The sequence below is a fragment of the Citrobacter sp. wls716 genome (genome assembly GCF_005280975.1).
GTDB lineage: Bacteria > Pseudomonadota > Gammaproteobacteria > Enterobacterales > Enterobacteriaceae > Citrobacter > Citrobacter youngae.
This window is the reverse complement of record NZ_SZWX01000017.1, coordinates 115,344-170,247: the sequence shown is the minus strand read 5'-3', so window position 1 is coordinate 170,247 and position 54,904 is coordinate 115,344. Positions and strand designations below refer to the sequence as shown.

At 51.0% G+C, this 54,904-nt stretch carries 47 protein-coding genes and 1 pseudogene (1 of these 48 running past the window's edge); 25 read left to right on the top strand and 23 right to left on the bottom strand.

Going from position 1 to position 54,904, the window contains the following annotated elements:
* Positions 1-472: 472 nt before the first annotated feature.
* The 14 genes from hdcC to FDX24_RS02065 all read left to right on the top strand — a co-directional run bounded on the left by hdcC (position 473) and on the right by FDX24_RS02065 (position 20,277).
* Positions 473-1,825 (top strand): histidine-histamine antiporter, encoded by a 1,353-nt coding sequence (hdcC, locus tag FDX24_RS02130; protein WP_048213364.1) that lies wholly within the window; start codon positions 473-475, stop codon positions 1,823-1,825.
* A 40-nt stretch (positions 1,826-1,865) separates the two neighbouring features.
* On the top strand, positions 1,866-3,002 hold the full coding sequence (locus tag FDX24_RS02125) for a histidine decarboxylase (RefSeq protein ID WP_048213363.1): 1,137 nt from the start codon (positions 1,866-1,868) through the stop codon (positions 3,000-3,002).
* Positions 3,003-3,214: 212 nt separating this feature from the next.
* Entirely contained in the window at positions 3,215-4,597 is a 1,383-nt protein-coding gene (locus FDX24_RS02120; protein ID WP_233608869.1) for an amino acid permease, read from the top strand.
* Complete coding sequence (gene hisS, locus FDX24_RS02115) at positions 4,594-5,862, top strand: histidine--tRNA ligase (RefSeq protein ID WP_048213361.1); 1,269 nt, start codon at positions 4,594-4,596, stop codon at positions 5,860-5,862. Before FDX24_RS02120 ends, hisS begins: the two co-directional genes overlap by 4 nt.
* Before the next feature lie 148 nt (positions 5,863-6,010).
* Positions 6,011-7,849, top strand: a complete 1,839-nt coding sequence (locus tag FDX24_RS02110) for an ATP phosphoribosyltransferase regulatory subunit (RefSeq protein ID WP_048213360.1) — start codon at positions 6,011-6,013, stop codon at positions 7,847-7,849.
* A gap of 674 nt (positions 7,850-8,523) precedes the next feature.
* Positions 8,524-9,462, top strand: coding sequence for a transcriptional regulator TdcA (gene tdcA, locus FDX24_RS02105; protein WP_048213359.1), 939 nt, complete (start codon positions 8,524-8,526; stop codon positions 9,460-9,462).
* A gap of 98 nt (positions 9,463-9,560) precedes the next feature.
* The gene (gene tdcB, locus FDX24_RS02100; protein ID WP_048213358.1) at positions 9,561-10,550 is read left to right on the top strand and encodes a bifunctional threonine ammonia-lyase/L-serine ammonia-lyase TdcB; all 990 of its coding nucleotides are present in this window, start codon (positions 9,561-9,563) and stop codon (positions 10,548-10,550) included.
* Positions 10,551-10,572: 22 nt separating this feature from the next.
* Positions 10,573-11,904, top strand: a complete 1,332-nt coding sequence (gene tdcC, locus FDX24_RS02095) for a threonine/serine transporter TdcC (protein WP_005131699.1) — start codon at positions 10,573-10,575, stop codon at positions 11,902-11,904.
* 31 nt (positions 11,905-11,935) lie between these two features.
* Positions 11,936-13,144, top strand: coding sequence for a propionate kinase (tdcD, locus tag FDX24_RS02090; RefSeq protein WP_137363756.1), 1,209 nt, complete (start codon positions 11,936-11,938; stop codon positions 13,142-13,144).
* Positions 13,145-13,172: 28 nt separating this feature from the next.
* Complete coding sequence (pflB, locus tag FDX24_RS02085; RefSeq protein WP_048213356.1) at positions 13,173-15,467, top strand: formate C-acetyltransferase; 2,295 nt, start codon at positions 13,173-13,175, stop codon at positions 15,465-15,467.
* Between the two features lie 13 nt (positions 15,468-15,480).
* On the top strand, positions 15,481-15,876 hold the full coding sequence (locus FDX24_RS02080) for an enamine/imine deaminase (RefSeq protein ID WP_048213355.1): 396 nt from the start codon (positions 15,481-15,483) through the stop codon (positions 15,874-15,876).
* Positions 15,877-15,963: 87 nt separating this feature from the next.
* Entirely contained in the window at positions 15,964-17,328 is a 1,365-nt protein-coding gene (tdcG, locus tag FDX24_RS02075) for an L-serine ammonia-lyase (RefSeq protein WP_061068663.1), read from the top strand.
* A gap of 282 nt (positions 17,329-17,610) precedes the next feature.
* Entirely contained in the window at positions 17,611-18,942 is a 1,332-nt protein-coding gene (locus FDX24_RS02070; RefSeq protein WP_048213353.1) for an amino acid permease, read from the top strand.
* Positions 18,943-18,966: 24 nt separating this feature from the next.
* Positions 18,967-20,277, top strand: a complete 1,311-nt coding sequence (locus FDX24_RS02065) for a serine dehydratase subunit alpha family protein (RefSeq protein ID WP_137363755.1) — start codon at positions 18,967-18,969, stop codon at positions 20,275-20,277.
* A gap of 54 nt (positions 20,278-20,331) precedes the next feature.
* On the opposite strand, the gene FDX24_RS02060 is transcribed toward FDX24_RS02065, so the two are convergent.
* Complete coding sequence (locus FDX24_RS02060) at positions 20,332-20,481, bottom strand: hypothetical protein (RefSeq protein WP_086523462.1); 150 nt, start codon at positions 20,479-20,481, stop codon at positions 20,332-20,334.
* Positions 20,482-20,507: 26 nt separating this feature from the next.
* Positions 20,508-21,209, bottom strand: a complete 702-nt coding sequence (locus tag FDX24_RS02055; protein ID WP_101742427.1) for a pirin family protein — start codon at positions 21,207-21,209, stop codon at positions 20,508-20,510.
* A 104-nt stretch (positions 21,210-21,313) separates the two neighbouring features.
* On the opposite strand from FDX24_RS02055, the gene yhaJ reads away from it, so the two are divergent.
* Positions 21,314-22,210, top strand: a complete 897-nt coding sequence (gene yhaJ / locus FDX24_RS02050) for a DNA-binding transcriptional regulator YhaJ (RefSeq protein ID WP_048213350.1) — start codon at positions 21,314-21,316, stop codon at positions 22,208-22,210.
* 37 nt (positions 22,211-22,247) lie between these two features.
* Here the strand turns inward: yhaJ and FDX24_RS02045 are convergent, their stop codons facing one another.
* The 11 genes from FDX24_RS02045 to exuT all read right to left on the bottom strand — a co-directional run bounded on the left by FDX24_RS02045 (position 22,248) and on the right by exuT (position 29,528).
* On the bottom strand, positions 22,248-22,613 hold the full coding sequence (locus FDX24_RS02045) for a DUF805 domain-containing protein (RefSeq protein WP_048213349.1): 366 nt from the start codon (positions 22,611-22,613) through the stop codon (positions 22,248-22,250).
* 124 nt (positions 22,614-22,737) lie between these two features.
* Positions 22,738-23,724, bottom strand: coding sequence for a glutathionyl-hydroquinone reductase YqjG (yqjG, locus tag FDX24_RS02040; RefSeq protein WP_137363754.1), 987 nt, complete (start codon positions 23,722-23,724; stop codon positions 22,738-22,740).
* A 71-nt stretch (positions 23,725-23,795) separates the two neighbouring features.
* Positions 23,796-24,188 (bottom strand): DoxX family protein, encoded by a 393-nt coding sequence (locus FDX24_RS02035; protein ID WP_048213347.1) that lies wholly within the window; start codon positions 24,186-24,188, stop codon positions 23,796-23,798.
* A gap of 175 nt (positions 24,189-24,363) precedes the next feature.
* Positions 24,364-24,663, bottom strand: coding sequence for a YqjK-like family protein (locus FDX24_RS02030; RefSeq protein WP_137363753.1), 300 nt, complete (start codon positions 24,661-24,663; stop codon positions 24,364-24,366).
* On the bottom strand, positions 24,663-25,058 hold the full coding sequence (locus FDX24_RS02025) for a phage holin family protein (RefSeq protein WP_048213345.1): 396 nt from the start codon (positions 25,056-25,058) through the stop codon (positions 24,663-24,665). The genes FDX24_RS02030 and FDX24_RS02025 overlap by 1 nt, the downstream gene beginning before the upstream one ends.
* A 2-nt stretch (positions 25,059-25,060) precedes the next feature.
* Positions 25,061-25,366, bottom strand: a complete 306-nt coding sequence (locus FDX24_RS02020; RefSeq protein ID WP_003024832.1) for a YqjD family protein — start codon at positions 25,364-25,366, stop codon at positions 25,061-25,063.
* A gap of 33 nt (positions 25,367-25,399) precedes the next feature.
* Complete coding sequence (locus tag FDX24_RS02015) at positions 25,400-25,768, bottom strand: DUF1090 domain-containing protein (protein WP_048213344.1); 369 nt, start codon at positions 25,766-25,768, stop codon at positions 25,400-25,402.
* A 148-nt stretch (positions 25,769-25,916) separates the two neighbouring features.
* Positions 25,917-26,300 (bottom strand): EnvZ/OmpR regulon moderator MzrA, encoded by a 384-nt coding sequence (gene mzrA, locus FDX24_RS02010; RefSeq protein WP_137363752.1) that lies wholly within the window; start codon positions 26,298-26,300, stop codon positions 25,917-25,919.
* A 3-nt stretch (positions 26,301-26,303) separates the two neighbouring features.
* Positions 26,304-26,966 carry a DedA family general envelope maintenance protein YqjA gene (gene yqjA / locus FDX24_RS02005; RefSeq protein ID WP_005131462.1) on the bottom strand — a complete coding sequence of 221 codons (663 nt, stop codon included), beginning with the start codon at positions 26,964-26,966 and terminating at the stop codon, positions 26,304-26,306.
* 349 nt (positions 26,967-27,315) lie between these two features.
* On the bottom strand, positions 27,316-28,092 hold the full coding sequence (gene exuR, locus FDX24_RS02000) for a transcriptional regulator ExuR (protein ID WP_005131459.1): 777 nt from the start codon (positions 28,090-28,092) through the stop codon (positions 27,316-27,318).
* A gap of 134 nt (positions 28,093-28,226) precedes the next feature.
* Positions 28,227-29,528, bottom strand: a complete 1,302-nt coding sequence (gene exuT / locus FDX24_RS01995; protein ID WP_048213342.1) for a hexuronate transporter ExuT — start codon at positions 29,526-29,528, stop codon at positions 28,227-28,229.
* Positions 29,529-30,002: 474 nt separating this feature from the next.
* Here exuT and uxaC point away from each other — a divergent pair, with 474 nt between their 5' ends.
* From uxaC to FDX24_RS01980, 3 genes are all read left to right on the top strand, one after another.
* Positions 30,003-31,415, top strand: coding sequence for a glucuronate isomerase (gene uxaC / locus FDX24_RS01990; protein WP_048213341.1), 1,413 nt, complete (start codon positions 30,003-30,005; stop codon positions 31,413-31,415).
* A gap of 160 nt (positions 31,416-31,575) precedes the next feature.
* A complete protein-coding gene (locus FDX24_RS01985; protein ID WP_048213340.1) occupies positions 31,576-33,063 on the top strand; it encodes a UxaA family hydrolase in 1,488 nt (495 codons plus the stop codon).
* Between the two features lie 134 nt (positions 33,064-33,197).
* The gene (locus tag FDX24_RS01980) at positions 33,198-33,752 is read left to right on the top strand and encodes a YgjV family protein (protein ID WP_137363751.1); all 555 of its coding nucleotides are present in this window, start codon (positions 33,198-33,200) and stop codon (positions 33,750-33,752) included.
* Positions 33,753-33,766: 14 nt separating this feature from the next.
* On the opposite strand, the gene sstT is transcribed toward FDX24_RS01980, so the two are convergent.
* The 4 genes from sstT to FDX24_RS01960 form a co-directional block, all read right to left on the bottom strand.
* Positions 33,767-35,011: a serine/threonine transporter SstT gene (sstT, locus tag FDX24_RS01975; protein ID WP_137363750.1), complete on the bottom strand. Its 1,245-nt coding sequence runs from the start codon at positions 35,009-35,011 to the stop codon at positions 33,767-33,769.
* Positions 35,012-35,253: 242 nt separating this feature from the next.
* Positions 35,254-36,222, bottom strand: coding sequence for a TerC family protein (locus tag FDX24_RS01970; protein WP_137363749.1), 969 nt, complete (start codon positions 36,220-36,222; stop codon positions 35,254-35,256).
* 270 nt (positions 36,223-36,492) lie between these two features.
* On the bottom strand, positions 36,493-37,491 hold the full coding sequence (locus FDX24_RS01965; RefSeq protein ID WP_137363748.1) for a Gfo/Idh/MocA family protein: 999 nt from the start codon (positions 37,489-37,491) through the stop codon (positions 36,493-36,495).
* A gap of 69 nt (positions 37,492-37,560) precedes the next feature.
* Complete coding sequence (locus tag FDX24_RS01960) at positions 37,561-38,064, bottom strand: M48 family metallopeptidase (protein ID WP_048213335.1); 504 nt, start codon at positions 38,062-38,064, stop codon at positions 37,561-37,563.
* 84 nt (positions 38,065-38,148) lie between these two features.
* Here FDX24_RS01960 and rlmG point away from each other — a divergent pair, with 84 nt between their 5' ends.
* Positions 38,149-39,285 carry a 23S rRNA (guanine(1835)-N(2))-methyltransferase RlmG gene (gene rlmG / locus FDX24_RS01955; RefSeq protein ID WP_137363747.1) on the top strand — a complete coding sequence of 379 codons (1,137 nt, stop codon included), beginning with the start codon at positions 38,149-38,151 and terminating at the stop codon, positions 39,283-39,285.
* Positions 39,286-39,339: 54 nt separating this feature from the next.
* On the opposite strand, the gene FDX24_RS01950 is transcribed toward rlmG, so the two are convergent.
* From FDX24_RS01950 to ygjG, 3 genes and pseudogenes are all read right to left on the bottom strand, one after another.
* Positions 39,340-41,358: an NADPH-dependent 2,4-dienoyl-CoA reductase gene (locus FDX24_RS01950; RefSeq protein ID WP_137363746.1), complete on the bottom strand. Its 2,019-nt coding sequence runs from the start codon at positions 41,356-41,358 to the stop codon at positions 39,340-39,342.
* 145 nt (positions 41,359-41,503) lie between these two features.
* Positions 41,504-41,905: pseudogene (locus tag FDX24_RS01945) on the bottom strand (alpha-glucosidase); the annotation flags it as partial.
* A gap of 70 nt (positions 41,906-41,975) precedes the next feature.
* Positions 41,976-43,355: a putrescine aminotransferase gene (gene ygjG / locus FDX24_RS01940; protein WP_167335587.1), complete on the bottom strand. Its 1,380-nt coding sequence runs from the start codon at positions 43,353-43,355 to the stop codon at positions 41,976-41,978.
* A gap of 430 nt (positions 43,356-43,785) precedes the next feature.
* Here ygjG and FDX24_RS01935 point away from each other — a divergent pair, with 430 nt between their 5' ends.
* Positions 43,786-45,306, top strand: a complete 1,521-nt coding sequence (locus FDX24_RS01935; protein ID WP_048213331.1) for a PAS domain-containing methyl-accepting chemotaxis protein — start codon at positions 43,786-43,788, stop codon at positions 45,304-45,306.
* 317 nt (positions 45,307-45,623) lie between these two features.
* Positions 45,624-47,189, top strand: a complete 1,566-nt coding sequence (locus tag FDX24_RS01930) for a methyl-accepting chemotaxis protein (protein ID WP_137363745.1) — start codon at positions 45,624-45,626, stop codon at positions 47,187-47,189.
* Here the strand turns inward: FDX24_RS01930 and FDX24_RS01925 are convergent.
* The gene (locus tag FDX24_RS01925) at positions 47,186-47,863 is read right to left on the bottom strand and encodes a PadR family transcriptional regulator (RefSeq protein ID WP_005131432.1); all 678 of its coding nucleotides are present in this window, start codon (positions 47,861-47,863) and stop codon (positions 47,186-47,188) included. The two genes, FDX24_RS01930 and FDX24_RS01925, sit on opposite strands and share 4 nt — an antisense overlap.
* A gap of 237 nt (positions 47,864-48,100) precedes the next feature.
* Here FDX24_RS01925 and FDX24_RS01920 point away from each other — a divergent pair, with 237 nt between their 5' ends.
* Complete coding sequence (locus FDX24_RS01920; protein ID WP_137363744.1) at positions 48,101-48,883, top strand: siderophore-interacting protein; 783 nt, start codon at positions 48,101-48,103, stop codon at positions 48,881-48,883.
* Here the strand turns inward: FDX24_RS01920 and FDX24_RS01915 are convergent.
* Entirely contained in the window at positions 48,880-49,728 is an 849-nt protein-coding gene (locus FDX24_RS01915) for an AraC family transcriptional regulator (protein ID WP_040230561.1), read from the bottom strand. The two genes, FDX24_RS01920 and FDX24_RS01915, sit on opposite strands and share 4 nt — an antisense overlap.
* 67 nt (positions 49,729-49,795) lie before the next feature.
* Between FDX24_RS01915 and cfa the strand changes: the two genes are divergently transcribed.
* Positions 49,796-50,950, top strand: a complete 1,155-nt coding sequence (cfa, locus tag FDX24_RS01910) for a cyclopropane fatty acyl phospholipid synthase (protein ID WP_048213327.1) — start codon at positions 49,796-49,798, stop codon at positions 50,948-50,950.
* 90 nt (positions 50,951-51,040) lie between these two features.
* Here the strand turns inward: cfa and FDX24_RS01905 are convergent, their stop codons facing one another.
* Positions 51,041-52,699 carry a glycerone kinase gene (locus FDX24_RS01905; protein ID WP_137363743.1) on the bottom strand — a complete coding sequence of 553 codons (1,659 nt, stop codon included), beginning with the start codon at positions 52,697-52,699 and terminating at the stop codon, positions 51,041-51,043.
* 560 nt (positions 52,700-53,259) lie between these two features.
* Here FDX24_RS01905 and FDX24_RS01895 point away from each other — a divergent pair.
* Both FDX24_RS01895 and dhaR read left to right on the top strand, forming a co-directional pair.
* On the top strand, positions 53,260-54,357 hold the full coding sequence (locus FDX24_RS01895; RefSeq protein ID WP_005131422.1) for a glycerol dehydrogenase: 1,098 nt from the start codon (positions 53,260-53,262) through the stop codon (positions 54,355-54,357).
* A gap of 92 nt (positions 54,358-54,449) precedes the next feature.
* Positions 54,450-54,904: the beginning of a dihydroxyacetone kinase operon transcriptional regulator DhaR gene (dhaR, locus tag FDX24_RS01890; RefSeq protein WP_048213505.1), read on the top strand. The gene runs 1,471 nt beyond the window's last position; the window shows 455 of its 1,926 coding nt (coding positions 1-455); the start codon lies at positions 54,450-54,452; the stop codon falls past the right edge of the window.

The window sequence follows — 54,904 nt, the reverse complement described above, 5'->3', positions numbered from 1 at the left end:
AATCCCGCTCCGGCGGGGTTTTTGCTTTGTGTGGCGTAGCCCACAGGAAGTCATCATTCTGTCCGTTGTAACATAAATTATGTTCTCTCCTTTGAATTGCCATCTTCTACTTTATTCATATCAGAAATACCCGTTTTTGGCGTGATAAACAGGGTGTCTTTAAATTACTCATGATCTTTAACATTAAAGCAATACCATCAACAAAAAATTACATTATTAATAAATGATCGTCGTGATTTTTTTCTGATTATTTTAGTGTCGCCTTTTCTTTATTCAGGTCGAATAAAAGGGGACAGAGTCAATTACTAATAAAATGGTTAAAAAGTGAGCGGAAAAACCGCTCAAAAAAAATTGATTCATTATTATTTTTGATTGTTGTCACAATAATGGACATTTCTATTCATAACAATGACCCACGAATTCAGTACGAATTTCCACTTATTGCAAAATTTTAAATTAATAGGAAACCATTATGGGAACAGTAAGCTCAGGCTCTGCTCATAAAATGGGAGTCATTGCCCTAACGTTAGTGACTGCATCAAATATGATGGGGTCTGGCGTATTTATGTTGCCAACTAATCTCGCAGGCATAGGCTCCATCTCAATATGGGGATGGGTATTTACCATCATCGGTGTTATTGCACTTGCATTAGTTTTCGCTAAAACCAGTTTAATTACACCTCGTACCGGCGGTATCGTTGCTTATGCCAGTGATGCCTTCGGCCCATTCATTGGGTTTCAGACAACAATGTGCTATTGGATCAGCGCATGGGTAGGTAACGTTGCATTATTGGTCGCAGGTGTCGGCTATCTCAGTTTCTTTTTCCCGGAGCTTAAAAATCCAACTTACGGTTGTATTGCCGCAATTATTATTCTGTGGGCATTTGTTTTCCTTGCTAGTTTTGGTGCCAAAGTTGCGGGGCGGGCACAATCCTTTACCGCAACCTGCGGGTTAATCGTAATATTAGGCGTAGGATTTATTGGGTGGTTCTGGTTTAACCCGTCGCTCTATACTGAAGTTTATAATGGAACGGGACATAGTGATTCCTCGGCAATTATTTCTGCTGCGTCGATTGCGCTATGGGGCTTCCTTGGTATTGAATCTGCAGTCGTTTCTACCGGTCAGGTCGAAGATCCAGAACGCACGGTTCCTCGGGCTACCGTTATGGGGTTATTAATCGCTTCCGTATGCTATGTTGGTAGCTGCACCGTTATTATGGGGTTGGTACCACATAATGTTCTGGTAGATTCAGCCGCACCTTTTGCTGATGCCGCACGCTATATGTTCGGTAATACGGCAGGGAACATTGCTTCCGCACTGAGCATCATTGCCTGCTTTGGCTCAATTTCAGGTTGGTTGATACTTCAGTCAGAAGGCCCGCGCGCAGGTGCTCAACAAGGACTTTTCCCGAAATTCTTTGAAGAAACCAACAAGCAAGATGTCCCGATGAAAAGCCTCGTTTTTACCGGTGTATTAATGAGTATTGTCTTGCTTCTGACGGCATCTCCGAATCTGGCGAAACAATTCCAGGCTGTAATCTTAATGTCGGTATTTGCTTCACTTCTGCCATATATGTACGCCCTGATTTCGCTTCCAATTATCCTTGTTTCAAAGAAAGCCAATCGTGGAAGATCGTTTATGTTTTACTGCACGTTGGTTGTTATTGGCATGATTTACTGCATTTTTGCTTTGCTTGGTTCTGGCAGCGACTCCATATTCTGGGGCATCTTGATGATGATGGTAACCATTCCATTGTTCTCATTTGTTGCTGCCGGGCGTAGTAAGAAAGGTCAGGATATTCTTTATTTAGATAAACGTATCTAAACGTATCCAACTGTATTGGTTTTATCCACGGGAGTTTAAAATGACATTATCTATTGTCGATCAGAATAAGCTCGATGCTTTTTGGTCATATTGCGTAAAAAATCAGTATTTTAATATAGGTTATCCGGAGTCAGCCGACTTCGATTACACGATACTGGAACGGTTTATGCGTTTCTCCATAAATAATTGTGGTGACTGGGGGGAGTATTGCAATTATTTGCTGAACTCGTTTGATTTTGAAAAAGAAGTAATGGAGTATTTCGCCAGTATTTTCAAAATCCCATTTGAAGAAAGCTGGGGCTACGTTACCAATGGGGGAACTGAAGGTAATATGTTTGGCTGCTATCTGGGGCGTGAACTGTTTCCAGAAGGTACGCTTTATTACTCGAAAGATACTCATTATTCCGTTGCGAAAATTGTTAAGTTGTTGCGTATTAAATCAAGTCTGGTGGAATCACAGCCGAATGGTGAGATGGACTATGATGATTTGATTCGTAAAATCCAACGCGATAACGAAGAACATCCGATTATTTTTGCAAATATCGGCACAACCGTTCGTGGCGCTATTGATAATATTGCTGAGATCCAACAACGGATTGGTCAACTGGGTATCAAACGTGACGATTATTATCTACACGCTGATGCTGCGTTGAGCGGTATGATTTTGCCGTTTGTGAACGATCCGCAGCCTTTTAACTTCGCTGATGGTATTGATTCTATTGGCGTTTCAGGCCACAAAATGATTGGTTCGCCTATTCCCTGCGGCATCGTGGTAGCGAAAAGGAAAAACGTTGATCGGATTTCTGTCGAAATTGATTACATCTCTGCACACGATAAAACCATTTCTGGTTCTCGTAATGGCCATACACCGCTAATGATGTGGGAAGCTATTCGCAGCCATTCCTGGAGCGACTGGCAACGCCGCATTGAACATAGCCTGAATATGGCGCAGTACGCAGTCGATCGCTTACAGGCTGCTGGTATTGATGCCTGGCGCAATAAAAACTCTATTACCGTGGTTTTCCCTTGTCCGTCAGAAGCCGTCTGGAAGAAGCACTGTCTGGCCACCTCCGGTGACATCGCTCACCTGATTACCACTGCGCACCACCTTGACTCCAGCAAGATTGATGAGCTGATTGACGATGTGATTGCTGACCTGAACCAGCAGGCCGCATGAAGAAAGGGCAGTGATAATCATCACTGCCCTCAGGGGCGGCGCAACCGATGCCGAGACCAATCATTATCGGTTGCGTCTATCAGGCTCTGTTCTTACAGAGCCTTCAACGAGATTAACGCTTTACCGATGGGTTGTAACGACAAACTTTGGCCCTGGACATGCGCGGGAGGAGTCCCGTTCATCTCACTATGATCTATTAAATGAGGACTGGCATGGATAAATGTTGCGCGAAGACAAACCAAATGGGTCTGCTTGCGCTGACCATGATGACAGCATCAAATATGATGGGTAGCGGTGTGTTTATGCTGCCTGCCACGCTTGCGAGAATAGGTTCAATCTCTGTCTGGGGATGGGGACTCGCGTTTTTAGCGATTGCTGCCCTGGCACTCATTTTCTGCAAAATGAGTGAGTTATTTCCGCGCAATGGCGGCATCATAGCCAGTATTTCTGCCAGCTTTGGCCCCTTTATCGGCCTACAAATGACATTGTTCTATTGGTTGTCAACGTGGATTGGCAACTGCGCGCTGCTGTTAGCCGGCGTGGGATATCTCTCTTTCTTCTTCCCGGTATTACACAACCCACTTTATGGTACGACAGCATGCATTGTGCTGCTTTGGTGCTCTGTTCTTTGGGGATTACGTGGAGCGAAACGGGTTGGCTATATGCAAATGTTCACGGGCAGCTGCATGGTGCTGGTGATCCTCAGCATCGGCGTCATGGGCTGGGGACATTTTGACGTTGCGCGTTATCAGGCAGCCTGGAATCTTAGTGGCGTCAGTGATCATCAGGCAATCATTAACGCGGCAACTATCTCATTATGGGGTTTTCTGGGCATTGAATCTGCATCTGTCTCGTTTAGCCAAGTGAAAAACCCACGCCGCACAATACCTCTGGCCACCTTGTTAGGGCTGGGGCTCGCTGGGTTATGTTATGCCAGTTCAACCAATGTCATGATGGGGCTACTCCCCCATGATGTGCTGATGAACTCCTCCTCTCCTTTTGCCGACAGCGCAAAAGCAATGTGGGGAAGTACGGTTGGAGCGATTATTTCAGCCATGGTCGTTATCGCTTGCCTCGGGGCGATGCCTGGTTGGCAAATCCTGCAAACTGAAGTGCCCAGGGCTGCGGCGGAAGATAATTTACTCCCTGCTTTTTTTGCCCGTACTAACCGCCATGGTGTTCCCTGGTGTGGGTTGATTTTTACTGCAGCGCTGATGACTGCGCTCCTGCTATTCACATTGTCGCCAAATCTGCAGAACCAGTTCCAGAGCGTGATTACATTGGCCATCTCTGCCAGCTTACTCCCCTATGCATTTGCTGCAGTATCACTGCCGGTCATGATAGTTGTTCATCGCCGGGGAGGTGATGCCAGTTTCTGGAGTTATTGCTGCCTCAGCCTGGTTGCGTTGAGCTTTATTGCACTGGCGCTAATGACAGAGAGTGCCTCTACCGTGGTATGGGGCATTATTTTACAGATGATCACCATCCCTCTTTACCTTCTTTATGTTGCCCGGCGCCATCGTCTGAACAAGGGTGTCCCGCAGCACAATTTGACTGAACAATCTTTTTCTTTATTAAGCAAGGAGTTGTCATGAGCAAAATTCAGGCTATACGAGGTATGCGCGATGTGCTGCCTGACGAAACACCAATGTGGCAGTGGCTGGAGCGTAAATTTCATCAAATGGCGTTTCGTTATGGATACCAGGAAATGCGTCTGCCGCTCCTGGAGCCCGTTGCGCTCTTTGAACGTGCGGTGGGTGAAGCGACCGATATCGTCTCAAAAGAAATGTACGATTTTACCGATAAAAGCGGTGAGCATATTACCTTGCGTCCGGAAGGGACCAGCGGATGTATGCGTGCGGTCCTGGAAAATAACATGTGTTACAACAAGTCACAGCGTTTGTGGTATCAGGGACCGATGTTTCGTTACGAGCGACCGCAAAAAGGGCGGTTACGCCAGTTCACGCAGTTTGGCGTCGAAGCCTTCGGAATGTCCGGTGCCGATGTTGATGCTGAACTGATCTTTATGGTGCGCGATCTATTTGAAGATTTAGGCATATCACAGAACGTCCGGCTGGAAATTAACTCATTAGGGACGCCGGAAGAACGCCAGGCACATCGCAGGGAACTGGTGAGTTGGTTTACTCAACATAGAGACTTGTTGGACGAAGACAGCATCAAGCGTCTGGACGTAAACCCTCTGCGTATCCTCGATAGTAAAAACCCTGAAATGCAAGAAATGATAGAGAACGCACCTCGTTTACTGGATTTTCTGGAGGATGATTCACAGCGGCATTTCAATACGTTGCGGACTCTGCTCGACAATGCCGATATAACCTATCACATTAACCCACGCTTGGTGCGCGGGTTGGATTACTATTCACGCACTGTTTTTGAATGGATTACCGATGATTTAGGTTCTCAGGGGACAGTCTGCGGTGGTGGTCGTTATGATGGTCTGGCTGAGTTATTTAATGGTAAGAAATTGCCCGCCTGTGGGTTTGCCATAGGTATCGAACGATTGTTGCTTCTGCTGCAGACTGTTTATGACGGTCTGAATCCTCAGTGGCAATTCCATCCTGACGTTGTGATTACCAGCGAGCTGGAGGATGGGGGCATACAGGTGCAAGTGCTGGCTTGCGCGCTTCGTCGAGACTTGCCTGGTTTGCGTGTCCTCACTGATTGTAGCGGTACCAAACTTAAACGACAGCATCAAAATGCCCTTAAGAGCGGTTGTCGTTTTATTCTGACCATTAATGCTGATCAACAAATTCGTCTTTGGGATTTACAAAATAACCAGCAAAATCTACTAGCGATTCAAGATATTGCATTACGACTTGATGAGCTTAACCAGAAATAAGTGAACTGGGCTATCAAAAGGGCATCTTGTTGTCTTTTGGTAGCTCCTGTAAGATTCTCTAGAAATCCTAATATATTAACAGACGTGGCTTATGCACTAATAAAAAACACTATTTAGCCAACTTAAATATTATTTAAACATTATTCCTATGCCACGAAAAAACCGATTATTTATCGATGGAATTCCTCACCTCGTGCAATTGTGCGGGCATAATGATGAAACTATTTTTAAAGGTGAAGAAGATTACCAGTATTTTTATCAATGCGTCGACACTGCAATGAGTATCTATGCGGTAAGATTACATGCGTATTCACTTTCATCAAAGAAAATATTTTTATTTCTGTCCGCTCCTGATAAAGAATGCCTCGGGCGTTTTATGCAATATATCGCCAAAGGTTACACCCACTACTTCAACCACCGTCACCAACGCCATGGCACGCTTTGGGATAGTCGATACAATTGCTGCCCCGTCGAACCCAACGCCTATTTCTTACTGACAAAAAAATACGTTGAATGCCATTGCGTGGATGAAACTCCGCATCATAGTTTTGCTGATTCCCCCGAAGTGCGGATCACTCCCCACGAAGAGTACCTGCGCCTCGGAGAAAATGCGGCGCAGCGTTCCGGTGCCTACCAGCGCTTTTGCCTGGGGATGATTGTTCCGGCAGTCATTACGCGTATTGAGTCATCACTGGCGCAAAACTGCCTACTGGCAACGACACCTTACTCTCAGTCGCTGGAAGAAAAATATCAGCGGAATCTGCGGCCACGAAAAAGTGGTCGTCCACGTAAGCATTACCAGAACCCCGCCGCGGACTGGGAGTGGCTGGAAAAAAAAGCGGAGTATTTATTGCAGCAGTATTGCTACAAGGAGATCCGCATGCCGCTTCTTGAAAGGCTGGAAGAAAACGCTACGAGGTCTTTTTCCGGTGAAAGTGATGAGCTAATGCTTAATCATCAGGCGTTATTTCGCGGTGATGGAACGATGGGCTGTCTACGGCTTTTATCGCAATATCAGAATTTACAAATTGGCACACGATTATGGTATCTGGGGGCAATGTTCCGCCGTCAGAACCAGCAGAACATCAGCCAATTTCATCAATTGGGCGTGGAAGCGTTTGGCTATCCAGATATTGGCATTGAGATTGAACTCATTTCCTTACAGTACGATTTTTTCAAATCGCTACAACTGTTGCCGTTTGTCGAACTCAAAATCAATACATTAGGCAATGTCGAAGAGTTCACTCAATTTCGCCGTCACTTGCAGCAATACTATCAGCCGCTGGCATCACTGCTTAATGCCAGGCAGTTAGCTTGCCTGGAGCAACATCCTGAGCGCTTACTGAGTGATAAAGATAATTTGATGCTGCGCCTGGCAGAAAAGGCGCCGCAACTTGAAGCATGCCTGTCATTACAATCCCGTCAGCGTTTTACGCACCTTTGCGACTCACTGACTGCACTGAATATCCCTTTTACCCACGATAAAAATCTCTTCCCCGTAAATGACTATAACGACCAGCTTTTTGAATGGTATGCGGATTCGTTGCATCACAATAAATTACTGTGTCGGGGCGGGCGTTACGACAATAGCGCCAGTCGGCTAATTGGGCATCCTGTCTCTGCATGCGGCTTCGCTTTCATGCTGGAACCGATTATGCAGTTGCTTACCGCTACGAAAAAAAGCAGCGATTATGCTAAGCATGTCGATGTTGTCATCATACCCAGCCAGGAACGGGCACGGGATCAGGCAATACTACTTGGCCGCCGGCTCAGGCGTAATTTCCCGCATTTGAGCATTGTCAATGACTGCTCCACGCTACGCTTATCGACCCGGCAGAAGAACGCGCAACGCCAGGGAGCACGTTTTATTTTGCTTATAGACGGCAGCGACAATGAGGTCACTTTTTGTGATGAAGAAAACCATTGCTGGGTGCAAATCCCCCTTCATGAAGTGACAGCGCATTTAAGTATGGCGTTAATGATGTAACCCGGTGGCTCGCAATGAGAAGTGGCATTCCCTTTATTGAAGGGGATAACGTTCTTTATCTGGTAAAAGGTACTGGTGGATATTTCCCGTTTTGTGACAACCAACACAAAACGCTGTGCGATACGTTTTTCTCGAGAATAAATGAACGCAATCGATCGCCATCACAAAATTACTCGCTGATAAATCGTACAAAACCAGTGTTAATATAATGTTGCATATGATAATTTTATGTATGATTTGGTTTAAATATTAATAAATGCAATGTTTCTTTACAAACAAATAAGGCGAAAAAATGTGATGCATGGCGTTATTTATTCATGGTTACAATTAAAATATAATTAAATTTGATAAGTTGCTTATTAAATTTAAGCATCATTTTGCCGGATAATTGCTCTGTAATTGATTGAAATATAGCCTTTCACGATTTTTGGAAATAGCGGGAAAAACAGGTGTGTTATTGCCATAAAATTCCGTTATCCCCCCATCTTTTTTTGATTAAAGTCAGGTTAAAGTGAGATCGTGTTTTTATAATTTGTTGATTATAAAGAGTTTTATTGTTTAATAATAATCTTACAAAATGTAAGTGAAGGGGATTTGTGAGTGGTCGCACATATCCTCGATTGCTTAATTTGGTACACTTCCTGCCGTCAACAAAGTAATTAACGCAGGTCGATATGAATACTATTACTCTCCCTAAAACACAGCATTTAGTGGTCTTTCAGGAAGTCATTAGAAGTGGTTCTATCGGCTCGGCTGCAAAAGAATTAGGTTTAACTCAACCCGCTGTCAGCAAAATCATTAACGATGTTGAGGCTTATTTTGGCATTGAGTTAGTCGTACGTAAAAATACCGGTGTGACACTGACCCAGGCAGGTCAGGTGATGCTTTCATGGTCTGAATCCATTACCCGCGAAATGAAAAACATGGTTGATGAGATGAACAGCATGACCAGCAACGCGGTCGTTGATGTGTCGTTTGGCTTCCCTTCACTGATCGCCTTTACCATCATGTCCGGCATGATAAAAAAATTTAAAGAGGTGTTCCCGAAAGCGCAGGTTTCCATGTATGAGGCTCAGCTCTCCTCTTTCTTACCTGCGGTACGCGATGGGCGTCTGGATTTCGCCATTGGTACGCTGAGCGATGAGATGAAACTGCAGGACCTCCATGTTGAGCCGCTTTTTGAGTCAGAGTTTATTCTGGTGGCCAGTAAGTCCCGAACATGCACCGGCATCACCTCGCTGAGCGCGTTGAAAAACGAACAGTGGGTGTTGCCACAAACGAATATGGGTTACTACAGCGAACTTCTCACCACGTTACAAAATAATGGCATCAGCAGTGAAAACATCGTTAAAACAGACTCCGTTGTCACGATTTATAATCTTGTTCTCAATGCTGATTTCTTAACAGTAATTCCCTGTGATATGACCGCCCCATTTGGTTCAGACCAGTTTATTACTATCCCGGTAGAAGAAGCCTTACCGGTTGCACGTTATGCCGCCGTTTGGTCTAAAAATTATCGAATAAAAAAAGCAGCATCTATTTTGGTTGAATTAGCCAAAGAATATTCATCATATAATTCTTGTAGGCGAAAGCAATTAATTGAAATTGATTAAAGATTGAACTTGTTTTAATGAGAAATTAACGCCATCGGTCTATATCAGACGTTGGTCACGGCTATCTATTTACTTTAATACCCAGGTAAGAGGTTCTAATGCACATTACATACGATCTCCCAGTTGCAATTGAAGATATCCTCGAAGCGAAAAAAAGACTGGCGGGGAAAATTTATAAAACGGGAATGCCTCGCTCTAACTATTTTAGTGAACGTTGCAAAGGGGAAATTTTCCTCAAGTTTGAAAACATGCAGCGTACCGGTTCATTTAAAATCCGTGGCGCTTTTAACAAGCTCAGTTCCTTAACTGAAGCAGAAAGAATGAAGGGCGTGGTGGCGTGTTCTGCGGGTAACCATGCACAGGGCGTTTCTCTCTCCTGCGCTATGCTCGGTATCGACGGCAAAGTGGTGATGCCAAAAGGCGCGCCGAAGTCTAAAGTGGCGGCAACCTGCGATTATTCCGCAGAAGTTGTGCTGCACGGCGACAACTTCAACGACACCATCGCGAAGGTCAGCGAGATTGTGGAAACGGAAGGCCGTATCTTTATTCCGCCATACGATGACCCGAAAGTTATTGCGGGCCAGGGAACGATTGGCCTGGAAATTTTAGAAGATCTGTACGATGTCGATAACGTGATTGTACCAATTGGCGGTGGCGGACTGATTGCGGGTATTGCCGTAGCAATTAAATCTATCAACCCAACAATTAGAATTATTGGTGTGCAGTCTGAAAACGTTCACGGCATGGCGGCATCTTTCCACGCTGGAGAAATAACCACGCACCGAACGACCGGCACCCTGGCGGATGGTTGTGACGTCTCTCGCCCGGGTACTTTAACGTATGAAATTGTTCGTGAGTTGGTGGATGACATTGTCCTGGTCAGCGAAGATGAAATTCGCAACAGCATGGTGGCATTAATTCAGCGAAATAAAGTTGTGACTGAAGGTGCCGGTGCGCTGGCATGCGCAGCATTATTAAGCGGGAAATTAGATAGCTATATCCAGAACAGAAAAACAGTCAGCATTATTTCTGGCGGTAATATCGACCTTTCTCGTGTATCTCAAATTACTGGTTTAGTTGACGCTTAATATACTTCGTTGAGGATAGGATATGAGTACTACTGATAGCATTGTATCCAGCCAGACAAAACAGTCGTCCTGGCGCAAATCGGACACCACCTGGACACTGGGTTTATTTGGTACAGCCATCGGCGCAGGGGTGCTGTTCTTCCCTATCCGCGCAGGTTTTGGCGGACTGATCCCCATTCTGATCATGCTGGTGTTAGCATACCCCATCGCCTTCTATTGCCACCGTGCGCTGGCACGCCTGTGTCTTTCCGGTTCTAATCCTTCCGGTAACATCACAGAAACGGTTGAAGAGCACTTTGGTAAAACGGGCGGCGTGGTTATCACGTTCCTCTACTTCTTTGCGATTTGTCCGCTGCTGTGGATTTATGGCGTCACCATTACCAACACCTTTATGACCTTCTGGGAAAACCAGCTGCAGATGCCCGCGTTAAACCGTGGCTTCGTGGCACTGTTCCTGCTGCTGTTGATGGCATTCGTCATCTGGTTCGGTAAAGATCTGATGGTTAAAGTGATGAGCTACCTGGTATGGCCGTTTATCGCCAGCCTGGTGCTAATCTCTCTGTCACTGATTCCTTACTGGAACTCTGCGGTTATCGATCAGGTTGATCTCAGCAATATCGCACTGACTGGCCATGACGGCATCCTGGTTACCGTATGGCTGGGTATTTCCATCATGGTGTTCTCTTTCAACTTCTCGCCAATCGTTTCTTCCTTCGTGGTCTCTAAACGCGAAGAGTATGAGAAAGATTTCGGTCGCGAATTTACCGAGCAGAAATGTTCCAAAATCATCTCCCGCGCCAGTATGCTGATGGTTGCCGTGGTTATGTTCTTCGCCTTTAGCTGCCTGTTTACGCTGTCTCCGGCAAATATGGCGGATGCGAAAGCACAGAACATTCCAGTACTGTCTTACCTGGCGAACCACTTCGCGTCACTGTCCGGTACGAAGTCCACCTTCGCGACCGTTCTGGAGTACGGTGCTTCTATCATCGCCCTGGTCGCTATCTTCAAATCTTTCTTCGGCCACTATCTGGGTACGCTGGAAGGTCTGAACGGTCTGGTGCTGAAGTTTGGTTACAAAGGCGATAAAACGAAAGTTTCCGTCGGCAAACTGAACACCATCAGCATGATCTTCATCATGGGCTCCACCTGGGTTGTGGCTTACGCCAACCCGAACATCCTGGACCTGATTGAAGCAATGGGTGCGCCGATTATCGCCTCACTGCTCTGCCTGCTGCCGATGTATGCCATCCGTAAAGCGCCGTCACTGGCGAAATACCGTGGCCGTCTGGATAACGTGTTTGTTACCGCGATTGGTCTGCTGACCATCCTGAACATTGTCTACAAACTGTTTTAATCCATAAGCTCAGGATGAGCGGAGTAGTGAAATGAATGAGTTTCCGGTAGTACTGGTTATTAACTGTGGTTCATCTTCCATTAAATTCTCAGTGCTGGATGCAGCAAACTGTGAAGTTTTACTGGCGGGAATTGCAGACGGTATTAACTCTGAAAATGCGTTCATAGCAATTAATGGAGGAGAGCCAGCTAAGCTGGCTCACCACAGCTACGAAGACGCATTAAAAGCCATTGCCGTTGAACTGGAGAAACGTAATTTAATGGACAGCGTGGCCTTAATTGGCCACCGCATTGCCCACGGCGGAAATATCTTTACCGAATCAGCCATTATTACTGATGAAGTTATCGAAAATATCCGCCGGGTCTCTCCTTTAGCACCGTTACATAATTATGCGAACTTAAGCGGAATCGAATCTGCTCAGCATCTTTTCCCTGGCCGGCAGCAGGTTGCGGTATTTGATACCAGCTTCCACCAGACAATGGCGCCTGAAGCGTATATGTACGGTTTACCGTGGAAATATTTTGAGGAGCTGGGTGTTCGTCGTTACGGCTTCCACGGCACGTCGCATCGCTATGTTTCTCAACGTGCGCATGAGCTGCTTGAGCTACCGCATGATGATTCTGGCCTGGTTGTGGCTCACCTCGGGAATGGGGCGTCTATCTGTGCGGTGCGTAATGGACAGAGCGTGGATACCTCGATGGGGATGACGCCTCTGGAAGGCCTGATGATGGGGACACGCAGCGGTGATGTGGATTTCGGTGCGATGGCGTGGATCGCCAGTGAAACCAACCAGACGCTAAGCGACCTTGAACGCGTAGTGAATAAGGAATCTGGCCTGCTGGGTATTTCCGGTTTGTCGTCCGACTTACGTACGCTGGAAAAAGCCTGGCACGAGGGACATGAGCGTGCGCAACTGGCGATTAAAACGTTTGTGCATCGTATCGCGCGTCATATCGCCGGGCATGCCGCATCGCTGCATCGTCTTGATGGGATTATTTTCACCGGTGGTATAGGTGAAAACTCGGTATTAATTCGCCGCCTGGTGATTGAGCACCTTGCTGTTTTAGGCGTGAATATCGACAGTGAAATGAATAGTCTGCCAAATTCCCATGGCGAAAGAATTATCTCCAATAAAGATGCTCGTGTTGTTTGTGCGGTAATTCCCACAAACGAAGAGAAAATGATTGCGCGTGATGCCATTGCGTTAGGCAAAATTAATACACCAGTAGAATTTGCATAATTAATTTTCAGCAGAGAGATTATTTTTCATGAAGGTAAATATCGATACCAGCGATATGCTGTATGCCGAAGCCTGGAATGGCTTTAAAGGTACGGACTGGAAAGAAGAAATTAATGTCCGTGATTTTATTCAGCACAACTATACACCTTATGAAGGGGATGAATCTTTCCTCGCCGAAGCCACGCCTGCGACCACAGCATTGTGGGAAAAAGTCATGGCGGGCATCCGTATTGAAAACTCGACGCATGCGCCGGTTGATTTTGATACCAATATTGCGACGACAATTACCGCACACGATGCGGGTTATATTGAACAGGAACTGGAAAAAATCGTCGGTCTGCAAACGGATAAGCCACTCAAGCGTGCTCTGCATCCGTTTGGCGGCATCAACATGATCAAAAGCTCTTTTGATGCTTATGGCCGTGAAATGGATGCTGATTTTGAGTACCAGTTTACTGAACTGCGTAAAACCCATAACCAGGGTGTATTCGACGCCTACTCTCCGGATATGCTGCGCTGCCGTAAATCCGGCGTGCTGACCGGTCTGCCGGACGGCTATGGTCGTGGCCGTATCATCGGTGACTATCGCCGCGTCGCGCTGTACGGTATCCGCTACCTGGTGCGCGAGCGTGAACTGCAGTTTGCCGACCTCCAGTCGAACCTGGAGTGGGGGCAGAATCTTGAAGCCACGATTCGCCTGCGTGAAGAGCTGTCTGAACATCGCCGCGCCCTGCTGCAAATGCAGGAAATGGCGGCGAAGTATGGCTGCGATATCTCCCGCCCGGCGCGTAATGCGCAGGAAGCGGTGCAGTGGGTGTACTTTGCTTATCTGGCTGCGGTGAAATCGCAGAACGGCGGCGCGATGTCGCTGGGTCGCACCGCATCGTTCCTCGACATCTACATTGAGCGCGATTTCAAAGCGGGAATTTTAGACGAGCAGCAGGCGCAGGAGCTGATCGACCACTTCATTATGAAGATCCGTATGGTACGCTTCCTGCGTACGCCGGAATTCGACACCCTGTTCTCAGGCGACCCTATCTGGGCGACCGAAGTTATCGGCGGTATGGGGCTGGATGGCCGCACGCTGGTGACGAAAAACTCGTTCCGCTACCTGCATACGCTGCACACTATGGGCCCGGCACCTGAGCCGAACCTGACGGTGCTGTGGTCTGAACAGCTACCGATTGCCTTCAAAAAATATGCCGCCCAGGTGTCGATCATCACCTCGTCTTTACAGTACGAAAACGACGATTTGATGCGTGCCGACTTTGACAGCGATGACTATGCCATTGCCTGCTGCGTCAGCCCGATGGTTATCGGCAAACAAATGCAGTTCTTCGGCGCACGTGCCAACCTCGCCAAAACGTTGCTGTATGCAATCAACGGCGGCGTGGATGAGAAGCTGAAAATCCAGGTCGGGCCGAAAACAGCACCGCTGATGGATGACGTGCTGGACTACGACACGGTGATGGAGAGCCTGGACCACTTTATGGACTGGCTGGCCGTGCAGTACATCAGCGCGCTGAACATCATCCACTACATGCACGACAAGTACAGCTACGAAGCCTCGCTGATGGCGCTGCACGATCGTGATGTCTATCGCACGATGGCCTGCGGCATGGCGGGTCTGTCCGTAGCGGCGGATTCTCTGTCGGCTATTAAGTACGCCCGCGTGAAACCGATTCGCGATGAAAACGGCCTGGCAATTGATTTCGAAATCGAAGGCGACTATCCGCAATACGGCAACAACGACGAGCGCGTGGACAGTATTGCCTGCGACCTGGTCGAACGCTTTATGAAGAAAATTAAGGTGTTGCCAACTTACCGTAACGCGGTGCCGACGCAGTCCATCCTGACCATCACTTCCAACGTAGTGTACGGACAGAAAACCGGTAACACGCCGGACGGACGTCGCGCAGGTACGCCGTTTGCGCCAGGGGCGAACCCGATGCATGGCCGCGATCGTAAAGGTGCGGTGGCGTCGTTAACCTCGGTCGCCAAACTGCCGTTTACCTATGCCAAAGACGGTATCTCGTACACCTTCTCCATTGTGCCGGCAGCGCTGGGCAAAGAGGACAGCGTACGTAAAACCAACCTGGTCGGTCTGCTGGACGGTTACTTCCATCATGAAGCACATGTGGAAGGCGGGCAGCATCTGAACGTTAACGTCATGAACCGTGAAATGTTGATGGATGCCATTGAGCACCCGGAAAACTATCCGAACCTGACGATCCGCGTGTCTGGCTATGCGGTGCGCTTCAACGCGCTGACCCGCGAACAGCAGCAGGATGTTATTTCACGTACTTTCACCCAGGCGCTCTGACGCCGGAGGGACTATGAGAAAAGTTATTGCAACCGAATGTGCGCCAGGGGCGATTGGGCCTTACGTACAGGGTGTGGATCTGGGCAGCATGGTATTGACGTCAGGTCAAATCCCGGTGTGTCCACAGACCGGTGAAGTGGCGGAAAACGTAGCCGATCAGGCGCGTCAAAGCCTGGAGAACGTGAAAGCGATTGTCGAGTCTGCAGGTTTGAAAGTGAGCGATATCGTGAAGACCACCGTTTTCGTTTCCGACCTGAACGACTTCGCCACCATCAATCAGGTGTACCAGCAGTTCTTTGATGAGCATAAGGCAATCTACCCTACGCGCAGCTGCGTGCAGGTCGCCCGCTTACCAAAGGATGTGAAGCTGGAGATTGAAGCCATCGCCGTACGTGGCGACATGCTGTAATCCCTTGCGGGGCGATCTCAGGATCGCCCCGATCCTTAATGAGTGTGAAACCTGGTCTTCACTGAACGGCAATCCGAGGGTGTGGATATGATTAGCGCATTCGATATTTTCAAGATTGGCATTGGACCTTCCAGCTCCCATACCGTGGGGCCAATGAATGCAGGTAAAAGCTTTATTGATCTGTTGGTCAGCAGCGGGGAACTTCCCAGGGCCACACATATTGTGGTCGATCTTTATGGATCGCTTTCCCTGACCGGAAAAGGTCATGCGACAGATGTCGCCATCATGATGGGGCTGGCCGGTAACAGTCCGCAAAACGTTAATATAGATTCAATCGCTGGTTTTACTCAGGAAGTAGCCCGTACCGGACGTTTACCGGTGGCAGAGGGCACGCATATTGTCGATTTCTCCCCAGACGAAAATATTCTCTTTCACGCCGAAACGCTGCCGCGCCATGAAAATGGTATGCGTATCACCGCGTGGAACGGCAGCGAGACGCTGTTAAGCAAAACCTATTACTCCGTCGGCGGTGGTTTTATCGTTGAAGAGGAGCAATTTGGTCAGGCGCATGATGTTGAAGCACACGTGCCCTACAATTTTCATTCCGCCAGCGAACTGCTGAAACTGTGTGAGCGCAACGGGCTGTCTGTTTCCGGCCTGATGATGCAAAACGAACTGGCGATGCGCAGCAAAGAAGAAATCGATGCTGGCTTTGCTGCCATTTGGGACGTCATGCATGCCGGGATTGAGCGCGGCATGAATACCGAAGGTGTGCTTCCGGGCCCGCTTAATGTACCGCGTCGCGCCGTGGCACTGCGTCGGCTGCTGGTTTCCAGCGACAACCTGTCCAGCGACCCGATGAACGTCATTGACTGGATCAACATGTTCGCGCTGGCCGTGAGCGAAGAAAACGCCGCCGGGTGTCGGGTGGTGACTGCACCGACCAACGGTGCATGCGGGATTATTCCCGCCGTCCTGGCCTATTACGACAAGTTCCGCCGTCCGGTGAATGCCAACTCCATCGCCCGTTATTTGCTGGCCGCGGGGGCGATAGGTGCGCTGTATAAGATGAATGCCTCGATTTCGGGTGCCGAAGTCGGCTGCCAGGGGGAAATTGGCGTAGCCTGTTCAATGGCGGCTGCCGGGTTGACAGAGTTGCTTGGCGGTAGCCCGTCTCAGGTGTGTATTGCGGCGGAAATCGCTATGGAGCATAACCTGGGCCTTACCTGCGATCCGGTGGCCGGGCAGGTGCAGATTCCGTGTATTGAACGTAATGCGATCAACGCAGTGAAAGCCGTCAACGCCGCGCGCATGGCGCTACGTAGGACGTCAGAACCACGCGTTTCGCTCGATAAAGTGATCGAGACCATGTATGAGACGGGCAAAGACATGAACGACAAATACCGTGAAACTTCACGTGGAGGCCTGGCTATCAAAGTTATTTGCACTTAACTGAATTTGTGTTTATTTCTCCTTTGGGCGCACTTGAGTGCGCCCTTTTTTTGTTGTGATCTGCTTCAAAAATAGAAAATAATCCCATTTTGTAAATATAAAATAGAATAATTTTATTAAACATCATGAAATGAAGGGGTATTTATGTGAAGTTTTTCTCTGACCCTCGGCGTATGATTTCTCCATTCAAACGAACTCGCCTGCACGACTCGTACCGCGTATCGCATTGATGCGGAACGGAAAAATAATAAAACCTTACCCTACATTTTGAGCGAGATTTTTATGGAAACGGCAACGAATAACAGCGTAATACTCGACGCATCAGCGCCTGCGCGTCGGGCGGGAATGACCGAAAGCGAATGGCGGGAAGCTATTAAGTTCGACAGCACGGATACCGGCTGGGTCATTATGAGTATCGGTATGGCGATTGGTGCGGGGATTGTTTTTCTTCCTGTCCAGGTCGGGTTGATGGGGCTGTGGGTGTTCTTGCTGTCCTCTATCATTGGCTACCCAGCCATGTATCTGTTCCAGCGCCTGTTTATTAACACGCTGGCGGAATCTCCGGAATGCAAAGACTACCCGAGCGTAATCAGCGGCTATTTGGGTAAAAACTGGGGCATCCTGTTAGGCGCATTATATTTTGTGATGCTGGTAATCTGGATGTTCGTCTACTCCACGGCTATCACTAACGATAGCGCCTCTTATCTGCACACTTTTGGCGTTACTGAAGGTTTACTGTCCGACAGCCCGTTCTATGGCCTGGTGCTGATTTGCATCCTGGTGGCCATCTCGTCACGCGGAGAAAAACTGCTGTTTAAAATCTCCACCGGCATGGTGCTGACCAAGCTGCTGGTGGTGGCTGCGCTTGGTGTATCGATGGTGGGAATGTGGCATTTGTATAACGCGGGCTCACTGCCGCCGATGGCGCTGCTGATCAAAAACGCAATTATCACGCTGCCGTTTACCCTGACTTCAATTCTGTTTATTCAGACGCTAAGCCCGATGGTTATTTCGTACCGCTCTCGTGAGAAATCGATTGAGGTGGCACGCCATAAAGCTCTGCGTGCTATGAACATCGCATTCGGTATTCTGTTTGTCACCGTCTTTTTCTACGCCGTTTCCTTCACGCTGGCGATGGGGCATGACGAAGCGGTTAAAGCCTATGAGCAGAACATTTCCGCTCTGGCGATTGCTGCGCAGTTTATCAGTGGTGATGGTGCAGGTTGGGTGAAAATCGTCAGCGTTATCCTGAACATTTTCGCCGTGATGACCGCCTTCTTCGGTGTTTACTTAGGCTTTCGTGAAGCGACTCAGGGGATCGTAATGAACGTGCTGCGCCGCAAAATGCCAGCCGAGAAAATCAACGAAACCCTGGTTCAGCGCGGCATTATGGTTTTCGCCATCCTGCTGGCCTGGAGTGCAATTGTGCTCAATGCGCCGGTGCTGAGCTTCACCTCTATTTGTAGCCCAATCTTCGGCATGGTGGGCTGCTTGATCCCGGCCTGGCTGGTCTACAAAGTTCCTGCATTGCACAAATACAAAGGCGCCTCTCTGTACCTGATTATCGTCACCGGCCTGTTGTTGTGCGTTTCTCCGTTCCTGGCATTTTCCTGAGTTATCTGAGCAAGGGTTGTTGTTATGTTTGAGACTACATTGAATCCATTATGGGATAGTTTTATTCGCGCGGTGCAGGAAGAAGTAAAACCTGCGCTGGGTTGTACTGAACCTATCTCTCTGGCTCTGGCTGCGGCCGTCGCTTCTGCTGAGCTGGACGGCGCGGTGGAACGCATTGATGCGTGGGTCTCACCAAACCTGATGAAAAACGGCATGGGCGTTACCGTGCCGGGTACCGGGATGGTAGGTCTTCCCGTAGCGGCTGCGCTGGGGGCTTTGGGGGGAAATGCCGAGGCTGGGTTAGAAGTACTGAAAGACGCGTCGCCACAAGCGATTGCTGATGCGAAAACGATGCTTAACGCAGGGAAGGTTGCTGTGATGCTGCAGGAGCCTTGCGAGGACATCCTCTTTTCCCGCGCGAAGGTGTACAACGCTGAAGGATGGGCGTGCGTGACGATTGTCGGCGGTCATACCAACATTATGCAAATCGAGACCAATAACGGCGTGGTGTTCACAACAGAACAGAACGCTGAGGAAGAGAAGCAAGAGTCACCGCTGGCGGTACTGTCTCACACATCGCTGGAAGAGATTCTGGCGTTCGTAAACGCGGTACCGTTTGAGTCAATCCGCTTTATTCTTGATGCGGCAAAACTGAACGGTGCGCTGTCTCAGGAAGGACTGCGCGGCAACTGGGGCTTGCACATCGGAACTACGCTGGAGAAGCAGTGCGCCCGTGGTCTGCTGGCGAACGATCTCTCCACTGCCATTCTTATTCGTACCAGCGCGGCATCGGATGCGCGAATGGGCGGGGCGACGCTGCCGGCCATGAGCAACTCCGGTTCTGGTAATCAGGGGATTACCGCCACCGTCCCAGTGATGGTGGTAGCTGAGCATTTTGGCGCAGATGAGGAGAAACTGGCGCGTGCGCTGATGCTGTCTCATCTGAGCGCTATTTACATCCATCATCAGCTTCCGCGTTTGTCTGCGCTGTGCGCGGCAACCACGGCCGCAATGGGCGCCGCGGCGGGGATGGCATGGATCGTGGATGGTCGCTACAACACCATCGCGATGGCGATCAGCAGCATGATTGGCGACGTGAGTGGGATGATTTGCGATGGCGCCTCGAACAGTTGCGCAATGAAAGTCTCTACCAGTGCGTCAGCAGCCTGGAAAGCGGTACTCATGGCGCTGGACGATACCGCAGTGACGGGGAATGAAGGCATTGTGGCGCATAACGTGGAGCAATCTATCTCTAACCTGTGTGCGCTGGCGTGTCGTTCGATGCAGGAAACCGATAAGCAGATCATTGAGATCATGGCCAGTAAGGCACATTAATCTCCTGGCCGGGTAAGGCGGAGTCGTCACCCGGCCTAAGTCAAAGCCGCCTTTTCAGGCGGCTTCTTCATCTTCCAGCCGTAGCTCAGCATCGGCCACAATCGCTTCCAGCTCTGTCAGCATTTCTTCATAGCCGAAGGGAACTGTCTCCCGTTTTTCCGGCGCAGCCTGCGGCTGGCGTTTTTTTGATGACTTCTTGCTCAATAGTCGTACTCCCTTGATTCCAATGACTATACGGGCAAATCTATCAGCAAAGCGCGCAATGGGGTATCGGCAACTAACGTTATGTTAGTTTCATCACGAATAAATGCGCCATCACCGCAGGTAAGTGCCTCTTTCTCGGCACCTGAAGTGACCGCGTGGAACGTGCCATGGATCGACTGCAAATACGCGCGAGGTCCATGTAACTGAAAACTCAGTGATTCACCTTTTTGCAACTCAACATGATGTACCCAGACCTGCTGGCGAAGATGCAGGCTACCCTGTTCACCGTCAGGTGAAGCAAGCAGTTGATGTTTGCCGGCATTCAGCGTCGCTTTTTGCACGCAGGTGTTTTCGCGCTGCGGGCAGGCGTCCAGCCATAGCTGCATTCTGGTCAGGGGCTTATCTTTGCTGATATTGTGCTCGCTGTAGCTGATCCCAGGTTGCGTAGCGAGCAGTAACACCTCTCCGGCTTTGGCCTGAATATGGTTACCTTCGCTGTCGCGATACTCTGCTTCCCCTTCGAGGATCAGATTGACGATATCAACCTTTGGATAGGTACGTGGCTGGAAAGAGGCCCCCGGTGCCAGAACTTCCTGGTTCAGAACACGCAGCGAGGCATAACCCAGCAGTTTAGGATCAAAATAGTGTCCAAAGGAGAAGGTATAACGGGCCTGCAGCCAGCCGTAGTCTGCTTGCCCGCATTGTTTGGCTGTACGGGTAGTAATCATAGTTCTTGACCTCTCTTTACTTCCTTTTATGTTAAATGGCTAGACGCTGCATTGTTAGCCAGATATTCTGCCCGGTATGTTCAAATTTCCTGAATGAGAACGAGATGGCCAAAGAACGGGCTTTAACGCTTGAAGCGTTACGCGTCATGGACGCAATAGACAGGCGCGGCAGCTTTGCCGCCGCGGCAGATGAACTGGGACGCGTACCTTCCGCCCTCAGCTACACCATGCAGAAACTGGAAGAAGAGCTGGACGTGGTGCTGTTTGACCGCTCAGGTCACCGCACAAAATTTACCAACGTCGGGCGTATGCTGCTTGAACGTGGCCGCGTGTTGCTGGAGGCTGCGGATAAACTGACGACCGATGCTGAAGCACTGGCCCGTGGTTGGGAAACGCATCTGACGATTGTCACTGAAGCGTTGGTGCCAACGGCGGCATTCTTCCCGCTTATCGACCGCCTTGCCGGAAAGGCGAACACGCAGCTTTCCGTCATCACTGAAGTGCTGGCCGGGGCGTGGGAGCGTCTGGAGCAAGGGCGGGCGGATATCGTGATCGCGCCGGATATGCATTTCCGCTCATCCTCAGAAATTAACTCGCGCAAGCTGTACTCGCTGATGAACGTCTATGTGGCGGCGCCGGATCACCCGATCCACCAGGAGCCGGAACCGTTGTCAGAAGTCACTCGTGTGAAATACCGGGGCATAGCGGTGGCGGATACTGCCCGTGAGCGCCCGGTGCTGACAGTTCAGCTTCTCGATAAACAACCACGCCTGACGGTGAGTACGATAGAAGATAAACGCCAGGCGCTGTTGGCTGGACTTGGCGTGGCGACGATGCCATACCCGCTGGTGGAAGCGGATATTGCGGCTGGCCGGCTGCGTGTGGTTAGCCCGGAATCGACAAACGAAATAGATATCATCATGGCCTGGCGTCGGGACAGTATGGGCGAAGCGAAGTCCTGGTGTTTGCGGGAAATCCCCAAGCTGTTTGCCGGGAAATAAGAAATACGCCCCTTCAACGGAAGGGGCGTATTTAAATTCAGGACAACTGTTTGGGGTCAGCGCCGAAGCGGTTGCTCCCCGGTGTGCCGTTTTGACAGTTGAAAATAATGATGACCAACCAGCCGACGATCGGGATCAGCAGCACCAGTAGCCACCAGGCTGAACGGTCGGTGTCATGTAAACGCCGGAACTGTACCGCCCACCACGGTATAAAAACCAGAATTGCATAAATCGTTGTTAATACGCCTTCTCCCCCGGTGCGTTGCCAGCCAAACATCCTGTCTAACACGCTCAGCACGAACGTAAAGATGATGTTGACCAAAATAAACATCCAGTACTCTTTGCGCCGTGCACGACCACCAAAACCAAAGTAGTTCTTTAATACGTTTAAATACCAATCCATTTTCGCCTCGTTCTGCGTTCAATTACTTGTTTTTAAAGCAATCAAATTAAGAATAGCTGCGAATGGAATGCTGGTAAATGTTTGTGGTATTAATTATTTGGCCCCAAACGGAGACCTGTGTAAATTATGCAAAACGGCTGTCACGTCCATGAGGTTCGCTGAGGTCCTGCCACGGGCCGATTGAAATAATGCCGGTCGGGTTGATCGTTTTGTGGCTACGGAAGTAGTGATTGCGGATGTGATCGAAATTGACGGTCTCCGCAATGCCTGGCATTTGGTAGATATCACGCAGAAAGCCGTACAGATTCAGGTAGTCACTGATGCGGTGTTTGTCGCACTTGAAGTGGGTGACATAAACCGGATCAAAACGTACCAGCGTGGTCCACAGGCGAATATCGGCCTCGGTTAGCTGGTCGCCAGCCAGGTAGCGACGCTGACCCAGGATCTGCTCCAGTCGAGCCAGCGATTGAAAGACTTTCTCTACGGCGTCGTCGTAAGCTTCCTGGCTGGTGGCAAACCCGGCTTTATATACGCCGTTATTGACGTTGTCATAAATCCAACTGTTCAGATCGTCAATTTTACTTTGCAGAGTCGGTGGATAGTAATCCCCGGCTTTCGCGCCCAGCGCATCAAACGCAGTGTTAAACATGCGGATGATTTCTGCAGATTCGTTGCTCACGATGGTGTGATTTTTTTTATCCCACAGCACCGGAACCGTTACCCGGCCGCTGTAGTGCGGATCGGCGTGTAAATACAGTTGATAGAGAAACTCGTGCTGGTAAAGCGTATCGCCGGTGGCCGCTGGGAAGTTGTCATCAAAGGTCCAGCCGTTTTCCAGCATCAGCGGATTGACAACGGAAACGGAAATAAACGGTTCCAGCCCTTTGAGTTTACGCAAAATCAGCGTGCGATGCGCCCACGGACAGGCCAGAGAAACGTACAGGTGATAGCGGTCTTTTTCGGCGGCGAAGCCACCTTCACCCGTTGGGCCTGGGGCGCCATCCGCGGTGAGCCAGTTACGGAAAGCCGATGCAGAGCGTTGAAATTTCCCCCCGGTTGATTTGGTGTCGTACCAGGTGTCATGCCAGACGCCGTCAATGAGTTGTCCCATAATTTTCGCTCCTCAGATAGCAAAAGCGAGGAGATATCTCCTCGCTTTTTGATGTGTTCAGTATAGTTTGCTTACCACTTTTTATTCAGTACGCGGTCAATACTGAATGCGCCCGGACCGGTGATAGCCAGCAGCAGGAAGCCGCCTGAGATGGTCAGGTTTTTCATAAACATCAGAGAGTTCACACCTTCCGCAAAGTTGCTGTGGAAGAGGAATGCCGTCAGCAGCGTGAAGCCTGCGGTGAACAGCGCGGTAGTACGGGTCAGGAAACCGAACAGAATTGCCAGACCGCCGCCAAACTCAAGCAGAATCACCAGCGGCAACATAAATCCTGGGACGCCCATGGCTTCCATGTACTGTTGGGTACCCGCATATCCGGTGATTTTTCCCCAACCTGCGGTAATAAACAGGATTGGCATCAGAATGCGCGCTACCAGTACACCAACATCTTCTAATTTCTTCATCATACTCTCCAGGAAACCACTCAGGCGGCTTATTGTGTTTTTTTGTGCAACGACGCCGCAGAGGGCGTCATTGCTGTCGATGAAGAGAATAATAAACGTGGCTAATGAGAATTGTTAGCAAGGAAAACTGTCAGAAATTTTCAAAAAATTTGAGGTTAGGTGGAAGGTGAGGGGATCAGCCGCGCAACTGCTGTTGTCTGATGGTCGATTTCACCAGACGCCAGATGCTCCAGGCGCTAAAGCCGCGTTTGGCCCAGCGTACCAGCAGGTTCGGATTACGGATGGTGCGAACCGCCATAATACTGCTCCCGACTAACACCCAACCACGCAGGTTCAACAGCGTTTTCCAGCCGCGATCGTAGACTTCAGTAGCCTCCAGCCAGTCGCGGCGAGTGGCTGACAGATCCAGCCGTTGCTGCTGGAGCTGTCCAAGCAGTTGCGCCTTACGCTGTAGACGTTCGACTTTACTGCTCATTATGCATCATCCTCCAGGGCCTTCCTGTCGTTAGCGAGTTCATTGCGCGTATGGCGCAGCAGCGTTGTTTTACGCGCTTTTCGCAACGTCCATAGCCCACCGATAAGCGCTAAAAGCAACAGCACAACGGTAGTGGCAATCATGGCGTTCAGGCGATATTGAGGGTCGATGGCCCAGATGATAAGCACCATCAGGCTCATCAGACCAAACGCCGCAAACAGCATGGTCAGCCCAAGCATCAGCAGGATCTGGATGAGATTGGCTTTTTCCTCTTCCAGCTCAACGACGGCCAACCGCAGCCGCGTCTCTACGATCTCAACAAAAATCGTCAGGACCCGTTGTCCAATCCCCAGGACGCTTTTGCCTGGACCTTGTGCGTGTTGAGAGTCAGCCATTGTTAGCGGCGCGACAGCAGTACACCAAGCACCACACCGACCGCAGCGCCAATGCCGACGCCTGTCCATGGGTTTTCGCGCACATAGTTGTCGGCTTTAGCGGCCGCTTCACGGGTTTGCTTAGCAATCACATCGCTGGTCTCGCTCAGACGATGGCGGCTCTCGCGCAGCGCATGTTCGGCTTTGCTGCGAATTTTACTCATCTCTTCCTTCGACTTATCGCCAGAGGAGCTCAGTACTTCTTCGAGCGTATCCGCAAGGGATTTCAGTTCAGCGCGCAGATTTTCCGTAGCGTTATCTTTTGACATAGTTTTCTCCAGGTGAGTGGGTAGTTACCTTACTTAGTAATCGCGGGTCTCAAGTTCTTTCAGCTCTTTCTGAGCTTCTGCAAGCTTACGTTCGCGTTTTGCGATTTTATCCGCATCGCCTTTTTGCTTAGCTTCGGCTAAATCACGCTGACGTTCGGCTATCTCATTTTTCTGCTCTGCGATTTTTTTCTGGTGATTCGCGCGCAGTTTGCTGTCAGTACAGTTTGCCCGAACTTCACTAAGCGCTTTGTTTAACCCATTGATGCGGCTCTGATTATTGTGCTTTTCGGCATAACTAATTTCCCGCTGAATATCTTGTTCTTTTTCCTGACAGAGGGTGGACGCGTAGCTGCCGGCGCTGAGTGCGAAAAGGCTAATGGCCAAAGCGATGCGGTATTTCATTCTTGAACCTTCCATTGTGATGCGACCCGATGTTTTGTGGTCGATGCTCCAGAATAATAAAGCTGTAGGTCATAACTTCAGTTTATTAATCATAGGCACTAAACGGTGAAATCACCAAAGTGAGTGATCTAATTCAGATTCCTGGAGATTAACCAAAGCGGTGCGGTGTATCCCGTAAACGAGATAACCACTGCACTGCCTGATTGTCATCATCCTGTTGAGCGATAACGAAGCCGTGTGGCAACGTTCGGTCCAGCACGACCTTTGCGGCTGCGCTCTGCGCGCTGGAATCAAAGGTGATCAGCAGCGCGTCATTTTGCGGAGTAATGCTTTTAAAGCGAATGCCGTTGGCGTCCAGGTGATGCCAGATAGAGAAGCCATCAGGCATGCTGGCTCCCTGGTTTACAGCACGAATGGCAAGCGTTGACTCCTGCTGGCGGATGACCGACCAGGTCAGGAGCAGCGCGCCGATAAACAACATAAAGGTGGTGGGCCAGGCCAGTCGTCGGATCGTTATGCGTGATTTCAGCATAATTTACCCTCGGTTCCCGTATTTCTTTTTCCAGAGTACAACCAGTGAACCGGCCAGGCCAACCACCAGTAATACGACAGGAAGCAGCATCAGGCAAGACATCAACTGATCTTCATACTTAAGAAAAACAGGTGTTTTGCCCAGTAGATAGCCTAGCGTGGTCAGAATCAGTACCCACAATAGCCCGCTCATCCAGTTGAAGAACTGAAAACGTGCATTATTCAGGCCTGACAGCCCGGCAATGGTCGGCAGTAATGTTCTGACGAACGCAATGAAGCGACCGACCAACAGCGCGGATAAGCCATGCTTGTGGAAAAGATGATGCGCGCGTTGGTGATAATGAGCCGGAAGATGTGAAAGCCAGTTCTGCACAGTGCGGGTATTACCCAACCATCGGCCCTGAATATAGCTGAGCCAACAACCGAGGCTGGCTGCGGTGGTGAGTAGCAGTACCGTTTGCGGAAAACCCATTGCGCCTTTGGCAATAAGAACGCCGACCAGTACCAGCAAACTGTCACCAGGTAAAAAGGCCGCGGGTAGCAACCCATTTTCCAGAAACAAAATTGTAAACAGTACAAAATACAGCATACCAATCATGGAAGGATTGGCCAGAGTTTCAAAATCCTGAGCCCATAAAGCATTCAATAATTGAGTCAGTAGTTCCATTCAATATTCCTGGAGAATCGGTTGTTGTCATGCCGGTTTTCTGGAGTTTGTAACGCCGCAATTTTATTGGTGTTTTTTACATGGTTCGCGGTCTGACACAAATTCACGGCCTGAACTATTCCCTGTAAAGTTGTGAAGTAAGCAAGCTCTCAAACATAAAAATTCAAATAGCATCTAATTGTAACAAAGGTCAACGTTGTCCGTTATATAAATTACGGTGGTTGAACTCTGATTTTGCTGATCGCAAGGGAGTGAGGCGAGAGGATTTACACAGGCTGACACTTTATACCTAATGCTTACTGAGTGTCAGAAACAGGCGCTGTTATCGCGCCTGTGAAAGTCAGAACGTTTATTTTGTGCTGTTTGCCGCGGTATCCAGATGAACGACCGGATTTTCCGTGAAAAGGTAACGATCCGCGTTGAACTCGAAATCATCGCTGGTTTCGTTAAACAGCATCTGTTTCGTGTTCTCAAGGTGCTGCCACATCGCCAGCTTGGCTGCATGCGGATCTTTGCGAATTAATGCCCGCAGGATCTGGTCATGGTCATCACACCAGTTGTCTACCGTGCGCAGATCAATGTGATCGTGCAATTTCTTCCAGTAGGGGTTGTGAACGCGCTGAGTCCACATTTTTTCAACAATGGCGGCCAGAGCTGAGTTTTGCGTCGCTAGCGCGACCTGAACATGGAACTGCAGGTCCCATTCGGAGTCACGAAAGCTTTTTTCGTTGCGCGACTTCTCCTGGATTTCCATCAGTTTCATGATGTCCTGCTTGGTCACCTGGGTGGCGGCAAACTCGGCGATGTTGCTCTCAATAAGCTGACGCGCTTGCAGCAATTCAAAAGGACCGTAGCTGGCGAATTCCAGACCTTCGTCGGGAGCAACATAATGTTTGGGTTGGTTAGAGATGACGTGGATACCTGATCCTTTACGCACCTCAACGTAGCCTTCAACCTCGAGCATGATAATCGCTTCACGAACCACGGTACGGCTGACATTCTTTTCATCGGCAATAAAGCGCTCGGCGGGAAGTTTATCGCCCACCAGATAGACGCCTTGCTCGATGCGTTCTTTTAGATCGGCAGCAAGTTGTTGGTACAAACGTCGTGGTTCAGTGATTTCCATATGCACTCCAGGCATGATACAGCAGACTATATTTGTTATACCACTTTTGCGATGGCGGCTCTACTCGCACCGACAAAAAAGCCGCCAGTTAACTGGCGGCTCTGCATTATATACCTATGACGACTAGCGTCAGGTTAATTTTGCGTAGCGGGAGAGCCGGTTTGCGGACCTGAATCAATCTCGCTTGCCGATTTGTTCTGCAGTACCGTCCAGATGACTAACGCACCGAGCAGGTCGAATACTGCCAGTACGGCGAACAGCGGGCTAAAGCCGATGGTATCAGCCAGGGCGCCAACGACCAGGGCAAACAGAGTACTCGCCAGCCAGGCTGACATCCCCGTCAGGCCGTTAGCTGTCGCGACCTCATTGCGGCCAAATACGTCAGAAGAGAGCGTAATCAGCGCGCCAGACAGTGCCTGGTGAGCAAAACCACCGACGCACAGCAGGGCAATAGCAATATACGGGCTGGTAAACAGACCAATCATCCCTGGGCCAATCATCAGCAGTGCACCCATGGTGACGACCATTTTACGGGACACGATCAGGTTTACGCCGAACCAGCGCTGGAACAGTGGCGGTAAGTAACCCCCGATGATACAGCCCAGGTCAGCGAACAGCATTGGCATCCACGCGAACATCGCAATCTCTTTCAGGTTAAAGCCGTAGACTTTAAACATGAACAGCGGGATCCAGGCGTTGAATGTCCCCCAGGCTGGTTCTGCCAGAAAACGTGGCAGTGCGATACCCCAGAACTGGCGGTTACGCAGGATCTGGCCAAGCGACATTTTCTTCGCTGTGCTGTTTTTATGCTGTGATTCCTGACCGTTAAGGATGTAATCACGCTCTTCGTCAGACAGTTTTTTCTGGTCGCGCGGGTGTTTATAGAAGACAAGCCAGGACATCGCCCAGATGAAGCTCAGGGCACCAGAAATAATGAACGCCATCTGCCAGCTGTGCATGACGATAGCCCACACGACCAGCGGCGGAGCGATCATCGCGCCAATAGAAGAGCCGACGTTAAAGTAACCTACGGCAATCGAACGCTCTTTTGCCGGGAACCATTCTGAACTGGCTTTCAGACCCGCAGGGATCATCGCGGCTTCTGCGGCACCGACTGCGCCTCGTGCCAGTGCCAGTCCACCCCAGCTACCAGCCAGCGCCGTGGCACCACAGAAGACGGCCCACAGAACGGCGAACATCGCGTAGCCTACTTTGGTGCCGAGCACATCCAGCACGTAGCCAGCAACGGGTTGCATTACGGTGTAAGCAGCAGAATACGCTGCGATGATATAGGAATACTGTTGAGTGGAGATGTGTAACTCTTCCATCAGAGTTGGCGCAGCTGCCGCCACAGTGTTACGTGTCAGGTAACCCAGCACGGTGCCAAGCGTCACCAGTGCGATCATGTACCAACGTAACCCTTTAATTTTACGCATGTAAAACCTCATCGTTTTGTTATGTCCGCTAACGAGCGGTCATCTTCCAGTCCAGGGCGGAGGATGTTCTTTTACGAAGGGCGTGACCGAAAAAAAACCGGCACTGCCCCGAACTTTGCCATGTCAATGATTGTGCTAATTCGGTTTCCGTACCGGTCAATCCGATGGCGGACCATCGGTAATTTGCATTCCGTCGGCTTATGTATCGCGACGGCAAAAAGATAACTTGTCATACAGCTTTAAAAGGTGAGTGCCATCACAAAAGTGTGAATCTTCGTGTGGTCATTAATTCGATTCAGCAAAGCCAGTGCTGGCGCGGCTTGCCGTGAGTTTTACCTCTTTGAGAGTAATTTTTTTGTCATCATTTGTTGATCTAACTCACGAAAATATCTTCAGCGTATGGAAATTGGTGTGATAACTTTGACAACATCAAAACATAAGCAATCTGACGCACTCGCTGAGAGGAAGACGATAATGACCCCGTTTATGACTGAAGATTTCCTGCTGGATACCGAATTTGCCCGCCGTCTGTATCATGATTACGCTAAAGACCAGCCAATCTTCGACTACCACTGCCATTTGCCGCCGCAACAAATCGCGGATAACTACCGTTTTAATAACCTGTATGACATCTGGCTGAAAGGTGATCACTACAAGTGGCGCGCCATGCGCACTAACGGCGTCGCTGAACGCTTGTGTACCGGTGATGCGTCCGATCGCGAGAAGTTTGATGCATGGGCCGCGACGGTCCCACACACCATCGGTAACCCGCTCTACCACTGGACGCATCTTGAACTGCGTCGCCCATTTGGTATTACAGGTAAGCTGTTGTCTCCTGCAACTGCCGATGAAATCTGGAATCAGTGCAACGAATTGCTGGCGCAGGATCGGTTTTCCGCACGTGGAATCATGCAGCAGATGAATGTGAAAATGGTCGGCACCACCGATGACCCGATCGATTCTCTGGAGCATCACGCAGCGGTCGCGAAAGACAGCACCTTTGCTATCAAAGTGCTGCCAAGCTGGCGTCCGGATAAAGCCTTCAACATTGAACTGGCGACCTTTAACGATTACATGGCGAAGCTCGGTGAAGTGTCTGACACCGAGATCCGCCGCTTTACCGACCTGCAAACCGCGCTTACTAAACGTCTTGATCACTTTGCTGCGCACGGCTGTAAAGTCTCCGACCATGCGCTGGATGTGGTGTTGTTTGCCGAGTCTAACGAAGCTGAACTGGATAACATCCTGGCGCGTCGTCTGGCGGGTGAAACCCTGAGCGAGCATGAAGTTGCCCAGTTCAAAACTGCCGTACTGGTGTTCCTTGGCGCTGAATATGCTCGTCGCGAATGGGTGCAGCAGTACCACATTGGCGCACTGCGTAATAACAACCTGCGTCAGTTCAAACTGCTGGGCGCGGATGTCGGTTTTGACTCCATTAACGATCGTCCGATGGCTGAAGAACTGTCCAAACTGCTAAGCAAGCAGAATGAACAGAACCTGCTGCCGAAAACCATCCTGTACTGCCTGAACCCGCGCGATAACGAAGTGCTGGGCACCATGATCGGTAACTTCCAGGGCGAAGGTATGCCGGGCAAAATGCAGTTCGGTTCCGGCTGGTGGTTCAACGACCAGAAAGACGGGATGGAACGTCAGATGACCCAACTGGCACAGCTCGGTCTGCTGAGCCGTTTTGTGGGTATGCTGACTGATAGCCGCAGCTTCCTGTCTTACACGCGCCATGAATACTTCCGCCGTATTCTGTGCCAGATGATTGGCCGTTGGGTTGCCGCCGGTGAAGCACCTGCAGATATTCAACTGCTGGGTGAGATGGTGAGAAATATTTGCTTCAACAATGCGCGTGATTACTTCGCCATTGAACTGAACTAAGAGCCTATCCATTAGGCTATTTTACTTGCCAGTTTGAACCTGGGCAGTGCTCAAAATCCTCACGTACTGCGTGTACGCTCCGGTTTTTGCGCGCTGTCCGTGTCCAAACTGGCTGCGACAATATACGCCTACTGAGATAGGCTCTAAGGTCCGGGTTGATATGCAATACATCAAGATCCATGCGCTGGATAACGTCGCGGTAGCGCTCGCTGATTTGGCTGAAGGGACGGAAGTTACCGTTGATGGTCAGGTCGTCACCCTGCGCCAGGCGGTGACTCGCGGTCATAAATTCGCTTTACGCGATATTGCGAAAGGCGAAAACGTCATTAAATACGGTTTGCCAATCGGCCATACGCTGGCGGACGTTGCGGCGGGTGAGCATATTCATGCTCATAACACGCGCACCAATCTGAGCGACCTGGACACGTATCGCTACCAACCTGATTTCCAGCCGGAAGTCGCGCAACCTGCCGATCGCGATGTGCAGATTTATCGTCGCGCGAACGGTGACGTTGGGGTGCGTAATGAACTGTGGATCCTGCCAACCGTAGGCTGCGTCAACGCCATGGCGCGCCAGATGCAGAACCGTTTCCTGAAAGAAACGAATGACGCTGACGGTATCGACGGCGTGCATCTCTTCAGCCACACCTACGGCTGCTCGCAGCTTGGCGATGACCACATCAACACTCGCACCATGCTGCAAAACATGGTGCGTCACCCGAATGCGGGGGCGGTGCTGGTGGTTGGCCTCGGTTGTGAAAACAACCAGGTGGATGCTTTCCGCGAAACGTTAGGGGAGTATGATCCTGACCGCGTTCACTTTATGGTCTGCCAGCATCAGGAAGACGAAGTGGAAGCAGGGATTGAACATCTCCATCAGCTGTACAACGTGATGCGTAACGATAAGCGCGAGCCGGGTAAACTCGGCGAGCTGAAGTTTGGTCTGGAATGTGGCGGATCTGACGGCTTGTCCGGGATCACCGCTAACCCGATGCTGGGACGTTTCTCTGACTACGTGATCGCCAACGGCGGGACTACCGTGCTGACTGAAGTTCCGGAGATGTTCGGTGCCGAGCAGCTATTAATGGACCACTGCCGCGATGAAGAAACCTTCGGTAAGCTGGTGACCATGGTCAATGACTTCAAGCAATACTTCATTGCTCACGACCAGCCGATCTACGAGAACCCATCGCCGGGGAACAAAGCGGGTGGTATCACCACGCTGGAAGATAAATCACTGGGCTGTACACAGAAAGCGGGTTCCAGCAAAGTTGTCGATGTACTACGCTACGGTGAACGCCTGAAAACGCCTGGTCTGAATCTGTTAAGTGCTCCGGGTAATGACGCCGTTGCGACCAGTGCGCTGGCGGGGGCGGGCTGCCATATGGTGTTGTTCAGTACCGGGCGCGGTACACCGTACGGCGGTTTTGTACCGACGGTGAAAATCGCGACCAACAGCGAGCTGGCCGCGAAGAAAAAGCATTGGATCGATTTTGATGCCGGGCAGCTAATCCACGGTAAAGCGATGCCGCAATTGCTGAACGAGTTTGTCGATACCATCGTTGAGTTTGCTAACGGCAAGCAAACCTGCAATGAGCGCAACGATTTCCGGGAACTCGCGCTGTTTAAGTCGGGAGTGACGCTGTAATAAATCCCTGATGGTGCCTGCAGGTCTGCGCAAACCGTAGGCCTGATAAGCGTAGCGCCATCAGGCACAAACCGTTGCCGGATGCTGGCGAACGCGCCTTATCCGGCCTACAAAATGGAGTTGGGGTTGCTTGCATGACCGCGTATTGGCTGGCCCAGGGCGTAGGTGTCATCGCCTTTCTGATCGGTATTACCACTTTTTTTAATCGTGACGAGCGCCGGTTCCGGCTACAGCTCGCCGTCTATAGCGCCACCATTGGCGTGCATTTTTTCCTGATGGGGGCCTGGCCCGCGGGAATGAGCGCTGAGCTTAATACCATCCGCACGCTCGTCTCAATGCATACCCGCAAACTGTGGGTAATGACCGTTTTTATTGTCCTCACGCTGGTTCTTGGGTTGGCAAAATTGCAGCATGCTATGGAGCTACTGCCTATTATTGGCACGCTTGCCAGTACCTGGGCACTGTTTCGTTGCAAAGGGCTAACCGTGCGCTGTGTGATGTGGTGTGCAACCGCCTGCTGGGTTGTTCATAATTTCTGGTTAGGATCGATTGGCGGGACGATGATCGAAGGCAGCTTTCTGGTGATGAACGGCCTGAACATTATCCGCTTTCGGCGGATGCAAAAGCGCGGTATTGATCCCTTTAAAATTGAAAACAGTGTACAGCAAGAAAAGCCCTCCGCCCGCTGACGGAGGGGCTGTGATTAGCCGCGCAGGGCGTTATTTGCCAGACGTTCGTCTTCAGCCTGGCAGGCTGCAGCAGTAAACAACACGTCAGTTGATGAGTTCAGCGCCGTTTCACAGGAATCCTGCAATACACCGATGATAAAGCCAACGGCCACCACCTGCATGGCGATGTCATTCGGGATACCGAACATATTGCACGCCAGCGGGATCAGCAGCAGGGAGCCTCCTGCGACGCCTGACGCGCCGCAAGCACACAGCGATGCCACCACGCTCAGCAACAGCGCCGTCGGTAAATCAACCGGGATCCCCAGCGTATTCACCGCCGCCAGCGTCAGTACGGTAATGGTGATCGCCGCGCCCGCCATATTGATGGTGGCGCCCAGCGGGATAGATACCGAGTAGGTATCACGGTCCAGATTCAGCTTCTCACACAGCGCCATATTCACCGGAATGTTGGCGGCAGAGCTGCGGGTAAAGAAAGCGTACACGCCGCTTTCGCGCAGACAGGCCAATACCAGCGGATACGGGTTACGGCGAATTTTCCAGAATACCAGCAGCGGGTTGACCACCAGCGCCACCAGCAGCATACAGCCGACCAGCACGGTCAGCAGTTGAGCGTAGCCCCACAGCGTGGCAAAACCGGTGGTTGCCAGCGTGGAGGAGACCAGGCCGAAGATGCCGATCGGGGCGAAACGGATCACCAGCTTCACCATAAAGGTGACGGCATTGGACATATCATTGACCAGATTTTTGGTCGTTTCATTACCGTGGCGCAGCGCAAAGCCCAGACCGACGGCCCAGAGCAGAATACCGATATAGTTGGCGTTAACCAGGGCATCAATGGGGTTAGAAACCATGCTCATCAGCAGGCTACGCATCACTTCAACAATACCGGATGGCGGCACGATATCGCCAGCGCTGCTGGAAAGGTGCAGTGTCGACGGGAAGGCGAAGCTGAAAACGACGGCCGCTAACGCGGCTGAAAACGTTCCGAGCAGGTAGAGGAACAGAATCGGGCGGATATTGGTTTTTTGCCCGTGTTGGTGGTTGGCGATAGAGGCCATGACCAGCATCAGAACCAGAATTGGCGCGACGGCTTTTAATGCGCCGACGAACAGCGTACCCAGCAGACCAACGGCTTCTGCCGCAGGTTTTGACACCAGTGCGAGTAAAATCCCCAGTACCAGGCCAATCAAAATTTGTTTAACCAGGCTCCCTTGTGCCAAACGCGAGAGTAGCCCCGATGAACGTTGCGTAGTCATGTCGTGATCCTTTCATTGTGTTGTTGCTCATCCATCGTGCGCTCTTACGACGCATCTTTCTGGATGTAACAAAGTGTTTGCGTGGTTGAGTATAAGGAAAGATAACGCTTCGGGAAGAGAAATATCCTGGATTCCCCGTTGAGATCATATTTTATAACTTTGAATTAACATTGTTTTGACATGATGAACAAAAAGCCCGACGCACATAGTGTGCCGTCGGGCTTTTCAGCTAGCAGATAACGTTACTGTATTTGCTGCTTTTTATCGTGCTGGTGGTTGACCCACGCGTTCACAATCAGCGTTACAAACAGAATACCGAACACTACGCCTAACGAAATAGCGATCGGGATATGGTAGAAATCGACGATCAGCATCTTGATACCGATAAACACCAGGATGATCGACAAACCATATTTCAGCATCGAGAAACGCTCCGCCACACCTGCCAACAGGAAGTACATCGCACGCAGCCCCAAAATAGCAAACAGGTTCGAGGTCAGCACGATGAACGGGTCGGTGGTAACGGCAAAGATAGCCGGAATACTGTCGACGGCGAAAATCACGTCGCTCAGCTCAACCAGAATCAACACCAACATCAGCGGCGTGACAAACAGCAGACCGTTTTTACGCACGAAGAATTTTTCATCTTCGATGGTATCGGTCATGCGTAAATGGCCGCGCAGCCAGCGTACTAACGGTCTGTCGCCGATACCGGAGGCATCTTCTTTCGCCAGCGCCATCTTCACGCCGGTAAACAGCAGGAACGCGCCGAACACGTACAGCAGCCACTCAAACTGGGCGATAAGCCAACTGCCGGCGAAGATCATGATCGTACGTAATACAATCGCACCCAGTACGCCATACACCAGTACCCGACGCTGCAATGCAGGGGGGACGGAGAAGTAGCTGAACAGCATCAGCCAGACAAAGACGTTATCTACTGCCAGCGATTTTTCAATTAAATAGCCGGTAAGGAACGCCAGCGCCTGCGGGTCGGCAACGGCGCGGCCCTGAGTCTCAGCCAGGTACCACCAGAATGCCGCGTTAAACAGCAACGACAACGTTACCCAGACGATTGACCAGGCCGCAGCCTGCTTCATCGACATCGTGTGCGCGCCACGACGACCCTGCAACAGCAGGTCAATGGCCAGCATAATGACCACCACAACAGCGAAGCCACCCCATAACAACGGTGTGCCGACAGTATTCATTTTATTTCCCCATGCATAAAAAAACGGCCAACGCCGAATGACGTTAGCCGCTGCTTTTTATGCATAGACCTTGCCATTCGGCAAGGTCTCACTTACAACAACAAAGGAATACGATGGCGTATTCCTTTGTTATCGCCCGGTGACCGGATGTGGTTTTTCACACATCGTAATGACGATCAACCGACAACAAAGTTACTCCCCTTTGCGGGTTACAAAATATTACAGGCCATGCATTCAGTCAATGGCCTGCAACATTCGTTTTACACACATTTACGCAGTCAGCGAGGTTACCGCTTCGTCTGCCGGGAAAACCACGCCGGTCTGGCGGCGAATTTCCGTTTGCAGTTTAGCGGTGATACGACTGACGGCCAGTGCCGGGTGATCCACTTCGCCGGATTCAACCAAATGGGCAAACGCCTCTGCCTCATACAGCATAGTATTGATGTGCTGAGGCACCGTAAGATCCTGCGTTTTGCCCCCGCGCGGAATAAAGCACACTTTCTGACACTCGGAAATCTTCTCGATAACCAGTGACCCTGATTCGCCCTGAATTTCGCTGGCCAGTACGGAATCACTGACTTTCGAGTGCTGCAACGTGACGCTAAAATCGCCGTAATTGAGTACGACCACGCCGTGGGCATCCACGCCGCTTTCCAGCAGGCTGGCGCTGGCCTGAACGCTCAGTGGTTCGCCCCACAGCGCAACCGCCGAGGCCAGGCAGTAAAAACCGATATCCATAATCGAGCCATTGGAGAACGCCGGATTAAACGTATTGGGATTTTCACCGTCGAGATAGCGCTGGTAACGCGAGGAGTACTGGCAGTAATTGATAAACGCTTTTCTGATTCTTCCAACTTTGGGAAGAGATTCCTGTAACAGCAGGAAGTTAGGCAGGCTGGCGGTCTTAAATGCTTCAAACAGCACCACCTGGTTTTCACGCGCGCAGGCGATAGCGGCTTCGGCTTGCGCCAGGTTTGAGGCCAGCGGTTTCTCACAAATGACATGCTTTTTGTGCTGTAGAAACAGCGTTGTCTGCGGGAAGTGCAGAGAGTTCGGACTGGCAATGTAAACGGCATCAATCGCGTCGCTTTGCGCCATGGCCTCCAGCGAGGTAAACAGATGCTCGACGGGGTAATCGTTGGCGAAGGTCTGTGCCTGCTCAAGGCTACGGGAATAGACTGCGGTTAACTTATACTTGCCGGTTTCATGGGCGGCATCGACAAACTGGCGGGTGATCCAGTTTGTGCCAATTACTGAGAAACGTATCATAAAGGCCTTCAGGCTGCGAAAAGGGATCCTTGCGTCAATTTAGCATGCCCTGAAGACAAAGCCAGTGCGCTACGGCGCAGTTTGCTTTAACGATTGTTGCGTTAACCACAGGCGGGTATCGAACTCCAGTTGGTGATACTGAGGCTCCATATGGCAGCAGAGCTGGTAAAACGCTTTGTCGTGCTCTTTTTCTTTCAGATGCGCCAGTTCATGCACGACGATCATGCGTAAAAAGGGTTCGGGGGCATTGCGAAAAACGGTCGCCACGCGGATTTCCGCTTTGGCTTTGAGCTTGCCACCCTGCACGCGGGAGACGGCAGTATGCAGTCCCAGCGCATTTTTCAACACGTGTATCTTACTGTCATACATGACTTTATTCAGCGGCGGGGCGTTTCGCAGAAACTGATTTTTCAGATCCTGGGTATATTGCCAGAGCGCTTTGTCGGTCGCGAAGTCATGCGTACCCGGATAGCGCTTCTCCAGCACCGCCCCCAGACGCTGTTCAGCAATCAGCGTACGAACCTGGGAAAGTAAATTCTCCGGGTAGCCTTGCAGATAGGTCAACTGACTCATTAGTGCCCCATATAAAGTATAAAAAGTGTATACTCACGCACCCTTTTCAGGGATACGCCGAAATTTTACCATTCAGGAGGGCCGATGAGCCACATAGACAACGGTTTCCGTTCGCTGTCACTTAAACGTTTCCCGGAGACGGATGACGTTAACCCGCTGCTGGCGTGGGAAGCTGCAGATGAATATCTGCTGCAACAGCTGGACGATACCGAGATTAGCGGCCCGGTGCTTCTCCTGAATGATACTTTCGGCGCGCTGGGCTGTGCGCTGGCGGAACATACGCCGTATAGCATTGGCGACTCTTATCTCAGCGAGCTTGCCACACGCGAGAACCTGCGTCACAACGATATTGCCGAGTCGAGCGTCAAATTCCTCGACAGTACCGCTGAATATCCGCAGGCGCCGGGCGTGGTGCTGATTAAGCTGCCAAAAACCATGGCGCTGCTGGAACAGCAACTGCGCGCGCTGCGTGAAGTGGTGACGCCACAAACGCGCATCATCGCGGGCGCGAAGGCGCGCGATGTGCATACCTCGACGCTGGAGCTGTTCGAAAAAGTGTTGGGGCCAACCACCACGACGCTGGCGTGGAAAAAAGCCCGTCTGATCAACTGTACGTTCAGCAAACCTGAGCTGGCCGCCGCCTCGCAAACGTTGAGCTGGAAGCTGGAAGGCACCGAGTGGATTATCCATAACCACGCCAACGTCTTCTCCCGTACCGGGCTGGATATTGGTGCGCGCTTCTTTATGGAACATCTGCCGGAAAACCTCGAAGGCGAGATTGTCGATCTCGGTTGTGGCAACGGTGTGATTGGCCTGACTTTGCTGGAGAAGAACCCGCAAGCCAGAGTGGTCTTTGTGGATGAATCGCCGATGGCGGTGGCTTCAAGCCGTCTGAACGTCGAAAGCAACATGCCGGAAGCATTGGATCGCTGCGAGTTTATGATCAACAACGCGCTGTCTGGCGTGGAGCCTTTCCGCTTTAACGCTGTGTTGTGTAACCCGCCGTTCCACCAGAAGCATGCGCTGACCGATAACATCGCCTGGGAGATGTTCCACCACGCGCGCCGTTGCCTGAAAATCAATGGTGAACTGTACATCGTGGCCAACCGCCACCTCGACTACTTCCACAAGCTGAAGAAGATTTTCGGCAACTGCGTGACCATCGCCAGCAATAATAAATTCGTGGTGCTGAAAGCGGTCAAAACTGGTCGCCGCCGCTAATCGCGTGTGCCGGATGGCGGCTAACTCCTTATCCGGCCTACGAAAGACGTGACGTTAAATTTCCAGTGCCAGTCGGGTGCCTTGTGCAATAGCGCGTCGGGCATCCAGTTCCATTGCCACATCGCAGCCGCCGATCAGATGCACCGTTTTACCTGCCGCGTGCAGCGGATCGACCAGTTCACGGCGTGGCTCTTGTCCGGCGCAAATCACCACGTGATCCACATTCAGGATCTGTAGCTCGCCGTTGATCATCACGTGTAACCCGTCATCATCGATCTTCTGATAGCTCACCGCCGGGATCATTTTTACGCCGCGTGAAAGCAGGGTAGCACGGTGGATCCATCCCGTTGTTTTGCCTAAACCTTGTCCTGGTTTACTGGCTTTACGCTGCAACATCACTATCTGGCGTGGGCTGCGGGGTAGATGTGGGCCTTCCGGACGTAAACCGCCGGGCTGTTGCAGACTGGTGTCGATTCCCCATTCCACGCAGAACTCGGCAATGTTCTGGCTGGTGGGATCGCCAGGCTGGCTCAGATACATGGCGGTATCAAAACCGATCCCGCCACAGCCAACGATCGCCACGCGTTTACCCACTGGCGTCTTATCGCGCAGGACGTCGAGATAGCTCAGCACTTTAGGGTGATCGATCCCCTCGATCGGCGGCATGCGCGGCTCGATCCCGCTGGCGAGGATCACGTCGTCGAAGGTGTGCAGATCGCGTGCGCTGACAAAGTGATTCAGTTTCAGCGTTACGCCAGTCACGTCGATCATCCGGCGGTAGTAGCGCAGGGTTTCATAGAATTCTTCCTTGCCGGGGATCTGTTTGGCGATATTAAACTGCCCGCCAATCTCGCCATATGCGTCAAACAGCGTAACGTGATGCCCGCGCGCGGCGGCATTAATGGCGAAGGCGAGACCCGCAGGGCCCGCGCCGACCACCGCCAGATTTTTCGGATGAGTGGCCGCAACGATCGGCATTTTGGTTTCATGGCAAGCGCGCGGATTGACCAGGCAAGAGGTGACTTTGCCGACGAAGATCTGATCCAGGCAGGCCTGGTTACAGCCGATACAGGTATTGATCTCATCCGCTCGTCCGCTTTGCGCTTTTGACAGCAGTTCGGCATCGGCGAGGAACGGGCGAGCCATCGACACCATATCGGCATCGCCACGGGCCAGAATATCATCGGCGACTTTAGGATCGTTAATGCGGTTGGTGGTAACCAGTGGGATCGTCACATGCCCTTTCAGCTTTCGCGTCACCCAACTAAACGCGCCGCGCGGTACCGGGGTCGCGATAGTGGGAATGCGTGCCTCATGCCAGCCAATACCGGTGTTAATAATGGTGGCGCCTGCAGCTTCTATCGCCTGTGCAAGCTGGACGGTTTCGTCGAAGGTTCCGCCGTTTTCCACCAGGTCGAGCATCGACAGGCGGAAGATAATAATAAAGTCATTGCCGGCGCGCTGGCGTACCGCCCGCACGACTTCCACGGCAAAACGCATGCGGTTGGTATACTCGCCGCCCCATTGGTCATTGCGCTGATTGGTGCGCAGAGTCAGGAATTCGTTGATCAGATACCCTTCCGACCCCATCACTTCTACGCCATCGTAGCCCGCTTCCCGCGCCAGTTGGGCGCAATGGGCAAAATCTTCAATCAGTTGCAGCACTTCATCGTGCGTCAGCTCATGCGGCGTAAAGCGGTTAATAGGGGCCTGAATGGCTGAAGGCGCAACCAGATGCGGTTGATAGCTGTAGCGACCAGTGTGCAGGATTTGCAGGGCGATTTTCCCGCCTTCATCGTGAACCGCATCGGTAATGACGCGATGGTGTACGAGCTGGCTAGTGTCGTTCAGCATCGCCCCGCCTTCCATACCCACGCCCGATAACGCGGGCGCAATTCCTCCGGTCACAATCAGGGCTACGCCGTGACGAGCGCGTTCAGCATAGAACGCGGCTAGCCGTTCTGCACCATCAGGATACTCTTCCAGACCGGTATGCATTGAACCCATCAGCACGCGGTTTTTAAGCGTGGTGAATCCCAAATCGAGCGGGGCGAACAGCGACGGATAGCTCATAAAGGTGTCCAGTATGTAAAATTATTGTTATGTGGTCGGATGAGTTACTAATTTAGCCGTCGCCGCGTAAAAGGGAAAAGGGGAATGCCGTGATTGTGATGGGATTCAAAAAAGAGGCTCTCCTTTTCAGGAGAGCCAATCGACGTTACTGCTGTTTAAGAAAATCGTTATACAGCATGTAGAGATGCGCGGCGCTCCAGGAGAAGTTAGGTGCACCCTGCTGTGCGCCGGTCAACGGGTTGTAGTTTTCCTGAATTGGACCTTCTGCCGTCAGCCCTTTGGCATGCTGGAAGAAAGTATCGGCCAGTTTTAATGCTTCAGCGCGATAGCCATAACGCGCCATCCCTTTTAGCCCGAACCAGAACTGATCCACCCAGACGCGTCCGCGCCAGTATATGTCCGCGCCGAAGGCCGGATTGGTCAGCGCTGCGGTGCCAAGTGGGACATATGTGTTGAACTCTTTCGGATCGAGCATCACGCTAACTACCGCATCCGCATGGGATTGTGTGGCCGCACCGTTAAACAGCGGTGACCAGCCTTCCGGTCCTTAACCGGCCTACAAAGGAGGTCCTTTAGTAGACCGGATAAGATACGTTAGTATCGCCATCCGGCAGTGGTTAGACCTGCTCCACGCTCACCCGTAATGCGGCCAGGGCTTTGCGGGTTGATCGCAATACCAGTTCGCATTGCTCGATCGTTAATGTTAACGGCGGTTCGATACGGATCGTCTTCGCGTTATTCAGTGTTCCGGCGACCAGCACTCGCTGACGGAACATTTCACTGGCAAAGCTGTAGCCAATCTCATTATCGACAAACTCAATCGCCATCAGCATGCCTTTGCCGCGAACGTCGTGTACCAGATCCGGATATTCACGCGCCAGGTGACGGAAGCCATCCAGCAACATATCGCCTTTCTGCTCTGCCTGAGCGGGTAAATTTTGCTCCAGCAGGACGTTAATGGTCGCCAGCGCCGCCGCGCATGAGAGCGGGTTGCCACCGAACGTGGTGGTATGCAGGAAAGGATTGTCGAACAGGACGGAGAACACTTCTTCAGTGGCAATGGTCGCGCCAATTGGCATTACGCCACCCCCAAGCGCCTTGGCCAGACACAGAATGTCAGGCTGCACGTTTTCATGTTCGCAGGCGAACATCTTGCCGGTGCGCCCCATGCCGGTTTGCACTTCGTCGAGGATCATCAGCGCGCCAAACTCATCGCAAAGTTTACGTACCGCGGTTAAATACCCTTGCGGCGGCAGGATCACGCCTCCTTCCCCCTGGATTGGCTCCAGAATCACGGCGGCAACATCGTCGCCGGTCTTTTTGCATTCGCTCAGGACGGTGCGCATGGCATCAATATCGCCAAAAGGAACATGGCGGAAGCCCGGCAGCAGCGGCATAAACGGTTTGCGGAAGGTTGATTTAGCGGTGGCGGATAGCGACCCCAGCGATTTACCGTGGAAGGCTCCGCTGGTGGCAATAAATGTAAATTTACCGCGCGGCGATTGATACGCTTTCGCCAGTTTTAGCGCCGCTTCAACCGACTCGGTCCCGCTGTTACTGAAGAAACTGTATTTCAGCTTTCCGGGAGCCAGTGCAGCAAGCGTTTTTGCCAGCATGGCCCGTAATGGGTCAAGTAATTCCTGGCTGTGCAGAGGTTGCTTCGCGAGTTGATTCTGTACGGCGGAGACCACTACTGGATTACGGTGCCCCACGTTGAAAATTCCAAAACCTCCCAGGCAATCGACAAACTCCTGTCCCTGGGTGTCGACAAGCGTATTCAGGCTTCCCGCTTGCCACTCTACGGCTCCGTAATCCCCGCCGGCAGTTACAGATTTTCTATACTCTAAGAACCCCGGATTGACATGCTCTTTGAAGTAATCAATCACCTCTCGGTTTAGTGCTTTCATTTCCTCATGATCAAGCGTTCGCTTCTCGATGAGATTCAGTGCGTGTGCGCTGCAGGCCAGAGCCGATGCGCTGGAAGGTAACCTGTTCAAAATATGCTCCCGGAGCTCGCGTATCACATGATACTGAATTAAGTATTGCAGGGATTGCGCCATCCCGACGCGCTTAACGAAAATCGGGATAAACACCAGGGAAGATCTTGCTTGTACAACATTTAATCTCAAACATTAACATTTGCTGGCATTTTGCCCAGGTTTACGCGCGTAAAACCGACGAGAAAAACGCGTTATTGCGCTAAAAGTGGGCAAAAATTGCACTATTGCAGTGCGCTGAGTGAAGGTGCATTGAATAGTTACGCAATGAAAGTATTTTAAATCAATGAATTAGAAAACATACAAATTTTGAGGTTTAATCGCAAATTGCGATCTAAATCAAATTTAACAACTAAAGTTAAAAAGATTAGCGCCGAAATAACATAAGCCGAAAGAGTTAACAACCAGATAACCTGCACAGGACGCAACCATGTCTTCTCATCCCTACGTTAGTCAGCAAAATACACCGCTGGATGATGATATCACCCTCATGTCGACCACCGATTTACAAAGCTATATCACCCATGCGAACGATACCTTTGTTCAGGTCAGCGGCTATCAGCTGAATGAATTGCTTGCTCAGCCGCACAACCTGGTTCGTCACCCGGACATGCCGAAAGCGGCGTTTGCGGATATGTGGTACACCCTGAAACAGGGGGAACCGTGGAGCGGTATTGTGAAAAACCGGCGGAAGAATGGCGATCACTACTGGGTGAGGGCCAATGCGGTGCCGATGGTGCGGGAAGGACGTGTAACCGGGTATATGTCGATCCGTACCCGGGCGACGGAAGCGGAAATCGCGGCGGTCGAACCTTTATATAAAGCACTCAATGAAGGCCGTTGTCATCGGCGCGTCCATAAGGGGCTGGTGGTACGTAAAGGCTGGTTGGGTAAACTCCCGTCGCTTCCGGTTCGCTGGCGGGTACGCAGTGTCATGGCTTTTATGTTTGTCATCCTGGCAACTGCGCTACAGCAGATGGGCGCTGAATGGCCGCAACTGTTGGTGAGCGCGCTGGTGATGATGCTGGCGACGGTTATTTTCGAATGGCAGATTGTGCGTCCCATTGAGAATGTTGCCCAGCAGGCACTGAAAGTCGCGACCGGTGAGCGCAACAGCGTGACCCATCTTAACCGTAGCGATGAACTGGGTCTGATGCTACGGGCGGTGGGGCAGCTAGGGTTAATGTGCCGTTGGCTTATTCATGACGTGTCGAGTCAGGTCAGCTGTGTGCGTAACGACAGTGAAACGCTGGCGAAAGGCAGCGATGATTTAAACAAGCATACGCAGCAGACGGTAGAAAATGTGCAGGAAACGGTCACCACCATGAATCAGATGGCGGCATCGGTGAAGCAAAACTCTGCGACAGCAGCGGCGGCTGACAAGCTGTCTATTGCCGCCAGCAGCGCAGCGACACAGGGCGGTGAGGCGATGGATACAGTCATTAAAACAATGGACGATATTGCCAACAGCACCCAACGGATCGGCACTATCACGACCCTGATTAACGATATCGCCTTCCAGACAAATATTCTGGCGCTGAATGCGGCGGTTGAAGCGGCCAGGGCTGGCGAACAAGGAAAAGGATTTGCGGTGGTGGCCGGAGAGGTACGCCATCTTGCCAGTCGTAGTGCAAGCGCAGCAAATGACATCCGTAAACTGATTGATGCCAGCGCCGACAAGGTGCAGTCCGGCTCCGATCAGGTTCATGCCGCAGGGCGGACAATGGATGATATTGTGGCGCAGGTCCAGAATGTGACGCAGTTGATTGCTCAAATCAGCCATTCAACGCTGGAGCAGTCAGATGGTCTTTCCAGCCTGACCCGTGCCGTAAATGAGTTGAGCAATATTACGCAGAAAAATGCCGAACTGGTCGAAGAGAGCGCGCAGATTTCAGCAATGGTGAAACATCGTGCCGGTCGCCTGGAAGATGCGGTGACCGTGCTGCATTAATTCTCACCCTATCCCATTTTCCCGCCAAACGCTTATCGTCCCCGGTAGGCGTTTTTGTAATGATTTTGTTAATCATATATTAAATAATACCACTTTGGTATTACGATTCTATTTTCCTTATTCCGTTCTGACCGCGAGTGTCCTGTTTTTAAATATTGTTAAATATCGCTTATATAACGATCGGTCTTGCTTTATTCATCGTCAAAAACTATTTCGTAACATTGATGAAAATTAAAAAACGATCAATATCATAAAGTTAGGTGAGTGTTGACCGATAAGGATATCTGTCTGAAGAAAACTGTCTCCAGGGAGAAAATATGTTCTTGCATAACGTAAAGATTCGCTCGAAATTATTTATCGCGTTTGGTTTGTTTATTGTACTGATGATGGTGAGTTCGGGCCTTTCGCTGTTGAGTCTGGATCGTAGTAACAGTGGGATGCAGAACATCATTACCAATGACTATCCGATTACGGTAAAAGCCAATCTGCTCATTGATAATTTTCAGGAGTTTGTCAGTACTCAACAATTGATGTTATTGGATGAGGAAGGCAAATGGATCCAGGCGTCCCAGGAAAAGCTCGATACCATCAGCCAGCAAATTTCTGCTCTGCTGGATGCGCTGAGTGCTGCACCTCTCAATGATGCATCCAAAAAAATTGTTGCGGATATCCGCGATGTGCGTGAGCAGTATCTGGCTTCCCGATTCCGCATTCTGCAGGCGCTGCAGAATCACGATCGCTCCGGTGCGATGCACGAGATGATGACCCGCACGGTGAATGTGCAGCAGGCGTATAAAGCAAAAGTGCAGGAATTGATCGCCATTGAAGATGCCCAGATGCAGAAGGCGGGCGCTCAGGTGGAATATGATTTCCACACCAATCGCGCGCTGTTGATTACTCTGGCGCTGATAAGCATTGCCGCCGGTTGTGTGATGGGGTGGTATATTGTGCGCTCAATTACCCGACCTCTTAATGAAGCTGTGCAGTTTGCCGAGGCGATTGCGCAGGGCGACCTTACTCGCAACATCAGTATGGAACAGAAGGATGAGACCGGTGTGCTGCTGCAAGCGCTGATGGCAATGAAAACCCGACTGTTAGAGATTGTCGAGGAAGTGCAAAACGGCTCCGAAAATATCTCTGCGGCGGCGGCGCAGATTGTCGCGGGTAATCAGGATTTGGCTGCGCGTACCGAAGAACAGGCAAGCTCGGTAGAACAGACTGCGGCGTCAATGGAACAAATTACCGCGACGGTCAAAACGACGGCAGACCATACCCATGAAGCGACGAAGTTGTCTACGGGAGCGGCGGCGGTGGTGAAAAACAACGGTGAGATGATGAATCAGGTGACGCAGAAAATACGCGTGATTAATGAAACCTCTAACCGTATGTCAGAGATTATCAACCTGATAGATTCGATTGCTTTTCAAACCAATATTTTGGCGCTGAATGCGGCTGTCGAAGCGGCGCGCGCCGGTGAGCATGGACGTGGTTTCGCGGTAGTAGCCGGAGAAGTGCGTCAACTGGCGCAAAAAAGCGCATCGTCTGCCAGTGAGATCCGCAATCTGATTGAAGACTCCACCAGTCAAACCCGGGAAGGACTGGTGCTGGTTGAAAAAGCCAACGCGTTGATCAATGGAATGGTCACTAACGTTGAAGAAATGGATGTGATATTGCGGGAAATTGGTCAGGCCAGCCGCGAGCAGACGGACGGTATTTCGCAGATTAACAGTGCGATTGGCCTTATCGACACCACCACGCAACAGAACTCCTGTCTGGTAGAAGAGTCCGTTGCGGCAGCGGCGTCATTAAACGAACAGGCATTACACTTAAAAGAGATGATTAAAGTGTTCCGCGTACGTAAAGAGGACGCGCAGCCTGCTTAATCAAGCTGGGTGATGTCCAGCGATGCGCGATCGATAATACCGATGATCTTCTTGATTTGCGCTTCGCTGGTGTCACCGTGATTGACCCGCAGATCCAGCACGGCTTTAAAATTCTCCAGTGCTCTTTTCATCTGTGGATTCTTGCGTAATTCAAAGCCGACACAGCGTGCTTTAATACGTTCGTGGATATGTTCCAGATGTTCCTGGTTCTCTTCCAGCCATTGCAGGCCTTGCTCGGTGATTGTGATTTGCTTACGTCCGCCTTCCTCGTCACGGATGGCGATAAGCGACTGATCCTGCAAGAAATCCAGTGTCGGATAAATCACGCCCGGGCTTGGGGTGTAATTACCCTGAGTCAATGTTTCAATGGCTTTGATTAGCTCATAACCGTGACTGGCATCGCGGGTCAAAATATCGAGAATCACCAGCCGTAATTCGCCGTGGCCGAAGAAACGCTGACGTCGACCGCCACCGCCGCCGCGACCGTGGCGGTGTCCGCAGCCATGCTCATGGTGGTGTTCTTTGTTACAGCCTTCGTGATGACGTTCTTCACCTTTACAGCAACCTTCGTGGTGTTCGCTGTGATGACCTTCGTGGCGATGTCCTTCACCCTTACAGCAGCCTTCGTGCTGGTGTTCTGCATGTTTGCAGCACCCTTCATGATGATCTTGCATCATTCATCTCCTGACGTTATTTAGATATATCTAATTTATATCTAAACTTTTTCTATTTGCAAGTGTATGCAGGAATATTAATTTAATTTATTGATTTATATATTTATTTTTTTGTTTCGCGTTTGGGGGGCGCTATCCATACTCTATCAAAAAAGTTCTTGCAATATTCTCAATTAGCAATCATTATCATTTAAAATTTATTTAGATATATCTAATCTCTGTCACGAAGGCGAAAAAATGACAAATAACATTCCACGCTATCCACAGCGCGTTCGCAATGAGCTGCGCTTCCGTGAACTGACCGTCCTGCGGGTTGAACGTATCAGCGCGGGTTTCCAGCGCATTGTACTGGGCGGTGACGCTCTGGATGGTTTTAGCTCACATGGTTTTGACGACCACACCAAGGTCTTTTTCCCTGAGCCGGGCAGTCACTTTGTGCCGCCCGTAGTGACGGATGAGGGGATTGTCTGGCCGGAGGGTGTGCGTCCGGTATCCCGTGATTACACGCCGTTGTATGACCAGGCACGCCATGAACTGGCGCTGGATTTTTATATCCACGACGGCGGCGTGGCGAGTACGTGGGCGATGAATGCGCGTGAAGGTGACAAATTGACGATTGGCGGACCGCGTGGCTCGCTGGTGGTACCAGAAGATTATGCGTACCAGGTTTACGTGTGTGATGAATCTGGAATGCCTGCGCTACGTCGTCGGCTGGAGGCGATCGGTCGTTTAGCGGTACGTCCAAACGTGACGGCGCTGGTTAGCGTACACGATGCAGCGTATCAGGATTATTTCGCTCATCTCGATGGTTTTACGATTCAGTGGTTTGTCGGCCATGACGAACAGGCAGTGAATGATCAGCTTTCACAGCTGACCGTACCTGCACAGGATTATTTCATTTGGATAACTGGCGAAGGAAAAGTGGTGAAAAACCTGAGCGCCCGCTTTGCTACTGAGGCTTTCGATCAGCAGTTGGTGCGTGCCGCGGCTTACTGGCATCAACGTCGGAACGTTAATTAATAATGTGACGGTGAAACGCCAAACGCCTGGCGGAATGCATAACTAAACGCTGCGGTGCTTGAATATCCCACATCGAGCGCCACGGCGGTTACGCTTTTATTTTTCTTCAGCATGAGTACAGACTCCAGAATTCGCATTTTTTGCTTCCAGACGCTGAAGGGTAATCCGGTTTCTTTTTTGAAATGACGCGAAAAGGTACGGGCAGACATACCCAAATGTTGTGCCCAATACTCTACTGAATGTTCCAGCGCCGGTGACGCTTGTATTGTTCGGCACACATGGGTTAATTCACGATCCTGCGGCCAGGGTAATACAAAGGCGACCTCTGGTAATTGCAGAATAATGTCAACCAGCACACTGACCAGTTTGCCTTCTTTTGACTGGCTATCATAATGGCCTGAAATTGAATTCGTGGCGTAATGAATAAACTCTCTGGCGAAATCACTGATCGCCACGACTTTACACTCATGGATACTTTCTTCGAGAAAACCCGGTTTAATATCCAGATTCTCTAAATGCACATCATCCAGCGCCCAAACTGCATGCTCAGTATTATTGGGGATCCAGATGCCGTAATGCGCGGGGATTATCCAGCACTTGCCGGCGACATCAATGCGCATACTGCCTTTGCGGGCAAAATGAAACTGCATAAAAGCGTGTGAGTGCTGCGGAACATGGTGGTTGGCTTCCAGGACATAAGAGCGAAAGTAAACGTCCTGCGGCAGTTCTGCCATGGAATCGTCCGGGAAGGAATTCCAATGTTTTTGCGCGAGAGTTTCCATAAATAAATCGTCAATGCTCCCGGTGGTGTGGCCGCTGTTCGATAGATCTTGTCCGCAAATCATAATACATACATTCTTTTTTCCATAATAATCTTGCGTAATAATTAATACCCCACTTTTGGTAAATACCATGAACACGCTTTGTTCAGATGCTGTCATCGTCAATGAAACAAATGATAACTGGACCCGAATGGGAAAAGAGCTGCTCCAGCAAGCAGATATTCAGATCAATGGTTCCCGCCCCTGGGACATTCAACTTCATCATGCCGGTTTCTTTAAACGGGTGCTGCAACAAGGCTCCCTGGGGCTTGGCGAAAGCTATATGGAAGGCTGGTGGGACTGTGAACGCCTCGATGTTCTGTTCTGCAAAATTCTGAAAGCAAAACTCGACCAGCAAATGCCGGGAAATCTGAAAGATATATTACGTATTGCCAGCGCCCGCCTGTTTAATTTGCAGTCTCGCAGTCGTGCGTGGATTGTCGGTAAAGAACACTACGATATTGGCAACGATCTCTTTGCACTCATGTTGGATCCCCACATGCAATATTCCTGTGGCTACTGGAAAGAGGCAACCACTTTAGAAGATGCGCAAAACGCCAAATTAAAAATGATTTGCGAGAAGCTGCAACTGAAACCGGGTATGCGTTTACTCGATATTGGTTGTGGCTGGGGCGGGCTGGCCGAATATGCGGCGCGTCATTACGGCGTGGCGGTAGAAGGCGTCACTATCTCGAAAGAGCAGCAAAAAATGGCGCAGCAGCGCTGTGAAGGGCTGGACGTTAATATTCTGCTGCAGGATTATCGCGACCTCGATAAACACTACGATCGTATTGTCTCCGTGGGGATGTTTGAACACGTAGGGCCGAAAAACTACGACACCTATTTCAGCATCGCCGACCGTTGTTTAAAACCGGATGGGCTGTTCCTGTTACATACTATTGGTAGCAATAAAAAAGGGATGAGTGTCGATCCGTGGATCAATAAATATATTTTCCCGAATGGCTGCTTACCGGCGATTTCTCATATTGCTGAAGCGAGCGAGTCGCGATTCGTGATGGAAGACTGGCATAACTTTGGCAGTGACTATGATAAAACGCTGATGGCCTGGCATGCGCGGTTTAATCAGGCGTGGCCGGAGCTGTCATCGCGTTATTCCGCGACTTTCAGAAGGATGTTCAATTATTACCTGTGCGCTTGTGCTGGTGCGTTCCGCGCCAGAGATATTGAGCTGTGGCAAGTACTGTTTAGCCGGGGCGTAGAAGGCGGGATCCGCGTTTATCGTTAACGTTCCGCCGGATGTCAGCGTTGCCTTATCCGGCCTACAAAGCTTTGCACTCGTAGGCCTGATAAGCGCAGCGCATCAGGCACTTATGGCTTATCCCAACTCACTCTCTGCCAGTGCTTTAAACACCATTGCGACGGCGTGCGCGCCGGGGTCCATATTGCCCAGCAGGCTTTCGCCGCTGAGATACGATGCGCGGCCCGCATTGGCTTTGCTCGACAGACAGGTACGTTCTGCGCCTGCCTGTGCGGCGTCAAAAGCGGCTTGCAGGTTTTGCGGTTGTGCCAGCAGAGACGTCAGTGCGGGTTGCAGCGCGTCAATCATCGTACGGTCACCTTCGTCTGCACCACCGTAGAACTTCATCTGCGCCAGGCCCGTATTCAGCGCCTCGGCAACGTTAGCCCCTTGTTCGAGTTTCTGCCCGGCGGCGGTAAAGAAGATGGACATCAGTACGCCGCTGGACCCGCCCATCACCACGGTCAGGCGTTCGCCGATCAGGGCGAACAGCGTGGCAAGGTTATCCAGTGGCAGTCGCTGACGATGCAGCAGGTCAGCGATTTCACGTGCACCAGCGGCAAAAGTTGAACCCGTATCACCATCGCCTACTTTGGCATCCAGCGCGTTGAGGTGTGTTTCCAGATCGGAAAGCGTTCCGGTGACCTGCTCAATAATCCCGGCAACCAGCGTGTTGGCTGAGGGCTGAAATTCGACACGCGCGCTGCGCTGCGATGACGGCACACAGTTGATTTCGCGTGGTGGGACCGGGGTTGGCCAGCTGCTGGTTTCTACTTCGGTTAACAGTGCTTTTTCGATGCTCTCTTCCAGTACGATGGCGGTCAGCGAGAAACCTTTCATATCCAGGGCGGTGACCAGCGAGGCCGGGCCAATCAGCCAGTCGATACGCGGATGCAGTGGGCTGTTTGCCAGTTCCCGAGTGATAATAGCCATTTCAGCAACGGACACGCCGCCCAGGTTATTAATCATTACTGCCAGACGGCCGGTTTCGGGCAGTGCCGCCAGCAGTTTATCCACCATCAAATTCACCACCTGCGCACTGTTTTGCGTGTCGATAACCGAAGCACCTGGTTCGCCGTGAATGCCCATGCCCAGTTCGGCATGGCCCGCATGATGGCGCGGTGCGGCGTCGGTTTCCTGCGGCAGGTTGCAACTGGAAATGGCGACACCCAGGCTGAAGGTGTTACTTGCTGCATACTGCGCTTCACGCAGGACGGTAGCGAGGTTGTAGCCGCGTTCAGCGAAATAGCCTGCCACTTTATGAACCAGGATGGTGCCCGCAATCCCGCGAGGATGCTTGTTATCCGGCAGGGAGATATCGTCGCCGACAATCAGCATTTCGACGTTATAGCCAAGGCGGCGTGCTTTTTCGGCGGCGAGGCCGAAGTTAAGACGATCGCCGGTGTAATTTTTAACGATCAACAGACAGCCTGCCTCGCCAGTTACCGCCTGGATTGCGGTCAGCACTGCATCTACGCTCGGGGACGCAAACACGTCGCCACAGACCGCAGCGGTGAGCATGCCTTTACCGATAAAACCAACGTGCGCAGGTTCGTGTCCCGAACCGCCGCCAGAAATGACCGCCACGTTATCTTTGTTGAGATCGCGACGTACCACGATGCGAATAGCCGGATCGCTTTCCAGACGCGCCAGATTGTTCCACGGACTGGTGATAATCGTACCGTCGATGACGTCGTTAACGAGTTGGGTACGCTGATTAAAAAAGAATTGAGACATAACGGCTCCTCGAGGTTGAGTGTAAGACAAACCCCCGAATGCATTGTCATGGTGCGGAGGCGATGGGGAGATTCTGGCGGAGTCAGCGTGGAAAAAAACAGCGGCAAAATGAGTTTCATTACGGAACGTAATTGTTATTTTTTGTTCCGTAATGGAACGCATTTGTGAGATGAACGATCACAATGCGAGCCCGCTCGACTTTTTTATCGCCTTTTCAGTGCTGGCCACACCGCACAGTAAACGTTTTGTTACTGCTTTTAACGGCGTCAGAGAGGGGCAAAGGGAATTTGATTTTCGCGTTCTGCAAGGATTTGTCGGAAAATGAACGGATCGGGATCGCAAACCTTAGTATTTTCAGGGTTAACCGTTTCAATATGGAACGCATATCATTTTTATTTGTTTCATATCAGAACAAAAAGACGAATGATTTTTTTGTTCCCGCCTCGCCATACAGTTATTGCATCGCTCCGGTCTCCCGTTTTCGCCGTTCGCAATAGGCTAAACAGGTTAACGCCAGGGCTCACCATGTAAAAACATGTACTTATTTGAGGATGAAAGGAATGCTAAAAGTTATTCAATCTCCAGCCAAATATCTCCAGGGTCCTGACGCTTCTACCTTATTTGGTCAATACGCTAAAAATCTGGCAGACAGCTTTTTCGTGATTGCAGATGACTTCGTCATGAAACTGGCGGGAGACAAAGTACTCAATGGCCTGCACAGCCACGGTATTAGTTGCCACGCGGAACGCTTCAATGGCGAATGCAGCCATGTTGAAATTAATCGCCTGATTGCCATTCTGAAGCAGCACGGTTGCCGTGGTGTGGTTGGGATTGGCGGTGGGAAAACGCTGGATACAGCCAAAGCGATCGGTTACTACCAGAAACTGCCGGTGGTGGTGATCCCAACTATCGCCTCAACTGATGCGCCAACCAGTGCGCTGTCTGTTATCTATACCGAAGCCGGTGAGTTCGAAGAATATCTGATCTACCCGAAAAACCCGGATATGGTTGTCATGGATACGGCAATTATCGCCAAAGCGCCGGTACGTCTGCTGGTAGCCGGGATGGGCGATGCGCTCTCGACCTGGTTTGAAGCAAAAGCGTGTTTTGATGCCAGAGCGACCAGCATGGCGGGAGGACAGTCCACGGCGGCGGCCCTGAGCCTGGCGCGCTTGTGCTATGATACGTTGCTGGCAGAAGGTGAAAAGGCTCGCCTGGCGGCGCAAGCTGGCGTGGTGACCGATGCTCTGGAACGTATCGTGGAAGCGAACACCTATCTCAGCGGCATCGGCTTTGAAAGCAGTGGTCTTGCGGGTGCACACGCCATCCATAATGGCTTCACCATTCTGGAAGAGTGTCACCATTTGTACCACGGTGAAAAAGTGGCGTTTGGTACGCTGGCGCAACTGGTGCTGCAGAACAGCCCGATGGAAGAGATCGAAACGGTGCTGAATTTCTGCCAGAAAGTAGATCTGCCGGTAACGCTGGCGCAAATGGGCGTGAAAGACGGCATCGACGCTAAGATTATGGCCGTTGCGAAAGCCACCTGCGCGGAAGGTGAAACCATTCACAATATGCCGTTCCCGGTGACGCCTGAAAGCGTCCATGCCGCTATTCTGACGGCAGATCTGCTGGGACAGCAGTGGCTGGCACGTTAATCAGACGTCGGTAAGCCTTTTATTTGGCATCTTCTCCCCCTCTGGCAGTCTCTGCCGGAGGGGTTGTCTATGGTAAAACAGCGGAAATGGATATGACGGCGCACACTCATGGCATCGGGAAGGAAGTCTCTTCGGTCATTGCTCAGTCATGGCATCGTTGCAGCAAGTTTATGCAGCGGGAAACCTGGCAGGCACCGCATCAGGCACAGGGACTGACTTTTGCGTCGATTTGTCGCCGTAAGACTGCGCTACTGACGATTGGACAGGCTGCGCTGGAAGATGCCTGGGAGTTTATGGATGGACGTCCGTGCGCACTGCTGATTCTGGATGAATCGGCTTGTATTCTCAGCCGGTGCGGCGATCCGCAGACGGTGGAACAGCTGGCGGAACTTGGCTTTCGTGACGGTAGCTACTGTGCGGAAAGCATTATCGGCAGTTGTGCGCTATCGCTGGCAACGATGCCAGGGCAGCCGACAAAAACCTCTGGCGATCAGCATTTTAAGCAGGCGCTGCATCCGTGGTCGTTCTGCTCGACGCCGGTCTTCGA

Bases quoted from the DNA above. Each gene is read 5' to 3' on its own strand.
- tdcG (WP_061068663.1), top strand. From the start codon at position 15,964: ATGATTAGCGCATTCGATATTTTCAAGATTGGCATTGGACCTTCCAGC.
- exuT (WP_048213342.1), bottom strand. From the start codon at position 29,528: ATGCGTAAAATTAAAGGGTTACGTTGGTACATGATCGCACTGGTGACG.
- tdcB (WP_048213358.1), top strand. From the start codon at position 9,561: ATGCACATTACATACGATCTCCCAGTTGCAATTGAAGATATCCTCGAA.
- FDX24_RS02120 (WP_233608869.1), top strand. From the start codon at position 3,215: ATGGATAAATGTTGCGCGAAGACAAACCAAATGGGTCTGCTTGCGCTG.
- FDX24_RS01920 (WP_137363744.1), top strand. From the start codon at position 48,101: ATGACAAATAACATTCCACGCTATCCACAGCGCGTTCGCAATGAGCTG.
- FDX24_RS02070 (WP_048213353.1), top strand. From the start codon at position 17,611: ATGGAAACGGCAACGAATAACAGCGTAATACTCGACGCATCAGCGCCT.
- FDX24_RS02030 (WP_137363753.1), bottom strand. From the start codon at position 24,663: ATGAGCAGTAAAGTCGAACGTCTACAGCGTAAGGCGCAACTGCTTGGA.
- FDX24_RS01950 (WP_137363746.1), bottom strand. From the start codon at position 41,358: ATGAGCTATCCGTCGCTGTTCGCCCCGCTCGATTTGGGATTCACCACG.
- FDX24_RS01915 (WP_040230561.1), bottom strand. From the start codon at position 49,728: ATGATTTGCGGACAAGATCTATCGAACAGCGGCCACACCACCGGGAGC.
- FDX24_RS01935 (WP_048213331.1), top strand. From the start codon at position 43,786: ATGTCTTCTCATCCCTACGTTAGTCAGCAAAATACACCGCTGGATGAT.
- pflB (WP_048213356.1), top strand. From the start codon at position 13,173: ATGAAGGTAAATATCGATACCAGCGATATGCTGTATGCCGAAGCCTGG.
- FDX24_RS02110 (WP_048213360.1), top strand. From the start codon at position 6,011: ATGCCACGAAAAAACCGATTATTTATCGATGGAATTCCTCACCTCGTG.
- FDX24_RS02020 (WP_003024832.1), bottom strand. From the start codon at position 25,366: ATGTCAAAAGATAACGCTACGGAAAATCTGCGCGCTGAACTGAAATCC.
- hisS (WP_048213361.1), top strand. From the start codon at position 4,594: ATGAGCAAAATTCAGGCTATACGAGGTATGCGCGATGTGCTGCCTGAC.
- FDX24_RS01960 (WP_048213335.1), bottom strand. From the start codon at position 38,064: ATGAGTCAGTTGACCTATCTGCAAGGCTACCCGGAGAATTTACTTTCC.
- FDX24_RS01980 (WP_137363751.1), top strand. From the start codon at position 33,198: ATGACCGCGTATTGGCTGGCCCAGGGCGTAGGTGTCATCGCCTTTCTG.
- tdcC (WP_005131699.1), top strand. From the start codon at position 10,573: ATGAGTACTACTGATAGCATTGTATCCAGCCAGACAAAACAGTCGTCC.
- FDX24_RS02125 (WP_048213363.1), top strand. From the start codon at position 1,866: ATGACATTATCTATTGTCGATCAGAATAAGCTCGATGCTTTTTGGTCA.
- yhaJ (WP_048213350.1), top strand. From the start codon at position 21,314: ATGGCCAAAGAACGGGCTTTAACGCTTGAAGCGTTACGCGTCATGGAC.
- FDX24_RS02065 (WP_137363755.1), top strand. From the start codon at position 18,967: ATGTTTGAGACTACATTGAATCCATTATGGGATAGTTTTATTCGCGCG.
- FDX24_RS01930 (WP_137363745.1), top strand. From the start codon at position 45,624: ATGTTCTTGCATAACGTAAAGATTCGCTCGAAATTATTTATCGCGTTT.
- tdcA (WP_048213359.1), top strand. From the start codon at position 8,524: ATGAATACTATTACTCTCCCTAAAACACAGCATTTAGTGGTCTTTCAG.
- sstT (WP_137363750.1), bottom strand. From the start codon at position 35,011: ATGACTACGCAACGTTCATCGGGGCTACTCTCGCGTTTGGCACAAGGG.
- FDX24_RS02045 (WP_048213349.1), bottom strand. From the start codon at position 22,613: ATGGATTGGTATTTAAACGTATTAAAGAACTACTTTGGTTTTGGTGGT.
- FDX24_RS01905 (WP_137363743.1), bottom strand. From the start codon at position 52,699: ATGTCTCAATTCTTTTTTAATCAGCGTACCCAACTCGTTAACGACGTC.
- mzrA (WP_137363752.1), bottom strand. From the start codon at position 26,300: ATGCTGAAATCACGCATAACGATCCGACGACTGGCCTGGCCCACCACC.
- FDX24_RS02055 (WP_101742427.1), bottom strand. From the start codon at position 21,209: ATGATTACTACCCGTACAGCCAAACAATGCGGGCAAGCAGACTACGGC.
- hdcC (WP_048213364.1), top strand. From the start codon at position 473: ATGGGAACAGTAAGCTCAGGCTCTGCTCATAAAATGGGAGTCATTGCC.
- FDX24_RS01965 (WP_137363748.1), bottom strand. From the start codon at position 37,491: ATGATACGTTTCTCAGTAATTGGCACAAACTGGATCACCCGCCAGTTT.
- uxaC (WP_048213341.1), top strand. From the start codon at position 30,003: ATGACCCCGTTTATGACTGAAGATTTCCTGCTGGATACCGAATTTGCC.
- tdcD (WP_137363756.1), top strand. From the start codon at position 11,936: ATGAATGAGTTTCCGGTAGTACTGGTTATTAACTGTGGTTCATCTTCC.
- FDX24_RS01970 (WP_137363749.1), bottom strand. From the start codon at position 36,222: ATGAATACTGTCGGCACACCGTTGTTATGGGGTGGCTTCGCTGTTGTG.
- FDX24_RS01985 (WP_048213340.1), top strand. From the start codon at position 31,576: ATGCAATACATCAAGATCCATGCGCTGGATAACGTCGCGGTAGCGCTC.
- yqjA (WP_005131462.1), bottom strand. From the start codon at position 26,966: ATGGAACTACTGACTCAATTATTGAATGCTTTATGGGCTCAGGATTTT.
- FDX24_RS02025 (WP_048213345.1), bottom strand. From the start codon at position 25,058: ATGGCTGACTCTCAACACGCACAAGGTCCAGGCAAAAGCGTCCTGGGG.
- yqjG (WP_137363754.1), bottom strand. From the start codon at position 23,724: ATGGGACAACTCATTGACGGCGTCTGGCATGACACCTGGTACGACACC.
- FDX24_RS01925 (WP_005131432.1), bottom strand. From the start codon at position 47,863: ATGCAAGATCATCATGAAGGGTGCTGCAAACATGCAGAACACCAGCAC.
- rlmG (WP_137363747.1), top strand. From the start codon at position 38,149: ATGAGCCACATAGACAACGGTTTCCGTTCGCTGTCACTTAAACGTTTC.
- FDX24_RS01895 (WP_005131422.1), top strand. From the start codon at position 53,260: ATGCTAAAAGTTATTCAATCTCCAGCCAAATATCTCCAGGGTCCTGAC.
- FDX24_RS02015 (WP_048213344.1), bottom strand. From the start codon at position 25,768: ATGAAATACCGCATCGCTTTGGCCATTAGCCTTTTCGCACTCAGCGCC.
- FDX24_RS02035 (WP_048213347.1), bottom strand. From the start codon at position 24,188: ATGAAGAAATTAGAAGATGTTGGTGTACTGGTAGCGCGCATTCTGATG.
- cfa (WP_048213327.1), top strand. From the start codon at position 49,796: ATGAACACGCTTTGTTCAGATGCTGTCATCGTCAATGAAACAAATGAT.
- exuR (WP_005131459.1), bottom strand. From the start codon at position 28,092: ATGGAAATCACTGAACCACGACGTTTGTACCAACAACTTGCTGCCGAT.
- FDX24_RS02080 (WP_048213355.1), top strand. From the start codon at position 15,481: ATGAGAAAAGTTATTGCAACCGAATGTGCGCCAGGGGCGATTGGGCCT.